Source organism: Lysinibacillus sp. 1 U-2021, assembly GCF_029916965.1.
Taxonomy (GTDB): Bacteria; Bacillota; Bacilli; order Bacillales_A; family Planococcaceae; genus Lysinibacillus; species Lysinibacillus capsici.
This window is the reverse complement of the sequence record NZ_CP123966.1, coordinates 2191518-2249188: the sequence shown is the minus strand read 5'-3', so window position 1 is coordinate 2249188 and position 57671 is coordinate 2191518. Positions and strand designations below refer to the sequence as shown.

Sequence of the window (57671 nt, the reverse complement as noted above, 5' to 3'; positions counted from 1 at the left end):
ACACAGGACTTAGCACCTGAGCTATTAGCAGAAAAAATTACACGCTCTGGGATCGAAGTAGATGCAGTAATTGATCGTGCTAATGCTATGGATAAAGTTGTAGTTGGTTATGTAGTTTCTAAGGAGAAACATCCAGAGGCGGATAAGTTAAATATTTGCCAAGTTGACGTTGGCGAAGCAGAGCCTCAACAAATAATTTGTGGTGCACCGAATGTTGATGCGGGTCAAAAAGTCATTGTTGCTCGTCCAGGTGCACATTTACCAGGTGGCATTAAAATCAAAAAAGCAAAACTTCGCGGTCATGAATCGAACGGAATGATTTGTTCCTTACAAGAGCTTGGAATCGAAGGAAAGCTTGTGCCTAAGGCGTATTCAGAAGGTATCTTCGTCCTACCAGCAGATGCAGAAGTAGGGGCAGATGCACTGGCTATATTGGGCCTACGTGATACAGTGTTGGAGTTAGGACTAACACCAAACCGCTCAGATGCTCTTTCAATGCTAGGTGTAGCATATGAAGTAGGTGCTATTCTTTCAGAGGAAATTAAATATCCAGAAATTTCCTATCAAACTGCCAGTGAAAAAGCACAGGATTACCTGAAGCTTCATGTAGAAGATTTACAAGCAAATCCTATGTATGTAGCAAAAGTTGTGAAAAACGTAAAAATTGGTGAATCACCAATGTGGCTACAAAATCGTCTAATGGCTGCGGGAGTACGTCCACACAATAATGTCGTAGATGTAACGAACTATGTATTAATGGAATATGGTCAACCTCTACATGCTTTTGACTATGATAGCCTAGCGACGGGTAAAATCGTTGTTCGTAAAGCAACAGAAGGTGAAAAAATCACAACATTAGATGACCAAGAACGTACATTAAAAGCTTCAGATTTAGTCATTACAAATGGCAAAGAGCCAGTAGCCATTGCTGGTGTAATGGGTGGTGCTAATTCAGAGGTAACAGATTCAACAACGACTGTTGTCATTGAGTCAGCCTATTTTGATGGTTTAACAGTGCGTCAAACGTCTCGTCATCTTGGCCTACGCTCAGATGCATCGGCTCGTTTCGAAAAAGGGGTAGACCCAAATCGTGTCTTACCAGCTGCCGAACGTGCTGCCGCTCTCCTTGCTGAATTAGCAGGCGGTGAAGTATTAGAAGGTACATGTTTAGTAGATGAGTTAGATAAAACACCAGCGCGAGTAGTCGTTTCCCCAGATTTTATTAATGAACGTTTAGGTATGAAGATTGCATTAGAAGATATGCTTTCTATTTTAGAGCGTTTAAAATTTGGTGTAGAGGCAGCAAATGGTTTATTAATTATTGATGCACCAACACGTCGACAAGATATTAAAATTGAAGAGGATATCGTGGAGGAAATTGCTCGTCTTTATGGTTATGATGAAATCCCAATGACATTACCAGAGGGTGCAACACAAGTAGGTAATTTATCACCTTACCAAGCAAATCGACGTGTTGTTCGTCATTACATGGAAGGGGCTGGCCTGTATCAAGCGGTAACTTATTCGTTAACGTCGGATGCATTGTCACAACGTTTTGCTTTGAAAGCAGAGCCGGTAACTCGCTTGCTTATGCCAATGAGTGAGGAGCGTTCTACATTACGTCAAAGCCTTATTCCACATTTAATCGAAGCGGCGGCTTATAATGTTGCACGTCAAGCTGAAGGCGTGGCTTTATATGAAATTGGTTCCGTGTTCCTTGGTCAATCAGATGAGGGGCAACCATATGAGGAAGAGCATGTGGCAGCAGTACTAACTGGCAAATGGCTAGACCATGCTTGGCAAGGTGAGAAAAAAGCTGTAGATTTCTTTGTGTTAAAAGGTATCATCGAAGGTGTCATTGGCAAACTTGGCTTAGCAAATCGCCTGACATTTGTGAAATCACAAGTGGATGGCTTACATCCAGGTCGTACAGCTAGCATTTTATTAGATGGCAAGCAAGTCGGCATCATTGGTGGACTTCACCCAGCAGAGCAAAAAGCATGGGGTGTAAAAGACACGTATGTAATGGAAATGAATTTAGTGGCCCTATTAAATGCAACGGCACAAGAAGCACCACTTGCCTACACACCAGTGCCTCGTTTCCCAGCTATGTCTCGTGATATCGCTCTTATAATGGACCGTACAACAACAGCGGGCGAAGTAATGGAAGCCATTGATGCAGCGGGTGTGAAACTATTAAAAGATATCCGCGTATTCGATGTTTACGAAGGGGAGAAAATGGAACCAGGTAAAAAATCGGTTGCCTTCTCTCTCACATATTTTGATCCAGAACGTACTTTAACAGACGAAGAAGTAGTGGCCGCACATAACAAAGTATTAAAAGCCATTGCTACGATTGCAGGCACAGAAGTACGCTAATATAATGAAAAAAGACTGTCTTACGAGGCAGTCTTTTTTGTTTGAGAATGGTGAAGATGATGATCCAAAAGGTGAAGAAAGAGTGATCCAAAAAAGAGGAAAGCGCTCAAAAAGGTTCCTAATGCGTCTCACGCTCATCAGGAACCCCAAAAAAGCTTTTTTAAGCAACCAATAGTATGATTTACTTCATCTTCCGTGCTTTATCAGTGTTGGCGAAATGCCATTTTGTGATGGAGCGTAGAAATTCTTCGCCCTGATTACACCAGATTCGGGCTGCTTGCACATCTACCTTGTTAGAGGCGCCCTTCATTAATGTAAGCCCTGTAATGTCACTCAAACGGTCCATTTCCTTTAAAAAGGCAGCACGAGCTAAAATAGATGCTGTAGCCACAGCTACATGTAATTGTTCTGCTTTAGTAGAAAAGTAGACATTCTCTTGCACAAGGTCACGTTCATTTTTTAAATAATTGTAATAGACACCACGTTCAGCAAACTGGTCGATTAGAATAAATTCAGGTTTTTCAGGAGCAATTTTTGATAGCGTGTTTTGTAGTGCCTTGTTATGCATCATGGCTTTCATTTTACCTTGGGAATAGCCTTTCGCTTGTAAGTTGTTATATTTCTCGTTGCGTAAGACGAGAACACTATGGACACAGGCTGCACGCAAATCAGGTGCAATTTTCCTCATATAGTCATCTGTTAGCATTTTTGAATCTTTTACGCCAAGCTCATTCATGAGTTCGATTTTGGAAGTAGGCACATATACTGCTGCTACAGTGATTGGACCAAAATAATCACCTGTGCCTGTTTCGTCTGAGCCTAAAACAGACATGGTTGCGAAATTGTTAGGCAGTACATCCCCTTTTGCCCCGATAGTGGAGAGTGGCGTAGCAGTTTTTTCAACAGTTCCCCAACGTGCTGCCTCACGTTCAGCACCGCCCCCCTGAAACATTAATTTGCCTGATTTATACATAGTTATGGCTGTATCTGGTAGTTTTGCCGCAAAAATGACTCCCGGAGCCTTTCGTTCTATAAAGTGCGATGCATAGTAAGCCATCACCTCTTTTTGAATATTTGTTGAAATGGAAAGCACAATATTTGCCATTTAATCGTTCCTTTCTGTCCTCGTTGTTCACAATTTTATACCTTTCATGGTATGATAATAAATAGCTTTTTTGTGTGATGGTGCTCACAAGCCTCTAAAATCGTGTGTGCATCGAATTTATAGGAGGGTGCGACTATGGAAAAACAAGAAAAGAATAAAATTTCTGTTGAAATATATGGTCATACATATAAAATGGTCGGCTCTGAATCCATTGGCCATATGCGACTTGTTGCTTCGATTGTTGATGACCGTATGCGCGAGATGAACGTACATAATCCCTCACTTGATAGCACAAAACTTGCTGTTCTGACAGCAGTAAATACAGTTCATGATTATTTACTATTAAAAGAACGAATGGAGCAATTAGAAGAAGAATTGAAAAAGTTAAAGGGTTGAAGAGAATGTTAGATTTAATCATATTAGTGGTACTGTTAGCTGGTATAGGCGTCGGTGCAAAACGAGGTTTTATTGTACAGATGATGCATATTGTCAGCTTTGTAGTAGCCCTAATTGTTGCGTATATTTATTATAAGCCATTAGCACAAAAATTTGTATTTTGGGTTCCATATCCAGGCGTCACTGACACAGGCAGCCTTGGCGTTGTCATTGATAGTCTAGATTTAGACCGTACCTTTTATCGGGTAATTGCCTTTGCTGTTATTTTCTTTGCAGTAAAAATAACGTTGCAAATCGTGGCATCGATATTTGACTTTATCGCGTATTTGCCAGTGCTAAATACTGTGAATCGTTGGCTTGGGGCGTTACTTGGCATGATTGAAAACTATTTAATTATGTTTATTTTGCTATATGTGTGCGCCTTATTACCAGTAGATGCCATACAAAATTTAATGTCGAAGTCATTGTTAAGTGGTCTCATGTTGGAGCACACACCAATTATTACAAAGATGTTCCAAAACTGGTGGTATATTTATATGCAATAGTAACTATGCACTTCTCTCTGTCTTGAGGGAAGTGTTTTTACGATAGGAGGAATTACCAATGAATAAAAAAACAATTATTCGCACACTCGAAAAAATTGCTTTATATATGGAACTACAGGGAGAAAATCCATTCAAGGTATCAGCCTTTCGAAAGGCCGCGGCAGCACTAGAGGGGGACGAGCGATCATTAAGCGAAATGGATGATGTAACAAAACTCAAAGGGATTGGCAAGGGTACTGCGGCTGTAATAGAGGACTTAATGGCAACAGGTGAATCGAGTTTGTTAAAGGAGTTAGAAGAGGTTGTACCTAAAGGGTTACTGCCATTGCTAAAATTACCTGGCTTGGGAGGAAAAAAAATTGCGAAACTACACCAAGAGCTTGGTATTGACTCTGCAGAAAGCTTGAAGGCAGCTTGTGAAGCAGGAAAAGTACGTGAATTAGCTGGATTTGCTGTAAAAACTGAAGAGAAAATTTTAAAGGAGCTAGCCAATTTAGCAAATCGTTCAGAACGACTACCAATTTGGCAGCTTGAGCCTGTGGTTTTACAAATTGAGGCGCTTCTAGGTAGTATGAAGGAAGTAGACCGATTTTCAGTTGCTGGGAGTTTCCGTCGAGCGTTAGAAACTAGCAAAGATATTGATTTTATTGTTGTGACAGAAGCAGTGGAGGAAGTACGCGAAACGTTGTTAAATAGCTTGGCCATTCAAGAAGTCGTGGCGGCGGGGGATACAAAAATTTCGGTGATTTTAGACTTAGATGAACCAGTTAGCGTTGATTTCCGTTTAGTGAAAGACAATGAATATGCGACTGCGTTACATCATTTCACAGGTTCAAAAGATCATAATGTTCGTATGCGGCAAATTGCCAAAGCCCGTGGTGAAAAAATAAGTGAATATGGTGTGGAACAGGAAGATGGTTCCGTTTTAACGTTCCAAGACGAGGCAGCATTTTTCGCTCATTTTGATCTACCTTGGATTCCACCGAGCTTACGGACAGGAACAGCAGAATTTGACAAAACAAACATAATTCAAAACTTAGTTCGACTAGAGGATATTAAAGCTGATTTGCATATGCATACAACATGGTCAGATGGTGCATACTCTGTTGCAGAAATGGGCGAGGCGTTACTAGCACGAGGCTATCAATATAGCGTTATTACAGACCATTCGCAATTCCTAAAAGTAGCAAATGGATTAACACCGGAGCGTTTAGAAAAGCAGCGTGTAGAAATTGAGGCATTTAATGCAGCACATCCAGATTTTCATTTGTTTAAAGGAACGGAGATGGATATTTTACCAGACGGCTCCCTTGATTTCGAAGATCAAGTGTTAAAAGAGCTCGATTTTGTTATTGCTTCCATTCATTCTAGTTTTACACAATCGCAAGATAAAATTATGGCACGTTTACTAACAGCTATGCAAAATCCCTATGTTCATATGATTGCCCATCCGACTGGTCGAATTATTGAAGATCGCGATGGTTATAATCCTGATATGAAACAGTTAATTGCGTGGGCAAAGGAATATGGTAAAATTTTAGAGTTAAATGCAAATCCGTATCGTCTCGATTTATGTGTAGAACATTTAGAAATGGCATGCGCAGCAGGTGTGCCAGTAGCCATCAACACAGATGCACATGATATTGCACATTTACGTTTTATGGATATTGGGGTTCGCTATGCAAATAGAGCATGGTTACCGAAAGATATGATTGTGAATACATGGACGCGTGAACAGTTTGAAGCGTTCATCCAACGAAATAAATAGCTGAGGAGGTGTTCTCAGTGATTGCAGAACGCGCATTGAAAACACTAGAATACGATAAAGTTAGGCAACAAGTGGCTTCCTATTGTACTTCCTCTATTGGTAAATCTGCCATTGAGGAGCTTGTGCCACAAACAGATTTTGATAAAGTAGTACAATTATTAGAGGAAATGGATGAGGGACTATCCATTTTGCGTGTGAAGGGCAATGTACCAATGGGCGGAATTTTTGATGTCCGTCCCTCTGCCAGACGTGCTCAAATAGGAGGCATGTTAGCAGCAGTAGAACTAATGGAAATTTCGAGCACGATTCGAGCAAGCCGAATTCTACGCAATTTTATTGAAGATTTAGAAGCCGATGAAGTGATTGATATTCCCCATTTCATCTCCAAAAAGGAAGCAATGCCTGTCCTAACAGGATTGCAACATGAAATTAATAACTGTATTGACGACAATGGAGCTGTCTTAGATTCTGCTAGTCAAACATTGCGCTCTATTCGCCAATCTTTGCGTGCTGAAGAAGGGAAAGTCCGCTCTAAGCTGGATAGTTTAATTCGGGGAAGTAATGCAGCGAAAATGCTTTCTGATACACTTGTGACAATTCGTAATGATCGCTTTGTTATTCCCGTAAAGCAGGAATATCGTCACCACTATGGTGGGATTGTCCATGACCAATCTTCTTCTGGTCAAACCTTATTTATTGAGCCAGATTCTGTTGTCCAAGCAAACAATGAAATTCATCGCTTGAAAATGAAAGAGCAGGCTGAAATTGAACGTATTTTACTAGCATTAAGTGCAATGGTGCAAGAAGTAGCATCAGATTTATTTAACTTAGTGAAGGTATTAGGCGATATCGATGTCATTTTAGCAAAGGGCAAATATGGCCAAGCCAATAAATGTACAATGCCTAAAATGAATCAGGATGGCTATATCCGACTAATACGTGCACGTCATCCACTACTACCAATAGAATCAGCTATTCCAAATGACATTGAATTTGGTAAAGACATTACAGCTATTGTCATTACAGGTCCTAATACAGGTGGTAAAACGGTGACATTAAAAACGGTTGGTCTGTGTACATTAATGGCACAAGCTGGATTACCAGTGCCAGCATTAGATGGCTCAGAACTTGCTGTATTTGAGCAATTATTTGCCGATATTGGTGATGAGCAATCAATTGAGCAGTCACTTTCTACGTTCTCGTCCCATATGGTTAATATTGTTGACATCCTACAAAAATTTGATCACGAATCACTTGTTCTTTTTGATGAGTTAGGGGCAGGTACTGACCCACAGGAAGGGGCAGCCTTAGCCATTTCAATCTTAGACGAAGTACATGGGCGCGGTGCTCGTGTAATGGCTACAACTCACTATCCTGAGCTAAAAGCTTATGGCTATAATCGACCAGGTGTAGCCAATGCCAGTGTAGAATTTGATATTGAAACTTTGAGCCCGACCTACCGTCTACTTATCGGTGTACCTGGGCGCTCAAATGCATTTGAAATTTCCAGTCGTCTTGGTTTACCTGAATCCATTATTGATCGTGCTAAAGGCTTTACTGGAACCGATCGACATGAGGTTGAATCGATGATTGCCTCATTGGAAGAAACACGTCGCCAATCTGAAGATGATGCAGATCGTTCGCATGCATTGCTATTAGAATCAGAAACATTACGTAAAGAGCTTCAAGATAAATTGCAAGCCTATGAGGAGCGTAAAGAGGCGCTTGATAAGAAGGCGAAGGAAAAGGCGCGTAAAATTGTTGATGAAGCAAAACGTGAAGCAGAAGCGATTATTGCAGAGCTTCGAGAAATGCGTAAAAATGCTGATCAAGTTGTCAAGGAGCATGAATTGATTGAAGCACGTAAACGCTTGGAAGAAGCAACACCACTTGAAGACAATAAAGTGCTAAAAAAGGCGGCACAAGTCAAAGCTCGTGCACAAAACTTAGTTGTCGGAGACGAGGTAAAGGTGTTAAGCTATGGTCAACGAGGTACTTTGTTAGAAAAGGTGTCGAATACTGAATGGGTTGTCCAAATGGGGATTTTAAAAATGAAAATCTCAGATAGTGATTTGGAATATATTAAACCTGAAAAAGAGCCTGTATTACGAACAGCTGGTGTGAAAAATCGAAATAGTCATGTGAAACTAGAATTAGATTTACGTGGTGAACGTTATGAGGATGCAATCGTAAGAACAGAGAAATATATTGATGATGCATTACTCTCTAATTATGGTCGTGTGTCCATTATTCATGGAGTTGGTACAGGGGCTTTACGTCAAGGAATTCAAAGCTATTTGAAAAAGCATAAGCGCGTAAAATCCTTCCGTTTTGGTGAAGCCGGTGAAGGGGGCTTAGGCGTCACAATTGTTGAATTGAAATAAGCTATAAAGGGGACGGAGAAAAATGCTGAATTCTGGCTTTTGGCGATATCCAATTATCGAAACGGCAGGATATTTTAGTGTTGTAGTATTATGTTTAGTCGTCTCGATGGCATTGTTCGAAGTCGTTACGAAATATAAAAATTGGGAAGAAATTAAAAAAGGTAATGTGGCTGTGGCTCTTGCAACAGGTGGGAAAATACTAGGGATTTGTAATATCTTCCGCTTTTCCATTGCACGTCATAGCACATTAAGTGAAATGATCGGTTGGGGCCTTTTTGGCTTTACATTATTGATTGTAGCGTATTTCTTATTTGAATTTATGACACCTCGTTTTAACGTTGATCAAGAGATTGCCAATGATAATCGCTCAGTTGGTTTCATTTCCTTTACCATTTCAGTCGGTCTTTCGTTTGTAATTGGGGCAAGTATTGCATAGGAGTGTCATGACATGGAAAAATTAGCAAAAGTACTAATCGTTGTCTGTATTGCATTTTTGGCAGTAGGTGTCTACTATATGTTAACGATTTAAATAAAAAACGCATTCTCTTTATGAGGATGCGTTTTTTGTTAATTGTACATAGCATAAATTTCTACTACAACCTATTAACTTTCTTTCATAAAACTCTATTAAAGGGTAGAAAAATTATTTTTATAATATAGGAATATGCTGATTGTTTTTTTATGGAGTGACTCGAGAATGAACGAGCATTCATAAGGTGTATTCAAATAAATCCTGATAAATACCAATCATATTAATGTTGTTAATTGCATAATAATTAATCGAAAATGCATTTATTTTCTATTTTCTGTTTGAAACTGTATTTCTTTTTCATTATAATAAATATAAGAATTGACAAAGTTTGGGACAAAGGGGAGAGGACGTATGACAGCAAAACCATGGCTAGCAAATTATCCTGAAGAAGTACCATCGTCTTTAACGTTTGAGGAAATTCCAGTGCAAGAGTTTTTGACACGTGCCTATAAAAAGAATCCATCCAAAGTAGCGATTCATTTTATGGGAAAGGATTTGACGTACACCGAGCTATATGAGTCAGCTTTAAGGTTCGCAAACTATTTACAAACACTAGGTGTGGAAAAGGGAGATCGAGTAGCAATTATGTTGCCTAACACGCCACAAAGTGTAATCGCTTACTATGGTGCCATGTATGCAGGTGCTGTTGTAGTACAAACAAATCCACTTTATACTGAACGTGAGCTTCAATATCAAATGGCTGATTCAGGAGCAAAGGTTATTCTTGTCATGGATATTTTATATCCGAGAGTCATGAAAATTATGAAAGAGACTGCTCTTGAAAATGTCATTGTGACAGCTATTAAGGATTATTTACCATTCCCAAAAAATTTAGTCTATCCATTTATTCAAAAAAAGCAGTATGGCTTTAGTGTCAAGGTTGAACATAGCGGTCAAAATCATCTGTTTTCAGAAATAATGCGTTCAGCACCAATTAAGATAATTGACAATATGCCATTTGATTTTGAAGAAGACCTAGCACTCCTTCAATATACGGGTGGGACAACAGGTTTCCCAAAAGGCGTTATGCTGACCCATAAAAATTTAATTGCCAATACGACAATGTGTGATGCTTGGATGTATAAATGTGTTCATGGTGAAGAAACCATTATGGGCATTCTACCATTCTTCCACGTCTATGGCATGACAACTGTTATGCTTTTATCTGTATTCACTCAAAATAGAATGGTGCTTTTACCGAAGTTTGATGCAGAAACGGCATTAAAAACAATTGATAAACAAAAACCAACTCTGTTCCCCGGCGCACCAACCTTATACATCGGCCTTTTAAATCACCCAGACATTGCGAATTATGATTTATCATCCATTAAGGCATGCCTAAGTGGCTCTGCTTCATTGCCGATTGAAGTGCAAGAGAAGTTTGAGGCGGTGACTGGTGGAAAGCTAGTAGAAGGATATGGGTTAACTGAAACCTCACCTGTAACACATGCTACGCCAATTTGGGGGAAGCGGGTGATTGGCTCGATTGGTTTACCTTGGCCAAATACAGAAGCGGTTATTTTACGTACAGGTGATACAGAAGAGCTACCTATTGGTGAAGTTGGTGAAATTGCTGTTAAAGGACCACAAGTAATGAAGGGCTACTGGAACCGTCCGGAGGATACAGCAGCGACATTTGCTGATGGTTGGTTTTTAACAGGTGATCTTGGTTATATGGATGAGCAAGGCTTCTTCTATGTAGTAGATCGTAAAAAAGATTTAATAATAGCAGGCGGCTTTAATATTTATCCACGTGAAGTAGAAGAAGTGTTATATGAACGTGAAGAGATTCAAGAGTGCGTAGTAGCAGGCATACCTGATCCGTATCGTGGTGAAACAGTTAAAGCTTATATTGTATTAAAAGAAGGATATTCGATTACTGAGGACGAATTAAATAAATATTGCCGTCAGCATCTAGCAGCTTTTAAAGTTCCGCGTTATTATGAATTTAGAGAAGAGCTGCCAAAAACAGCTGTAGGAAAAATTTTGCGTCGTACGTTAGTTGAAGAAGAAAAAACAAAATTAGCGAATAAAGAAGCGAAATAAATACGTGTGAAAGTATTGACAAGCAATGCTGTAAAATATAATATGAAAATATGAATGAATGACCATTCATATTTTCATATTTTTTTAGGTTTACACGTCATATCGACGTGCGCATGTTTTTTAGGTGGTGATATAAAAGTGAAACGAGATAAGCCAAAATATAAACAAATTATTGATGCAGCTGTCATCGTTATTGCGGAAAATGGGTATCACCAAGCGCAAGTATCGAAAATCGCCAAACAGGCAGGGGTGGCCGATGGAACAATCTATTTATATTTTAAAAATAAAGAAGATATATTAATTTCTGTCTTTAATGAAAAAATGGCTGTTTTTGTAGAGTCATTACAAGATATAATAGAAAAGGGGAGTACGTCTAAAGACAAACTTTCACGAATGATTGAAAATCATTTTAATGTTCTAGCGACAGATCGATACCTAGCAACTGTCACACAATTAGAGCTTCGCCAGTCAAACAAAGACTTACGATTAAAAATTAATTCTGTATTGCGCGAGTATTTACAGCTACTTGATCAAATTTTAATCGAGGGTATGCTTACAGGTGAGTTCAATCAGACGATGGATGTACGCTTGGCTCGACAAATGGTTTTTGGAACAATTGATGAAACTATTACGTCGTGGGTTATGAATGACTATCGATATGATTTGATGGAACAGGTTCCAAAGGTTCAGGCATTAATCCTGAACGGCATTAAAGCTTAAAAGGATGTGGAGAAATGGAATTTCTAAGTTGGAAAGTAGAAGATGGAGTAGCGATTATTACAATTGCACGTCCACCAGCAAATGCATTATCTCGCGGTATTATTGCAGAAGTTAACGCTGTGCTAGATGCTGTAGAACACGATGATGCTGTAAGAGTCCTTGTACTTCATGGTGAAGGCCGTTTCTTCTCTGCAGGGGCAGATATTAAAGAATTTATTGGGGTAGAATCTGGAGAGGAATTTACAAAGCTAGCTAGCAACGGGCAGCAGGTTTTTGAGCGTGTTGAATCGTTTTCTAAGCCTGTAATTGCAGCCATCCATGGTGCGGCATTAGGCGGAGGGCTTGAGTTAGCAATGAGCTGTCATATGCGATTTGTCACTGAATCAGCAAAATTAGGTTTACCTGAATTACAATTAGGGCTTATTCCTGGTTTTGGTGGTACACAGCGCTTACCACGCTATGTTGGAGTAGCTAAGGCTGCTGAAATGATGTTTACAAGTGAACCAATCTCTGGTAACGAAGCTGTTCAGTGGGGCTTAGCAAACCGTTCATTCCCAGACGAAGCATTGCTAGAAGAAACGTTAAAGATTGCTAAGAGCATTGCTAAGAAAAGCCCAATTGCTTTAAAAGCAGCTATTCAAACATTGCAATATGCAAAGCATGCATCATTCTATGAAGGCATTGAAGCAGAGGCGAAATCCTTTGGGACAGTATTTGTCACAGAAGATGCCAAAGAAGGAATTCAAGCATTCATTGAAAAGCGTGAGCCTGTGTTTACTGGCAAATAATTTTCCAAATGTCGATAGCAACGTTCAGTATGTTATCGGCGTTAACGAAACTGAAAATATATAATATTTATAAGTTTACTTAGAATTATAAAACGTTCCAGGAGGTATGGATATATGAACATTTTTGCATTAATTAAACGTACGTTTGATACAGAAGAAAAAATCGTTGTGTCGGGTGGTAAAATCCAAGAGGACGGCGCAGAATTCATTATCAACCCTTATGATGAATATGCCATTGAAGAAGCAATCCAAGTTCGCGATGCTGCTGGTGGTAAAGTAACAGTGGTGACAATTGGTGGCGAGGATGCAGAGAAGCAATTACGTACAGCGCTTGCTATGGGAGCAGACGAAGCAGTGCTTATTAATACAGAAGATGATTTAGATGAGCTAGACCAAAATGCAGCAGCTTATCTACTAGCAGAATACTTAAAAGATAAAGATGCAGATTTAATTTTAACAGGAAATGTTGCGATTGATGGTGGTTCAGGGCAAGTGGGTCCACGTGTAGCTGATCTATTGGATATGAATTATGTTACTACGATTACAAAACTTGAAATTGACGGAACATCTGCGAAAATTGTTCGAGATATCGAAGGGGATTCAGAGGTAATTGAAACTTCTTTACCGTTATTAGTAACTGCTCAGCAAGGTTTAAATGAGCCTCGTTACCCATCTCTACCAGGTATTATGAAAGCGAAAAAGAAACCGCTTGCAGAGCTTGAGTTAGATGATTTAGATATCGATGAAGATGATGTAGAAGTGAAGATTGAAACAGTAGACATCTTCTTACCAGCTCAAAAAGCAGCAGGCCGTATTTTAGAAGGCGACCTTTCTGCACAAGCAAAAGAACTGGTAAATCTACTTCACACGGAAGCAAAGGTTGTTTAATTATTGGATGTCAATCGAATCTTAAAGGGTAACGGAGGGAATATGCTATGTCAAAAAAAGTATTAGTATTAAGTGAAGTTCGTGAAGGAAGCTTACGTAATGTTTCTTTCGAAGCAATTGCAGCTGCAAAACAAATCGCTGATGGTGGCGAAGTTGTTGGGGTACTTTTAGGGGATGCTGTAGCAGGTTTAACAGGTCCACTATTTGAATATGGTGCTGATCGAGTAGTAACAGTGGAACATCCACATTTAAAACAATATACATCTGATGGCTATAGTCAAGCATTATTAGCTGTTATCGAGCAAGAACAACCAGCAGGTATTGTCTTTGGTCATACAGCAAATGGGAAAGATTTATCGCCAAAAATTGCAAGCAAATTGCAAGCAGGTCTGGTATCTGATGTCACTGCTATTGAAGATGCCGGCGATGATGTGGTATTCATCCGACCAATTTACTCTGGTAAAGCCTTTGAAAAGGTAAAAGTTAAAGAAGGCGTTGTTTTAGCTTCTATTCGTCCAAATAACATTACACCTTTAGAAAAAGCAGATGGAAAAACAGGTGATGTGTCTGCAATCACTGTAGAGATTACAAACCTGCGCACAATTATTAAAGAAGTTGTTCGTAAATCTTCAGAAGGTGTAGATCTTTCAGAAGCGAAAGTAGTTGTTGCTGGTGGTCGTGGTGTGAAATCAGAAGAAGGTTTCGAGCCATTAAAAGAGTTAGCTGATTTACTAGGCGGTGCAGTAGGTGCATCACGTGGTGCATGTGACGCTGAATACTGTGATTACTCGCTGCAAATCGGACAAACAGGTAAGGTTGTAACACCAGATCTTTATATTGCAGCAGGTATTTCGGGCGCAATTCAGCATTTAGCTGGAATGTCCAATTCAAAAGTCATTGTTGCTATCAATAAAGATCCTGAAGCAAATATTTTCAAAGTAGCGGATTATGGTATCGTAGGAGATTTATTTGAAGTTATTCCGCTTCTAATTGAAGAATTTAAAGCATTAAAAGTGAATGCGTAATACAAATGCAGGAAGGGATAACCCTTCCTGTTTTTTTATATTGCTTTCCATTTTAAAAAGTACTATTTGAAAATTATTGCAAAATAAAATATTGACATAATTAACGATAGACATTATAGTGATGGATACATTAATGATTTGAAACGCAAAGATTAGGAGTAGTAAAAGCTCGTTATTCGGTGAAGAGAGCTGCGGGTTGGTGCAACGCAGACCAATAAGACTTTGAACTTGCCTAGGAGTGGTAACACAAATAGAATTATCAGATTATTCTATTTGTTTGACGATTAACCTTCGTTACAAGGTTTTTTAAGCTGGGTTCTCAAGAGCCAATTAGAGTGGTACCGCGGTTTGCTGATAGCATATCGTCTCTTCTTTCATTTGATGATGAAGGAATAGATGGTATGCTTTTTTGATATTTAGGAGGTAAGAAAGTGGAAAAAAACAAGCAACAATTAACAAGAACAATGACCTCGCGTCATATCACGATGATGGCGTTAGGTGGTGCCATTGGCGCGGGATTATTTAAAGGAAGTAGTGCAGCCATTGATATGGCAGGACCATCTGTGCTGATTGCGTATTTAATCGGCGGCATTATTTTATTATTTGTTATGCAAGGCTTAGCAGAAATGGCCGTGCGTAATAAAGAAGCGAGAACCTTTAGAGATTTAGTGCAATCCGTGTTAGGTAAATACCCTGCGTATTTCCTAGATTGGATCTACTGGAAAATGTGGGTTTTAAATATTGCAGCAGAGTCTGTCGTGGCTGCTATCTTTATTCAATATTGGTTACCAGAATATCCAATTTGGATACTGGCACTATCTGTTTCTGTGTTAGTAACAGCGATTAATTTATTATCCGTAAAAATCTTTGCAGAAACAGAATATTGGCTAGCATTAATCAAAATTACTGTTATTATTGTCTTTATCATTGCAGGACTTATTTTATTGCTTGTGACGTTTGGAAATCATAGTGCTGTTGGTTTTGCTAACTTAACGGAGCATGGTGGGTTCTTCCCTAATGGCTCGACTGGCTTAATTGCTGCCATGCTTGTAGTTATCTACTCCTATGGTGGGACAGAAATCATCGGGATTACATTAGCTGAAACGAAAAATCCGGAAAAAGTAGTGCCAAAAGCTGTTCGCAGTACATTAGTACGTATTGTTACTTTTTATTTACTGCCATTCTTTATTATCGTAAGCTTGATTCCTTGGAATGAAGTAAATGGGGTTCCTGAAAGCCCGTTTGTCATGGTTTTTAAAATGGTTGGTATTCCAGGGGCAGACCATATTATGAACGCTGTTGTTTTACTTGCCATTATTTCATCAATGAATTCAGGACTGTATGGTTCATCACGCGTACTCTATACACAGGCTGTAGATGGACGTGTGCCTAAAATCTTTGCTTATTTATCGAAACGAAAAGTACCAGTATATGCTATTTTAATGTGTACTTTAGCGATGTATTTAGGGGTCATTTTATCTTTATATGCGGGAAGCAAAACATTTGATTTTCTAATGGGATCACTTGGCTATACTGTGTTATTTATTTGGTTAATTATTGCGATTGCCCATTTAAAATCACGTAAAAAACAAGCAGAGCACACAAGTGCCTATGAAGTAAAATGGTTCCCTTATACGACTTGGATAGCTATATTGGCGTTAAGTGCGATTCTCATCGGAATTATTTTCACCACATCTATTATTGTGACAGGCATTACGTTAGCTATTTACCTTTTTATTACGTTAACCTATGTATTGAAGGGTCGTTATCAAGTCAATTAATGACTGTGTATTGATTTTTCGACACAGATTTGCATAAAAAATACATTGTAGGCAGATTGTTCGCTCAAGTGAATTTATCCATGCTATACTACAAGCATAGTAAGTTTAAGGAGGATTTCAAATGGCAATTGTACATGCAACAGATGCTACGTTCCAGGACGATATTAAAGAAGGGTTAGTACTAGTAGACTTTTGGGCTGCTTGGTGCGGACCATGTAAAATGATTGGGCCAGTTCTTGAAGAAATGGACGCAGCAGGTAGTGCGGCTAAAATTGTAAAAGTTGACGTTGACAATAACCAAGGTACTGCAGCTCAGTATCAAATTATGTCAATCCCATCTTTACTATTATTTAAAGATGGAGAATTAGTTGACAAAACAGTAGGCTTCCAACCAAAAGAAGCTTTAGAAGCATTTATCGCAAAACATGCGTAATGAATGAAGTTCACAAAGCCGAGCCATCAATGGATGTGTTCGGCTTTTTTTCGTTATATAATAAAGAAAATAACTAACATGATTCTAATGAGGGGAATTTTTACTTAGGGGGGCAGGTAGGTAATGAACGATTTAATAAAGCGAAAACTGGATATTTTACCAGATCAACCTGGCTGCTATTTGATGAAGGATCGACAAGGGACTATCATTTATGTCGGTAAAGCAAAAGTTCTAAAAAACCGTGTACGCTCTTATTTTACGGGAACACATGAAGGGAAAACGCAAAGGCTTGTAGGTGAAATAGAAGATTTTGAGTATATTGTAACGTCATCAAATATTGAAGCACTTATTTTAGAGCTGAATCTCATCAAATTACATGATCCAAAATATAATGTCATGTTAACGGATGATAAGACCTATCCATATTTAAAAATTACGAATGAAAAACATCCTCGTCTGATTACGACACGAAAGGTAAAAAAGGATAAGGCAAAATATTTTGGTCCTTATCCGAATGCCTATGCAGCAAGTGAAACGAAAAAGCTATTGGATCGATTGTATCCGCTGCGCAAATGTGTACAATTACCTTCCAAGGTTTGCTTGTACTATCACATGGGTCAATGCTTAGCACCTTGTGTGAAGGAAATTGATGGTCAGGTTTATCAAGAAATGATTGAGGATATGACGAAGTTTCTAAATGGTGGTGTGGAGGCAGTCAAAAAAGAGCTTGAAGTTAAAATGCTAGCAGCTGCAGAAAACCTAGAATTTGAGCGAGCGAAGGAATTCCGAGACCAAATTGCCCATATTGATACGGTTATGCAGAAACAAAAAATAGTTTCAAGTGATACAACAAATCGAGATGTATTTGGCTATGCTGTTGAAAAAGGATGGATGTGTGTTCAGGTTTTCTTTGTGCGCCAAGGAAAGCTGATTGAGCGCGATGTCTCAATTTTCCCGATCTATCAAGATGCAGAGGAAGAATTTTTAACATTTGTTGGGCGCTTTTATGAAAAGCCAGAGCATATTAAGCCAAAAGAAATTTTTATTCCACAAGCCATTGATGCAGCTATCTTAACAGAATTATTAGAAATTAAAGTGCTCACACCGAAAAGAGGTCAAAAGAAGGAATTGGTTGAATTAGCTACCAAAAATGCTGAAATTGCTGTGGCAGCTAAATTCCAGCTAATAGAGCGCCAGGAAGAACGTACGATTGGTGCTTGTGAGGCACTTGGCGAAGCAATGGGTATTAGTACTCCTTTACGAATTGAAGCTTTTGATAATAGTCATATGCATGGAACGGATGCAGTGTCTGCTATGGTTGTTTTCATTGATGGGAAGCCTGCGAAAAAGGAGTACCGAAAATATAAAACGCGTACAGCAGCCAAGCATGATGATTACGGTGCAATGCAGGAGGTTATACGTCGTCGCTATATCCGTGTTTTAAAGGAAGGACTACCATTACCAGATTTAGTCTTAATTGATGGTGGTAAGGGACAAATGGAAGTAGCCCGTGAAGTACTAGAAGATGAGCTTGGTCTTGTTATACCGATTGCTGGTTTAGCCAAGGATGATAAGCATAATACATCTCAGCTCTTGTTCGGTGATCCACCAGAAGTGATTAGCTTAAAACGTACAAGTGATGGCTTTTATTTATTACAACGAATTCAAGACGAAGTCCATCGCTTTGCTATTACCTTCTTGCGTCAACAGCATGAGAAGCATGCCATTCAATCTGTATTAGATCATATTGAAGGGGTAGGACCAAAACGAAAGCAACAGCTTCTTAAACATTTCGGTTCAGTCAAAAAAATTCGAGAGGCGAGCGAGCTAGCATTACAGGAGGCTGGGATGCCCGCTAATTTAGCAAGCCAAATTTTTAGCTATTTTCAGCAACAATCATTGTCAAAGGAATAGGCATGTGCTATGGTTATAAATAACATTGTTTTCAATGTTATGGAGAGCCAACTGCGTGACTAGTTTGTTTACGCTAAGGCTTAATGAATTGAATACATTCACTTTAAAGTGATGATAGAGGTGCAAGATTCAAGAGTAACACAATGGAGGATGGACAAGTCCAGAGATATTGTGTGAAAGGGGAGCTTGCCGAAGTACAGTATTGTTGTTCCATTGCTGTACTGGTTTTGCATTTAAGAAATGTAAGACTGTCGATTCTAAACGTTTCGGAGAGCTATCACACATGCGCAAGTTACGATTATTGTACATGTTATAGGCAGCTTTCACGTTATGTGGAGGCTGCCTTTTAGTTTTCTAGAAACGGTTTTACCCCCCATAATTTGGTGAAATACATGAACTGGAAGGGAGAACGAAAGAAATGGCTAAAGTCGTGATGAAGTTTGGAGGAGCTGCATTAGCTTCTACTGAACAAATCCAAGAGGCTGCTAGGAAAGCGATTGCTGAAAAGGACAAAGGATTGGATGTAGTAGTGGTCGTTGCAGCAATGGGACACACTGCGAAAGAGATGAAAATGATGGTACACCAACTAACTGACGATGTGTCGAAAAGAGAATTAGATGCAGTTTTGTCAACTGGCTCTCAATTATCTAGTGCTTTATTTGCCATTGCCTTGCAGGAAGCAGGCTATGAGGCTGTGTCTCTAACTGGATGGCAAGCTGGTATACATACGGATGGTATGTATCGACATGCTCGTATCGACTATATAGATATTAGTCGTATGGAAGAACATTTTGCACAGGGACAAATTGTGGTTATTGCTGGAGAACAAGGGATTGACGAAGTGCACAATATCACCACGCTTGGAAAAGGTGGAGCTGAAACAGCTGCTGTTGCACTTGCCATAGCGTTGGAAGCGGAGAGAGTAGATATGTATACAAATGTGGATGGTGTTTATACAGCAGATCCACGATATGTTCCCAATGCCCAAAAGCTTCAAGAAATTTCATATGATGAAATGTTGGAATTATCGAATTTAGGGTCTCATATCATACATCCTCGTGCGGTGGAGTTAGCGAAGAAATTTCAAATGCCTGTTATTATACGTTCAAGTTTAATAGAATCAGTAGGCACTTTATTGAAGGAGGAAGTGGAAATGGAAAAAAATTTAGTCGTTCGTGGTGTTGCATTTGAATCAGATATTATTCGTTTAACAGTAGGGTATGATGCTTTTTCCAATGCTTTATTAGCAGATATATTTACGGTTCTTGCAGAGAACCGTATTAATGTAGATATTATTGTCCAAGCCATTATTGATGGGTTGAAGCCAACTGTATCGTTTTCCATTTTAAAAGAGGAATTTGCGGAAGCATTACGTGTTTTAGAGGATAGTAAATTATCACTTGGATTTAGTTTTGCTGACTTCGAAATTGGACTAGCAAAAGTTTCTATTATTGGTTCAGGCATGGCTTCCAATCCAGGCGTTGCTGCTCGTATGTTTGATCGGTTACGTCGTGAAAATATCCCTGTAAAAATGGTTAGTACTTCTGAAATAAAAGTGTCCGTTGTTGTACCACAGGATGATATGATCCAAGCAGCTAATGCTCTCCATGATGAGTTTAATTTAGAGCAAGCACTTTACATATAATAATAGAAGAAACAGCATTTTATGTAATTGACCGAAATAAAAGGAAGAAAAAAGAAGGATTGTCATCCCATTCTTTAATGGGAAACAATCCTTTTTAATTATTCTGAGGGAATGGTATTCATAATACGTTCTTTAACGTCCCATTTGACTGTAAACATGACGTATTGTTGCTTTTCCCGTTTTTCATTATAGCATTCTGTTAGGTAGCCTTTAGCTAGTTGAATTTGCTCTGCTATAAATCCAGCTTCAAGTTTAAAGCTGCGCTGCTTTATTTGCAGAATTTCAGGGTCATTTGTCAACTGGAAAATACGTCCATCTTTTGATTCCTTTATGAGTTCTAATGTACCCCAGCAGGCATCTGCGAAAAACGCGATAAGTTCATCTTGACTTTTACATGGGAACTTGCGAGCAAGCTCTTTACCTGCCCAATAAAGGACGTCATCTTCATGTTTACCAAGTATAGAAGATAGAATATGATCACGAATGATCTCATAGCCAAATGATGAGATTGTAGGAGATGGAGTGTTTAACATTGTTATCCTTCTTTCTTAGAATTTTCTTAAAATTTAACGGTAATAAAGTAATGATAGATTTTTCGAGAAAAAACGACGCATCATGTACTAGATTAGTTCTTTAATAAGCTCTATGAAAAACTCCGAGTTGCCTTGACGCTCGTAGCTCTTGAGAGTACAATAAACATGTCATAATATTGTACCATGATGAAATACACAGTCAATGAAGTATCATTTACAAAATGATGACTTCTTTTGTTGTGCTATTTTAAGTACTAAGGGGGGTAACAGTCTTGTCGAAAGATCGAGAGTTTTTATGGCGTCGCTTACATTCTCTACTTGGGATCATTCCAGTAGGTCTGTTTTTAACGATGCACCTGTTCATTAACTTTACAGCAACAGGCGGGGCAGAAAGTTACAACGATGCTACCGCAGTAATGGAAAAGATTCCATTCCTTATCCTAGTTGAATGGATTGTCATCTATATTCCATTAATGTTCCACGCATTCTATGGTGTCTACATTGCATTCACTGCTACACCAAACACTGGACGTTTCAGCACGTACCGTAACTGGATGTTCTCTTTACAACGTTTTACTGGTGTATTCTTAGTGATATTCATTGCATGGCATATTTTCCAAACTCGTATTCAAAAAGCACTTGGCACACACGTTGATTACGACATGATGGCGAATATTGTTGCTAATCCATTCATGCTTGGATTCTACATTGTTGGTATTTTATCAGCAACTTTCCACTTATCTAACGGTTTATGGGCATTCCTAGTAAGCTGGGGTATTACACAATCTCCTCAGTCTCAAAAGATCGCTACTTACGTAACAAACATTCTTTTCGTAATTCTAAGTGTAGTTGGTGTGGCTGCTATTTTAGCTTTCGTATAATTCAATAGAGGCTACGATAGAGCACATGCAATCATTGCAATTTTTTAAGAGGAGTGAGAAATAATCATGGCGAAAAGCAAAATAATTGTTGTCGGCGGTGGTCTTGCCGGTCTGATGGCAACGATTAAAGCAGCTGAAGTTGGTACTGAAGTTGATTTATTCTCATTAGTTCCTGTAAAACGCTCACACTCTGTTTGTGCGCAAGGCGGAATTAATGGTGCGGTAAATACTAAAGGTGAAGGGGATTCTCCATGGATCCACTTTGATGATACAGTATATGGTGGGGACTTCCTAGCGAACCAACCACCAGTAAAAGGTATGTGTGATGCAGCACCTGGCATTATCCACTTAATGGACCGTATGGGTGTTATGTTCAACCGTACACCAGAAGGGCTTTTAGATTTCCGTCGTTTTGGTGGTACTTTAATGCACCGTACAGCTTTCTCTGGTGCAACAACTGGTCAACAATTACTATATGCGCTAGATGAGCAAGTTCGTTCTCATGAAGTAGCTGGTTTAGTAAATAAATATGAACACTGGGAATTCCTTGGTGTTATTATCGATGAAGACGGCGTTTGTCGTGGTATCGTAGCGCAAGATATGCGTACAGAAGAAATTAAATCATTCCGTGCAGACGCTGTTATTATGGCGACTGGTGGCCCTGGTATTATCTTCGGTAAAACAACAAACTCTGTTATTAACACAGGTTCTGCTGCTTCTATCGTTTATCAACAAGGTGCTTCATATGCGAATGGTGAATTCATTCAAATTCACCCAACAGCGATTCCTGGAGATGACAAAAACCGTCTAATGTCAGAATCAGCTCGTGGTGAAGGTGGTCGTATTTGGACTTATAAAGACGGTAAACCTTGGTACTTCCTAGAAGAAAAATACCCAGCTTATGGTAACTTAGTACCACGTGATATTGCAACACGTGAAATTTTCGACGTTTGTGTAAACCAAAAACTTGGTATCAATGGCGAAAACATGGTATACCTAGATCTTTCACATAAAGATCCACATGAATTGGATGTTAAACTTGGTGGTATCATCGAAATCTACGAAAAATTCGTAGGGGATGACCCACGTAAATTACCAATGAAAATTTTCCCAGCTGTCCACTATTCAATGGGTGGATTATGGGTTGACTACAATCAAATGACTGAAATTCCTGGTCTATTTGCAGCAGGTGAATGTGATTACTCTCAACATGGTGCAAACCGTCTTGGTGCAAACTCATTATTATCTGCTATCTACGGTGGTATGGTTGCAGGACCAAACGCAGTAGACTATGTAAAACACCTTAAAAAGCATGCAGAAGATCTTCCACAAGAGATTTACGATGCTCGTGTAAAAGAGGAACAAGCGAAATGGGATGCTATCATGAAAATGGAAGGCACAGAAAACGCTTACTTACTGCATAAAGAGCTTGGTGAAATGATGACTGCTACAATGACTGTAGTACGTTACAATGATCAGCTTGAAGATACATTGAAAAAACTTGATGAGCTTACTGAGCGCTGGAGCAACATCAACATCAATGATACGCAAAAATGGAGCAATCAAGGCGCGCACTTTACACGTCAGCTTAAAAATATGTTAGTGCTTGCAAAAGTAATGACAAAAGGTGCACTATTACGTAATGAATCTCGTGGTGCACACTATAAACCTGATTTCCCTAACCGTGATGACGAGAACTTCTTAAAAACAACAATGGCGAAGTTTGACCCAGCTACTGGTAATCCAATCATTACGTACCAAGAAGTCGACGTTTCATTAATCCCACCACGTAAACGCGACTACTCTGCGAAAGGAGACTAAAAGTTATGCAAATCGCAGCAAATACTGGAAGAATGGTCAAAGTGGAAATCTTACGTCAAGATACACAAGGCGGCAATAGCTACTGGCAAAAATTCCAAGTGCCTTACCGTCATGGTATGAACGTAATTTCAATTTTAATGGAAATTCAAAAAAATCCTGTTACTGAAGATGGTGTAAACACATCACCAGTATCATGGGATATGAACTGTTTAGAAGAAGTTTGTGGTGCATGTTCAATGGTGATCAATGGCCGTCCGCGTCAATCATGTTCTACACTAGTAGACCAATTGACAGAGCCGATTAAATTGGAGCCAATGAAAACATTCCCTGTTATTCGTGACCTACAAGTTGACCGTGAACGTATGTTCAACGCGCTTAAAAAAGTTAAAGCATGGGTACCAATCGATGGTACGTATGATTTAGGTGAAGGTCCACGTATGCCAGAAGGTAAACGTCAATGGGCTTATGAACTATCTAAATGTATGACTTGTGGTGTATGTATGGAAGCATGTCCAAACGTGTCTGAAAAGGCTTCATTCATCGGACCAGCTCCATTATCACAAGTACGTCTTTTCAACACTCACCCAACTGGTGCTATGATTAAAGATGAACGTTTAAATGCGATTATGGGTGACGGTGGCCTTGCAAACTGTGGTAACTCTCAAAACTGTGTTGCTGCATGTCCAAAAGGTATTCCTTTAACAACATCCATCGCTTCATTAAACCGTGCAACTACAGTGCAAATGTTCCGTAACTTCTTCGGTTCTGACCACTACGTAGACTAATATACGGACAAGCTGAACTCCCTTACACGAAGTGTAAGGGAGTTTTTTAAAGTTATAGAAATGAAATTTATCAAGTGTTATTTACGTTTTTTCTATGATAATATAGTATTTTCTTTTATAATGAATATGTATTCATTTTGTTTGCCGTTGATTGATAAAAGACGGGCAATTACATGACAGGGGATGGTATATCATGAAGGCAAATTATATCGATAATTTTCAAGAGTGGGAAAAGGGTTTTTCATTTTTTAGTGAGGTACGAGTGCGATTTTCAGAAACAGACATGTATGGTCATATGAACAATACGATTAGCTTTACATATTTTGAGCAGGCAAGAATTGATTACTTCCGACATTTAGGAATTTTAATGCCCTCAGTTGGAGAAGAGAATGTGAAATCTATACCCATTGTAGCCGATTTACAATGTGATTATGTAAGGCAGGTTTTCTTTGATGATGTACTACGAATCTATACAAAAATCGCGCAAGTTGGGAATTCGTCGCTGGACATTCACTATCTAGCAAAAAATCAAAAGGACGAAATCTGTTTCACTGGTCGTGGCACAATTGTGCAAATGGATCCTCGTACAGGTAAAAGTGTGCCGATTTCAGAGGAAGAAAAAACAAAATTCATTCAGTTGGCCATTCTGCCTCACTAGTTCAATATATAAGTATATGTAAATTAAGTGAAATAGTAGGTTTTACTTTTTACGTAAAATTTATGAATGTAACAATGTAATTTTCGAAATTTTTAAGGAAACATGGAATAATCATGCAAATAGCCGTCACCGCTTCCTGCCCCTTAACATAAGTTACAATACGTGCGGGGGAGGAGGGTGTAACTGAATGAATGGCTCTCATCATCGTTCTCTTTTAACAAACCGAGAACGTGAAATATTTGCGCTTTTATTAGCTGAAAAAACAACGAGAGATATTGCAGAGCAGCTTGGTATTAGTGAAAAAACAGTGCGAAATCACATTTCCAATACAATTCAAAAGCTAGGTGTAACGAATCGATCTCAGGCGTTAATTGAGCTGTTACGCTTGGAAGAATTTAAATTAGACTAATGGACACTTGCTATTTCGTGAAAAAAACGACAAAATAGAACTATTCAACGTATTTTTAGGAGTGAAATAGTTATATGTCGGATGAAGTAACAAAGCACTCACCTGAAACCGTTGCAACGGTTGAAAAGGAATTACGCTATATAGCGGCCATCGTGAAGCAAAAGGGAAGAGAAATTGTTTCCGATTATGCGATTACGCCGCCACAATTTGTTGCATTACAGTGGTTAGAAGAGCTTGGTGATATTACAATTGGCGAATTATCAAACCGTTTATATTTAGCTTTTAGCACGACAACAGATTTAGTGGACCGAATGGAGAAAAATGAATTAGTCAAGCGTGTGCGTGATGAAAATGATCGCCGTGTCGTTGTCGTTCATCTTCTCGAAAAGGGCGAACGTATCATTCAAGAAGTAATTGAAAAAAGACAGCAATATTTGCAAGAGATGCTTGTTGGTTTTAATGAACAAGAAGTCGCGCAATTATCAAGCTATTTAGAAAAACTACATGTACACATGAAACAGGATTGAGGCGGAAAGTATGAATGCCCCGATAGGCGTTATTGACTCAGGAGTAGGCGGTTTAACCGTAGCAAAAGAAATCATGAAGCGATTGCCAAACGAAACGATTTATTATATTGGCGATACAGCAAGGTGTCCGTATGGTCCAAGAAGTCGTCAGGAAGTACGGAATTTTACTTGGCAAATGGCAAAAGCACTCGAAAAAATGAATGTTAAGATGCTCGTTATAGCTTGTAATACAGCGACTGCAGTAGCACTCGAAAGTTTACAAAGAAATATGCCTTTTCCAGTACTAGGTGTTATCAATGCTGGCGCACGTGCAGCTGTAAAAAAAACGAAGCGACATGAAGTCGTTGTGCTTGCAACAGAAGGAACAATTAAAAGTGGGGCGTATGAAGAAGCCTTATTGTCACTCAATACGTCAACACATATTATTCCACTAGCTTGTCCCACATTCGTACCACTTGTAGAAAGTGGCGAATATAAAGGTGACTTTGCAAATAATTTAATAGCAGAAGGCTTAAAGCCGTTGAAAAATCGACAATTTGATACGGTTATTTTAGGGTGTACACATTATCCTATTTTACAAAAACAAATTGAAGCTGTTGTCGGAGAAGATGTGAATGTTTTATCTTCTGCGGAGGAAACAGCAAAGGATGTACAGGAAATGTTAGCGTATAATGGCACTTTAGCAAATGCAAATGCGGTGCCTGCTCATAGATTTTTTGCAACTGGTTCTGTCCCAATTTTCCGTTCGATTGCTGAGAATTGGTTAGAGCAAGGTACTCTCGACATAAAACGTATCACATTAAAATAAAAAATCAGCTTAGCAACAGGCTAGGCTGATTTTTTACGTTTTTAGCATTGTACATAAGCCACCGAGTACTTTTTTGATGGCACAAATTATGATAAGATGAGGGCGCGAAAGTTTTTAGGAGGAACGAAATATATGACAAGATATGATGGTAGAAATGCAGATGGGCTACGACCTGTGAAAATAGATAGTGAGTATCTATTACACCCTGAAGGCTCCGTATTAATTCAAGTAGGCAATACAAAAGTAATTTGCACCGCAACGATTGAAGACAAGGTACCTGGTTTTCTACGTGGGCAAGGGAAAGGGTGGATTACAGCCGAGTATTCCATGCTGCCTCGTGCAACCGCTCAACGTACACCACGTGAATCCTCTCGTGGGAAAGTCAATGGTCGTACAATGGAGATACAGCGCTTGATTGGGCGTGCATTGCGTGCTGTAGTCGATTTAGAGGCGCTAGGCGAACGTACTGTATGGATTGACTGTGATGTCATTCAAGCGGATGGCGGTACTCGTACAGCATCCATTACGGGAGCATTTGTTGCCATGACACAGGCCATTGCTAAATTTGCTGAAGAAAAGCCATTTGAAAAATTCCCAGTAACAGACTTTTTAGCAGCTACAAGTGTTGGGATCGTTGAAGAACAAGGCGCTATTCTTGATTTAAATTATGTAGAAGATGTGGCTGCAGCTGTTGATATGAACATTGTGATGACAGGCGCAGGACGATTTGTTGAATTACAAGGTACTGGTGAGGAAGCTACTTTTTCTCGTGAAGAACTAAATGAATTGTTAGCATTAGGTGAAAAAGGCATACAACAATTAGTGGAGCTTCAAAAAATAACGCTTGGTGAACTGGCACACAAAGTTGGAGGGAATCAATAATATGAAACAAGTAGTCATCGCCACAAAAAATAAAGGAAAAGCAAAAGATTTTGAAGCATTATTTGGACCACTTGGTTATGAAGTCGTAACAATGTTTGAAGTGGCACCAGATATGGAAATAGAAGAAACAGGAACAACATTCGAAGAAAATGCCATCTTAAAAGCAGAAGCATTGGCGAAGGAGCTTAATACCATTGTTATTGCAGATGACAGTGGTTTAGCAGTAGATGCATTAAATGGTGAGCCAGGTGTGTACTCCGCTCGCTATGCTGGTGACCATGACGATGAAGCAAACATGATTAAACTGTTAGAAAATTTACAAGGCGTCGAAGATGACAAACGTACAGCACGTTTTTGCTGCTGTATTGCAATTGCAGGACCTGATTTCGCAACAACAACGGTATTTGGTACATGTGAAGGCGTCATTGCCCATGAAAAGCGCGGAACGAATGGCTTTGGCTATGATCCAATCTTTTTTGTGCCAAGCTTAAATCGAATGATGGCTGAGCTTTCACCAGAGGAAAAGGGTTCTATTTCTCACCGAGGCAATGCAATTCGCAAGTTAAAGGAGCAATTACCGAATCTTATCAAATAAGAGGTGATATCCATGAAAATGCTTGTTATGAGCGATACACATGGTGACAGCCATGTCATCGAAAAGGTTAGAGGTTTTTATCCTGAAATAGATATTGTGGTTCATTGTGGAGATAGTGAACTTCCCTATTCACATGAGGCATTAGAAGGATTGAAAAAAGTACGTGGAAACTGTGATCGTGAGAAAGCTTTCCCTGAAGAAGAAATTTTCATGGTCCATGATGTAAAGATTTTTGTGACACACGGTCATTTATTCAATGTGAAAAATTCCATCTTATCATTATCCTATCGTGCTAAAGAAGTAGGTGCACAGATCGTTTGCTTTGGTCATTCACATATTCTTGGTGCCGAAATGATGGATGATATCCTATTTTTAAATCCAGGCAGCTTATTAAAACCACGTGGTCGTAAAGAGAAAAGCTTTGCTGTTGTGGAAATCAATGCGACATCTTTTAAAGTTGATTGCATGACAGATGATAATCAATGTATGGCTACATATACATTTGATCGACAATAATAGAGAAAATCCGCATAACTAGTAAAGTATGCGGATTTTTATTTGGGCTACTGATAATGGTAAAATTGCCTATGAATGATTCATGCTGAATTAGCAAAAATAAATCGTAAAGTCAATAAAGGAGAAAATATGAAAAAAACAATTGGCTGGCATTTTGATAATAGTTACGTTCAACTACCAAGTATTTTTTATTCCGACATATCGTTAAATCCTGTTCGTTCACCAAAATTGATCTTATTAAATGAATCAGTTGCAGCCTCACTTGGGTTAGACATTCAGGCTTTAAAGAGTGAGGAAGCATTAGCCGTTTTAGCTGGTAATACAACTCCAGAAGGTGGCGAACCGATTGCACAGGCTTACGCAGGGCATCAATTTGGTCATTTTAATATGCTAGGTGACGGTAGGGCTCTATTATATGGGGAGCAAATCACACCTCAAAAGGAACGGTATGATATTGCTTTAAAAGGATCAGGTAGAACACCTTATTCTCGCGGTGGAGACGGGCGAGCCGCATTAGGTCCAATGCTAAGAGAATATATTATTAGTGAAGCGATGTTTGCACTAGGGATCCCAACTTCACGTAGTCTAGCAGTAGTCACTACAGGTGAAATGATTATTCGAGAAACGGAACTACCAGGCGCTATTGTCACAAGAGTTGCAAGTAGTCATTTGCGGGTAGGGACATTTCAATATGCTGCGCAATGGGGGACAGATGAGGAGCTACAGCTTTTAGCTGATTATGCAATAGAACGACATTACGCAGCTAATATTGGCAATCAAAATCGTTATCTTTATTTGTTAAATCAAGTCATAAAGAAACAAGCCTCCCTTATAGCAAAGTGGCAGTTAGTGGGCTTTATCCATGGCGTCATGAACACCGATAATATGACCATTAGCGGTGAAACCATTGATTATGGTCCTTGTGCATTCATGGACATCTATGATCCTGCGACTGTGTTTAGCTCGATTGATCACCAAGGACGCTATGCTTATGGAAATCAGCCCAATATCGGTGGCTGGAATTTAACGCGCTTAGCAGAGTCCTTACTACCTTTAATTGATGATGATCAAGAAAAAGCCATTCAACTGGCACAAGAAACGCTACAACAGTATCCAAAATTATATGTAGAAAATTGGTTGGAAGGTATGCGTGCAAAGCTAGGCATTTTTAATGAGGAGCAAGAAGACATCAAGCTTGTTGAAGAGCTTCTTCAGCTTCTTCAGCAATATCAAGCAGATTATACGAATACATTTATCGCCTTAACGTTTGAGCAATTGGAGGATTCCCCATTATTTAATGCATCAGCTTTTAAGGACTGGTATCACAAATGGCAAGCTCGATTAGCAAGACAGCAGCAAAACAAAGATATGTCACAACAATTAATGCGCCAACATAATCCAGCTGTTATTCCGCGTAACCACAGGGTAGAAGAAGCTTTGGAAGCGGCTGTAGAACAAGGCGATTATAGTGTGATGAACAACTTACTAAAAGTCCTAGCCCAGCCTTATGCTCATACGAAAGACCAACAAGAATACGCTTCATTACCTGAACCGACTAATCAACCATATCGTACGTTTTGTGGCACATAACTAAAAACGAGAGCTATTTATTCTCTCGTTTTTTATTTGTAAAGGCACTCTACCGTATTCAAACGCATATTCTATGTATGAATAAAAATAAAGGAGAATAGGGTTGGTGCATAAGTATTCAAAGGGTTGGTTTGTCAAAGTTTTACGTGCTCATGGAATTATGGTTCATCCTCAATTTAAAAGTCATTTAGGCTTATATAAAGAATCTGAATTACGAAACTTATATTATCGTTATGTCGAAATAGAGTCTGCTGACCAAAATCAATAGATCGTTTGTTTGAAGAACTCCTTTCTAGGAAAAACTAGTGATTAGAAAGGAGTTTTACGATGTGGATGATGACTCAAACATGGCAAGATGTTCTATTTTTACATTGGCCGATAGCCCCTCAAGAACTCGAAAAACATGTACCTAAAGAACTGAAGCTCGATCTCTTTGAACAAAATGCCTGGCTTAGTGCTGTCCTTTTTAAAGTTTATCGACATCGGCTACGCTTTTTACCACCTCTTCCTGGGATGAATACCTATTTACAATTGAATGTCCGAACATATGTGGAGTATAACGGCATGAAAGGCATTTATTTTTTTCATTTAGATGTGACGAATAATTTCTTATCAAAAATTACGGCAATAGGTAGCTTGCCATATCGCCATTCCAACATCCTAGTAAAACAAAGAGGGAATCACTATTCATATACAAGCCATTACAAAGCATGTGACGAAAGATTGAGGGTTATTTATACTATAGGAGACAAGACCAATACTAATTTTGACCGATGGATTGTAGAGCGCTACCATTCATGGGCGAAATGGAAGGATACACTTTTTCGCATTGATATTCACCACTCCCCGTGGGAATTAAAAAGAGCCAACGTAACGATTGAAAGCAATACATTAGCCTCTTTTATGAAGGGGAAACTTCAGGGCATGCAGCCTCGTGCTCATTATGCTAAAAACAAAACGGCGAGAGTTTTTCCTCCAGTAGTTGAGCATAAAATAATCATAAATCCATCAAGATTTTTGCATTAAAAGAGGTAGCAAAATTGCATAACGATGGCGCTGGCAATCATATCCGACATCGCAAGTGCCTCTGCTTCAATTTCATCAAATACCTCTACATCTGCCTGATAATCTTTTTGTATCATCGTGACAGCTTCATTTTTCGTTAAAGCTAAATGCGTATAAAACATTTTTTGTACGGCCTCTCTAGTTAGGTATGGATTGATTGTATGCAAAAAGAAAGCAATATCATCTGCATTACGATACCATTCCCTCTCTTTAGCTTCCGCTGTGGTAGCGTCACCTTTCGCAGCAGCTGTCACTAATTGAGCCGCAATTACCAGATGCTCTTTAATTAAAGCTGCATAACGATCCGCCACGGAGTCACCATAAAAGGGGCGTAAACAATTCCCTAAATCGGTTGCATTGCGTAGCAAACGCTGCTGCACAAAGGGTAAATCAGGCAAATTAAACACAATGCTAATAATAGTCATCCGTGTCCAATTCACATGCTCCATCCAAAGTAAGCGGTTCATAGCCATAAAGTCTGCTTCGCCTTTACTAATACAGCGTCGGTAATCATTTGACTGTAAAATGTGACGAATCGGAGCCGTATACTGCGTATAGGGAGCATGATACAGCTGACTTAATGAAAAACCATTTGAATAGGGGTACAAGGCTTCACTCCTTCTTGTTCTTTCTCCTACAGTAGCATACTCTAAGGAATCTCGGAGTATGAAGAACAAGAAAGAAAAGAAGAGACGACAAAATTACGCTTCATACATCATTTTCTTCGTCATGCCACCATCAACTGTAAGATTAATACCTGTCACAAAGTTATTGATCGGGTTTGTTAAATAGAGACAAGCCTGTGCAATATCCTCAGGCAGACCAACCCTTCCTGACAAATGCTGCGCATGGTCGATTGGCCGTAGTGCCTCGTAATCACCTGTTTCAATCCACCCAGGGGAAATACAATTCACTGTAATTTGATCTGGCCCTAAAGATCGCGCTAAAGCATGTGTTAACGCGATGATACCACCCTTTGTAGCCGCATAAGCTTCTGAATGAGGCTCTGACATTTCAGCTCGCGTTGAGGCCAGCGAAACAATGGAACCACCCTTTGCATTATGCCGCATCACTTTTGCAGCCTCTCTGGCACAGAAAAAGGTACCCGTTAAATTCGTCTGCAACAAATCCTGCCACTCATCAAACGTTACCTCATAGGGAGATTGATGCTGGAACTTCCCAGCATTATTAATTAAAATATGAATGGTTCCATATTGCTCAACAGCTCGCTGCATCAAATGAATGATATCCTGTTCCTTTGTCACATCCGTTGGCACAAATAATGCAGAGTAGCCTTGAGCAAGCATATCCTGTTCTAACTGTTGACCTAAGCCTGCCTTCAAATCAGCAATCACCACTTTTGCACCTTGTTGTGCATATGCAAGCGTAATACCCTTACCAATCCCTTGTGCACCACCTGTGACCATAACGACTAAATCTTTAAACATCCACAAACCTCCTACTTTTTTATCGCCAATAGTGTAGCAAATATTTTGCTATCCGTCCTGTTAAGAGGGTGAAGAAATGGTATAATGGACGCTGTAGCAACATATGATAAAAAATATGAGGCAAACCTTGCCTGCATAGTAAAATTAATGTTGACATTATGCTATAAAGTACATATAATAAATATTGTCCTTCCTATGGAATACATAAGAAACGACATCATGTCTCAGTAGCTCAGCTGGATAGAGCAACGGCCTTCTAAGCCGTCGGTCGGGGGTTCGAATCCCTCCTGGGACGTCAAGCAAAGCCTTACAGCCATAACGGCTGTAAGGCTTTTTGTTTTTATGCATTAATATGAATAGCCTTAAAATTTCCCCATAATTTGTCCAAATCAATCCTTTTATTAAAAAGCTTATCAAAGTGAGCACTAGCTCTTTGATCTGTTTCTTGTAAAGTGTATTGAATGTAAAACAAGATTGCCCATAGACAGTCCTGCTAAGAATGTTTTTAAAATAAACTAGAAAAGAAATTTTTCGTAGTGCTAACAATTGAATTAAAAGTAGAGGAAATGAAATTAATAGCAGCACTTATTGCATTTTTTACAGTTTCCACAACGGTAACAAAAACATTTAAAACTTTATCCATAATATCTTGTATAAAGGCACCGACTTTATCAGCAATAGTAAGTATTAGTGTTTGGGCTGAAGGATGCTCTTCACCAAAATCTATCAATGAATCGTAGTATTTATTGATCATGTCTTCCGATTTTTTTAAAGCTTCCTCTTTTTTCTTACGCATATTTTCAAAAAAAGTTGTTTGATTTTTATCAATTTCTAATTGCTTAACATTTTCTTTTAAGTCTAATTCTTCTTGCACATAAAAATTATTAACGTTCTCCTGATATTCTTGTGTTAGTTTTTGTAATTCATCAGGTGCGTCTGATAATGAAGGAGCTTGAAGTCCAATGAACGCTGCTAAAGAAAATTCTTTGGTTTGCTCTCCCGTATAAGCATCTCTCATTTGATTCATAATACTACTAAAATTTTTTACTGCTACTGTCATAATTATTCCTCCTAGTAATTTAATTGTTGAAACAACTATAGATTATCAATAAAAGGTTAAAATTAGGTTAAAAAACATAAATTTACTTTTTTGTTTTAATATATAATATACTGGCGATGAGATAAGTTAATTAAAATAATCTGTATTTAATAATAGTAGAAAGACCACTCCATGATGGGTGGTCTCAATCTTTAAATAGGGTTACATGATGTGGAGAAAATGAAAAAAGACCACCTCTAATAGAGTGGTCAAAAATACTAACTTTTCTTACATTATAATGAAGTTGACTTACCTTTTTTCTCATCCATAATAAGGTCTTCTTCACGTTGTGGGCGTGGGGCTTCCGTATATTCTTTGCGCCCATTAGGTTTTTTTGGGTCTGCTCCACTAGCAAATGATTGTTTTGTTGGCTCGTCTGTTGCAAATTCTGTATTTTTTTTGTCTCGTTTCATGTCGACACCTCCTCAAGATATTATTTATCTTATCCAATAAAATATCCCTTGTTTATTTCTATTTCATCCTTAAAATTTCAGATTACCCCAAGACTATGTAAGGTAAATTTGGTAGGAAATTTCTGATGTTTGGCTTTTACATAAAATAATTGATTTTTTAGAAAAAATGAATTTTTATGTTAAAATAAACCAAAGAAAACATTTAAGAAAAGTATTGGCGCTCTGATGGGAGGTTGAACAGATGGATGAGAAGAAAAAGGGGAAATTACAAATCCTCGTAATAATTTTAATGATATTACTTTTGGTTGCAATATTTGTTGTATTTTTCATAGGTAAATATATGGTGGCATTTGTTTTATTTGGAATTTTTATGCTAATACTAAATTTTATTAGTAGCTGGAAAAACCTAGATAATGCAGATTACGTTTATAGAAAAATTCATAAGAGTAACCAGAAATGGTAATTACTAGACATTTAGCTTAGGAATCTTGTTATTCTTATGTTACTTGTAGTGCTTATTTGGATATCTGAAAAGAGCAAAGAAGGGATCCTCACTTTATATGAAGAAATAGTGAGTTATAATATTTTTTCAACAACTACGGAGGTGCTTTTTTGCAAACATTTTTTAAATATAATTGGCTAGTTCGGGAAGGTTGGTTTCGTTGGTGTGAAGAGTTGACTGAAGAAGAACTTTTGCAAAACCGAACTGGAGGAATGGGCAGTATATTACACACACTTTTCCATATCATTGATGTTGAATGGAGTTGGATTCGTCTTTTACAGGGGAAAACAGACTTTCAGGAGAGCTTTGATGAATATAATAGCTTGGAAAAGGTTCGTAAATTGGAAGCTGCATTTCATTTAGACGTCGAAAGCTTTGTAAAGCAATGGGATGATAGTATGGAAGAGCGAATACTTCATAATCCATTAGCCGATGGTAGTATGGAGACGCATACATGGGGTGAAGTCATTCGTCATACCATTGCACATGAAATTCACCATATAGGACAATTATCAATTTGGGCAAGGGAAATGGGGAGAGCGCCTGTTTCTGCCAATCTAATCAGAAGAGGTCTTTCTTCATCATTGAAAGATTCAGTAGGTGCTCAAATAAATAAAGAAACGTTTAAATAGAATGAGAGACACTGTAGAAATATATATATGCTAGAAAAATGGTGCAATAAAATCCAATTGTTTATCAGCTAAAAGTGAATAGCATACCAGATTATCTTCCAATTCATTAGAATGGAAGATTTTTTGATGCCCAAATGAGAAAAATTGCGAGGCAGATTTCATGAAGGCATTTACTTATGGCTTATAATATCCAGTAAATTTTAGTTAAACACTAATGTTTACTGGGTATTTTTTGGACAATATTTAGGTTAATTAGAAATATTTATATGAAGAATAGCTAACAACTTGACAGAAGTTTAAATGGGGAGTACTATACATTGGTCGCGAAAAAAGCTATTGTAACGTAACATTTTTTAACGTGCCATACAGTACTTATCAGTTAAGTTCATATATAACTAGATTTTAATTTAATCAGTAAAAGGTAGGTGCAAAAATGAAAAATCTAGCAAATAAAAAAGATAACCTATTACAAAACTTTTTAGGAATTTATATAGTAGCAGTATTAATGTTATGGATTAAAACATACATCTCTCAACTATCACAATTTGACTTAGGTGTAGAAGGAGTCATACAACAATTCCTTTTACTAATAAATCCACTAGGCTCAGCAATGCTATTTCTAGGATTTTCATTTTTATTTAAAGGTAAAAGAAAATACACATCACTCGTTGTTGTCTACACTTTAATGTCTATTGTTTTATATGCCAATATTGTTTATTACCGATTCTTTAGTGATTTCATTACATTACCTACACTTTCTCAAACGCAGAATTTTGGAGATTTAGGTGGTAGTGTTCTTTCTTTATTAAAGCCTTATGATATCTTGTTCTTTGTGGATGTAATGGTTATGTTTTATCTACGATTCTCTAAAAAAATCCAAAAAGATACCAAACGTTTTGGCTATAAAAAAGGAATGGCAATCATTGCCTTTGCATTAGCGGTATCAATCCTTAATTTAGGACTAGCTGAAACTAATCGTCCTCAACTATTAACACGAGGTTTTGATAGAAACTATATTGTGAAATATCTAGGGATGTATAACTATACGATTTATGACTCAGTTGAAACGATGAAAGCCTCTTCTCAGAGAGCTTTGGCGGATAGTAGTGATATTACTGAAGTAATTAACTATACAAAGTCAAACTATGCCAAACCAAATGCCCAATATTTCGGTGCAGCAAAGGGAATGAACGTTATCTATTTACATTTAGAATCATTCCAAAACTTTTTAATCGACTATAAATTAAATGGTGAAGAAGTAACACCATTTTTAAATTCATTAGCAAAAGATAAGAATACATTGTATTTTGATAATTTCTTCCATCAAACAGGTCAAGGGAAAACGTCTGATGCAGAATTTATGCTTGAAAATTCTTTATTTGGATTACCACAAGGATCTGCTTATATTACAAAAGCACAAAATACGTATCAGGCAGCTCCTAGTATTTTAAAAGATTATGGTTATACATCAGCTGTATTCCATGGTAATAACGGAAGCTTCTGGAATAGAAATGTAATTTATAAATCATTTGGCTTCGACAAATTCTTCGATGCTAGTTACTATAACACAGGGACTTCCGAGGACATGGCTGAATATGGTTTGTTAGATAAACCATTCTTTGAACAATCTCAAAGTCTTTTAAGCTCCTTACCACAACCTTTTTATACAAAATTAATTACGGTAGGGAATCACTATCCATATAAAATGAATCAAGATTTAGTGACAATTGATAAAGCCAATACGGGAGATGCAAGCGTTGATAATTATTTCCAAACAGCTCGTTATGCAGACGAAGCAATTCAACAGGTCTTCCAGCAATTAAAGGAATCAGGATTATATGATCATTCAATGATTGTTCTTTATGGTGACCATTATGGTATTTCTGATAATCATAATAAAGCGATGGAACAAGTCATTGGAAAAGAGATTACACCATATGAAAGTGCTAATTTACAACGTGTACCATTATTTATACATGTTCCAGGCATACAAGGTGGGACCAACCATAGCTATGGTGGCCAAACAGACCTACTGCCAACGTTATTGCATTTACTAGGAATTGATTCACAACAATTTGTTCAATTTGGTTCAGACTTATTATCAGAAGAGCATGATGAAATTGTACCATTTAGAAATGGCGATTTTGTCAGCCCTACGATTTATTCAATTAATGAAAAATATTATGATAATAAAACAGGCTTACCATTAGACGACAGTCAATTAGAGGAAGCAAAGACGATTAAAAATGAAGTAGATCATAAATTGGCGTTATCTGATAGAGTCGTGAATGGTGACCTATTGAGATTCTATACGCCAACAGGTTATACGCCAGTTGATCCTTCTCAATATAATTACTCTCCTGATGAAAATGTAGAGTCTAAATAATTTAAGGCGGTTCAAGGAATTGTGTACGATATCAAAGTCTATAGGATATCATACCATTACCTTGAATTGCTTTTTTATTGGTCATTTTTGAATAAGTATGGCAATACCAAGATTTTATATTCTCCTTAAGGTTCAAATAGAAAATTGGACTAACAGAAAAAGCGATTCAAATCCCTTAATAGTAAGGATTTGAATCGCTTTTATTAGTAAGGAGAGGACAAACATGATGGCACTCATCATCCTTACTTATTTCTTTTTAAAGAATAATTTAGATGAAAAAAGGAAAGAAATAGGTGTAAATTTGAGGAGTTGATCGGGATGGAATTTTATAAAGACATAGTCATTTACTGTTATAGTTGTCGTAAAAAGACTGTGTTTACATGTAAAGATACACATGAAAAAAAGGGTGTCGATAGTCACTGCAGTGAATGTACAGGTATTTGGTTTGAATGGCAAAACCGAGCTGTCGAGAGAGAAATGGAGAAGTGGATTGCCTATAATAAAGACTTAGTAAATAATATAAATCACTGATCTATTTTTTTACACAAGAGTTAAGTTGAATACACCTAAAAAGCGTATTATCAAGTTAGTACGATGAGGCATTGAAGTGCCATTTTCTTTTAAGAGAGTGGTTCTTTTTCTTTTGCTTAGACAAAAGCTCTAGCTAGAATAAACAAAATTACTATTTCTTTATCTCATTTGATAAAGAGAGGTGAATAATCGAATTATTGAATCTAAACCATGATTTGCCCGTATACATATTATTATGATAATTAGGGGGGCATCATGGACGTTTATAAAAAGATAGCAATTATCGGGGGAACAGGTAAAGCGGGGCGTTACATTGCTTCTAAAGCATTAGAGAAAGGGTATCACGTACGGATGCTTGTTAGAAACCCAGAAAAGTTAGTTTTCAGAGACAGTAGGATTGAGGTAATAGAAGGAAATGTACAAAATATCGAGGATCTTCAAAAGCTATTAAAAGATTGTCAAATCGTTATCAATACTTTTGGTCAACCAATGAAAGAAAAACCGATTTATAGTAAAGTAACGGAAAATATATTGGGAGTCATGTCTGATTTACATATGGATCGTTATATTGGGGTAACGGGTGGATCGCTAACCATTGCTGGAGATACAAAGAGTATTATAAATAGAATGGGTGCAAAGATATTTGAAATTATTTATTCAAAAATGATGATGGATAAGAAAAAAGAATGGCATCTCCTTAGCTATAATCAAGTAATCAAATGGACACTAATTCGGCTTCCATTTATCGTAGAGGGAGATGAAGTAGGGTTCATAAAGGAAAATCTTGGAGATATGCCAGGTACAAAAATAACAAATCGGGATATAGCTACATTCATCATTAACCAAATAGAAAATCAAAAGTATGTACAAAAAGCACCGTTTATCTCCAATTAATCTAATTTAAAGGAGAATGCCACTTGGAGAGGGATAGGGTCAGCGCCTCAACTAAATGACTTTATCCCTTTTGAATGCCCAACAAAATTTTCCTTTGCCTCAATCATATTGGTACAAAAAATCAAATGACATCCTTTTGAGCAGTTTTTTAATTAAAACCTTCTCCAATAAACCTTCCAACTCCTCTCAACAACCAATAAATGATTCTAAATGGGAGGAAAAGTAATTCTTGTATCCAAATTAGTACATCAAGAAATAAGTCAATTAATGAATATTGATCTTTACGTCTCTTATCTCTTCTCTTTTTGTTTTTCCTTCCTTGCAACCATTCTCTCACATTACTTGACCCCTTTTACAAAAAAGTGCTGGCTTTTCTTAAGTAAGTATACGATTCATTGCTTTAGGTGGTTTCATTTTTAAAAACTTTATGATGTAAAAGCGGATATGGGGCGTAAATGGGAGTAAAAATGTTGGCTTATTATATTTCTTTAGCGATGTGTATTACCGCAAATGTGAGAAATGGAGAATTTAAAATTAAATAAGGTGAAAGACAAGCAGGTTTAAAAAAGGGTCACATAGGCTGGAAGTGACCCTCTTTGCTGTGGATGTATCGACATTAATGTGAGCTGCTATTAATGAAGATCATCCCTTTTTCATGTTTATCAATAACTATTAATATTCTTTTTGCACGAATGTTGCTCCGACAATAATGAGAAGAATGAATAGCACAACGATTAAAACGAATGTTGAACTATTGTTTTTGCCGCCATAGTCCATGCCACAACAACCCATACTATAACCGCCGCTATAGTCATTACCATAGCCTCCATAACAACAATTGAAATTACCCATGTTTCCAAAGTATCCCATCAAGATCTCTCCTTTCTTCAGTTTATTGTATGAATGCCGTTGAAAGAGAAAAGGGTATTCGTCTAATGAATCGTATTTAGGTAATTTTAAAGAGAATCTTGGGTGAAGGATGGATGAGTATCACTAAACACTTGATAGGATGAAACTCAAAGGCGCTTGTTACAGCCTGATGATTAGTTGTCAATCCAGTCCATAAGATAAAAAATAATTTTTTGATGCATGATGATGGAGCGGGTTTGAAACAGTAAGTCGATGTTTTTCCGTTTCTATTTTTAGCTACAATGTGTTGCGGAAAGGAATCATTTGTTTTTTTATTTAAATAATGTGAGAGTTTTCTTTCATTTGCTCGTTATTACTTGTAGAGAAGAAAGGAAGGAGGTTTTCTAACTTCGTGTATTCATTAATTAATCAGCTACAAAAAAAAGATGAACAAGCTTTAAGAGAAGTGATTAACAAATATGGAGGTTATGTTAAAGCCATTGTAGTGAAAGTGTTACAGCCCAATCAAACAGCTATTGAAGAATGTATCAACGATGTATTTCTAACCATTTGGCAAAAGAGTATTCAATTTACTGGCGATGAGATTGATTTTAAAAAATGGATTGGCGTTATTGCAAAATATAAAGCGATTGATACATATAGAAGCCTTCAAAATAAGCCTAAAACAGTCGAGTTACTTTCATCAATTTCAAATAGCAAGGATCTACCAGAAAGAATCGTAGAACAAAAAGTACAAAAAGAGCAACTATTTATCAGTATTTTAAATTTAAGTAAAAACGATCAGGAAATTTTTCTCTTGAAATACTACTTAGGATATTCCAACGGAGAAATCGCTGAGATATTTGGTCTATCTAAATCAGCTGTAGAAAATCGTTTATATCGAGGTAAGTTAAAGTTAACAGAAGAGCTGGGAGGTATCTAAATGAACGAAAAGGACTTCATCGAAATAGATATTGATGAGATTGAACCAATTGAATTATCTGATTGGGAAAAGATTAATATTGAAAAAAGTGTTTTACGGTCATCTTCAACCAAGAAGTATGTATTTAAAAAATGGAGGTGGGTTAGTATTGTCGCCATGCTCACATTTATTTTTGCTAGTAGCAGCATTTGGCTACCTGTAGTGGCTAATCGAGTACCAATTGTACAGCAACTATTAAATAGCAATGATAATCCCCAATTACAAGTATTTAGTGATAATGCATCAACCATCAATCAAATAGACGAAAGTAACGGAACCTTCATTGAATTAGCTGAGGCTTTTTTCGATGGAACGATTGTATCGGTTAGTTATGAAATGAAACACGAACAATCGATAGATGAACCCCCTCTATTTTGGAAGGGCGATTTAGAAGGCAACGGAAACAAGCTAGACGTACTTAGTCATCAAATCGTTAAAAAGAATGAGGCTACTTGGATTGGTATGTTTACAGCGAGAATTTCAGACAAAGTAATTGATGAAAAGATAAATGTTCAATGGCGTCCTCAAGATTTTATAGGTATTGAAAATACGACTCTTGTAGAAGGAGCTTGGGACTTTCAGTTAGAACTTACACCAACCCGAGCCTATTCAAGAAAAGTAAATATACCCTTTGGTAATGATCAATACCAGTTATTTTATAATCAAATAACAGAGGGAAAATATATAACCACTCTTTATTTTGAGGGAAATCTTGATTGGGAGACAGAATTTTTAATGGTAGACATAAAAGATAATCTTGGAAATGTATATGAAAATGTAGGAGCAACAACTATTAAAAGCGGTTCTGGGCGAGTAAATGGTTATGTTGAGGTTTTTATACCTGATTCTACTATTCGAACGCTAATCATTACACCAACTATAAGAATTGTTGATGAAAAAACATTAGAGCGGAAAGAGTTTGTTCCGCTCCCAAGTATTAATATTTCTCTAAAATGATATGGTCTGTTCCTACAACTCTTTCCAAAGGGCTGAAGGAATCAATTCTTACCTACAAAGATGGATGTAGTTGCAATGAATGATACAGGTCAGCATCTTTACCTTTAGCTCATATCACGCAGTATTCAATCAAGATAGCGTTATTAATTGTAGCTAAATATCTTTTAAACGATTAAATTTTTAATTCTTTCTTTTAGTACCAATCATCATAAAGCCTAATAATAAATATAGAAGACTGGCCGAAATGGAGCTATACAACAGGAATGTAATAGAAGTTGGTGCCCAAACTTCAATAAATGTCCAATTTAAGCCACCAAGTAATATGTTAGGCGTGATAAATAGTGCTGTCAGCATTGTCGCCACAAGTATAGTATGGGCAGATAATAACAATATTCTTTTGTAATTTAGATTTGCCATACGACGTTGTTTTTTATAAAGGCTGCGTATATTTTGAACGAATAGATAACAGAACATAATGCTGATTGCGATGATGATAGCACATATGATTGTTACAATTTTATCTAGCTTTTGATAGCTGCTGATATGTTGCATGTCAATCGTTTTGCCCTCCCATAAATCCATGACACCTTGTCCAATCGCTGTTGTAGAGCTTGTATTCATATTGGCTAAAATAGCCACGCCGATTTGTTCGTCAGGTTGCAAAATGAAATACGAGGAAAAGGTTGGATTCTCACCAGCATGGTAGATATATGACTTTGTGTCCTTTTTCACAACGGCCCAACCGTTTGCATAGTAAGTATTCGTATCAAAAGGCTCCACTGTTAGATCTGGAGTTTGCGATTCTTGAATTAAATTGTTACTGATTGAATAGATATCACTGTTTCCTACCTGTAATTTTAACCATCTGGCTATATCATTAGCATTACTGATGATATAACCAGCGGGGATATTGCCACGATAGATAGGTGGTATGTATCGCTGCTCTCTCATTAGACCTATTTTATAGCCAGAAGCCATATGTGTGGCATGTACTTGATGAATTCCTACTAAAGATTGATGCATACCAACAGGTTGTAAAATTTTCTGTTGAATATACTGATCGAATGGCTGTTTTGCAACTTGTTCAATGACGAGGCCTAAGACATCATAGTTGATGGTTGCATACTCAAAAGAACTCCCTGGTTGACGATTTAGTGATTGATCCAGCAGTGTTTTAACAGTTAATTCAAGGGCATTATCCGCTGTGCTTTCTGGGATTTGAGTAATGGAATTTGAGGGAATTCCGCTAGTATGAGACAATAGCTGCTGTATTGTCACAGCCTGATCCTCGCCTTTATAGGTTAATGATAACCAAGGGATATACTTTCGGACATCATCTGACCGTTTTAACAAACCTTGTTTTTCTAATTGTAAAATAGCGAGTCCTGTAAATGCCTTAGACGTGGAGCCTAACTCAAAAAGAGTATCAGAGGTAACAGGTGTTTTTGTTTTCGTATCTGCAAAGCCAAAGCCCCGTTGATAGACGGTTTTCCCTTTATCAACAATAATTACTGAAATTCCTGGGATTTTACTAATGGTTTGCTGCTCCTTAATAAACTGATCAATTTTACTAATTGTATCATTTGATGCTGCGTGTCCAAATCCGGGTGTGAACGTAAAAAATAGTAACATTACTGTCATCATCACCGATTTCTTCATGAATAATGTCATGTTGTTTTTCTCCTTAGAACGTAATGTGCTTGTGGCAACATGGTTTACTGTAACAAGAAAAATAAGGGTAAACCATCGATTAACATGACTATTTCCGGGATAACATGACAAAATTGTCACTTCAAAAAGGGCCACTCCTAAAACCAATAGGAGGGCCCTTGAAATTTTATTTAATTTGTTTCTGGCTCTGGCGTAAAATCCTGACCGTTAAATGTTAATTTAGATGGTGAGATAAGAATTTCTCTGTTCGCTTCGTAGTAAGGGTCTAAAACTTTATAAAAGGCTTCCCATTGCTCGCCAGCTTTTTCATCTTCACCCTTTTGTTCAAGGGCAACTGCTTCTTCATAGTGTTGCTTTAATTTTGCGTAATCCGCATTACTAATGCTGAATTCGATATCTGCCATATATTCCTCGAAGGGAACTGGTTTAAAGTGTGGGCGAAGTATTTCATAGAATGCATCCCATTTCTTCATGGCCAATTCTTCGTCTTTATCTTTTTCAGCTTTTTGTGCCTCTTCATAGAGCGTTTTAAGTTTTGCAAGTTCCTCTTTTGTTAAATCGACGTTCATATCCGCCATATATTCTTCAAAAGTTAAAGGTGGATATAATTCTTGGTAATAAGGTTCAAGAATAGTGAAAATTTTATCAATGTTTTCTGATGCCTCATCCGTTTTATTTTCTTTTACATACTTAATCCAGTTACTATAAAGTGTTTTTAGCTGTTCTTTATCTTGTGCTTTGATAACAATATTTTTTTCAGCGAATGCAGCTTCATTAATAAATTCTTCAAAAGGCTCAGGTTGCCAATTTGCTAATTCGTAAGGTCTTGTGATGTTATCCATCGCCTGATAGATTCGTTCCATTTCCTCATAATTCTCTTCTTTTTCAGCCTTTTTCATGTCAGAAAAGAGTTTCTCTAGTTGGACTAATTCTTCTTTTGTTACTTCTTTAGGTAAGCTTTTTTATAGACGGCAAAGGTAAAGAAATCTGAGTAATCTTTCACAATACTACCCTCAACTAAAATTTCTTGCCCCTCGGCTAGCTTTAACTGCTCAATTTGTTTATCTGAGAAATTGTGTAAACCGATGTAGTAGTTTTTTCCATCTGTTCCTTTAAGGGTAATGCTGCCGCCATCAAAATATTTAATGGTACCTGTTATTTTTTGTTCTATTTGAATCGTTACATTATTTGTTGTATCAACAGCTGTTGCACCAGCTTGAAGCGGTGTTAATACAGCCATCCCTAGTGTTAATGCTGAAGCTAATAGCCATGTTTTTTTAGCAGGTTTTTTCATATTTATCAATTCTCCTTTAGGTTAACTTCTGTTACCAATTATTAGACGTTTTACCAATTGAAAAAGTTTTAACTTTTTAAAAAAATTTTTAAGAAATTAAAGAGTGGAGGATTCATGATAAGACTCACTGTTTTAGTATCTGTAGTCTTTGAAAAATAGCTATTATTTACAGCTCAGACCATGCAAAGGGTTGATTAGCGAAGCAAAGATTTACAAGGATTAGTGCGCTTCCAGAGAAAATTCATGGGCACGAACTAAGGCATTATTGCAGCTTATACTGTTTTAAGCTCTTTTTCTCCTAATTGAAGATTTTAGGAGATCTAATGTTTAATCTCATAAGATAACTTACATCCGTTTAATCCAAGCTCTTCTACTGTTCATCCTGGAAATAGATTTTATAGAATTTGCGATTCGTTGCCTCATCATAGCCAACTTCGATTAATTCATCTATTTGGTCAATATGTTGGATATTTACTTGGATTTCAATATTGGAATCCAGTTTGATTTTACGTTTGTATTTCTTTTCAGCCTTTTCTAGCGCACTATCAGAAATGACAGTTTCATAGGGTTTGACCGAATTAATGATGATATCTTTTTGCGTAGTGTCCGCTTGCTCAAAAACAGTATCAATATAATGATTTACCTGAAACTCCTCTTCATTTCTAAAGTAATCCAGTGTTTTATTCAAGAGGCCAAGTTTTTCTGTGCTTGTATAATTTTCTTCCTTTAAAATGAATTTTTTACATTCTGTTAATGCTAAATGGGTTTTATAATAATGCTCATCCGCTGCCTTAATTTTTAAAAATCGTTCTTGCCAATAAACTATATCTTCTTTACGTTTTGTTTTAATATACACGGCAGGAGATTGATCTGGTCCCATATCAACAATAATAGCCATATTATTAATTTTCTTAACGTTAATGCCATCCACGCCGTTCACGATCATTTGATTGTGTTCATTTTTCACATCTAAAAACATTTCTTTTTCATCAATTTTGACAATAGCGATAATCTTTTTAGCCTCATTTAATAGTAAACAATTTTCAAAAAGGCCAATAAACAGTTCTCCGCTTTTGATGTTAGGATGCTGTGACACACTATGTAAGTGCTTGGCAATATTTTGTGAATGTTCTAGGAAGTTACTTCCCTTTTCGAAAATAGCTCTCGAATACGTAAAAACTTCATGGAGTGCAAGATTGCTTTCATGGAAAAATTCATATTGCTGTTCCACATCAATTTTACTAAAAGCGAGCTGTGTAAAGGCTGCTTCTAACATGACCTCAGGTTGTGAAAAAACTTCTTCTCCTAAAATAAGCGTCTCACTCAAAAAATGCAGACTATATTGTGTTAATTTACTTTCACTGACTTCTAGCATAAATTTCACCTTCTAATTTTTCATAGTAGCTAGTATACCATAAGCTAAAGATTGCTTTTATATGTACCAGTACTCATTTGAGGCTGGTTTTTTTATGGTCACCGAATAGTTAGTGTCTTATTATGAAAGAATGTTGAGGATTGGAAGTTTAAAATACTGCTGCTTAGATAAAGATAAAAACATGTAGGGATACTCTGTACAAGTGTACTAAAGAGGGTGATCAATATGTGGGAAAAGGTGATTTCCTACATGCCACATTGGCAAGTTTTTTTACAAGGCTTTTTAGCGTTTTTTATTCCATATTTAATTTATAAATTGTTCCATGTTTTTTTATTTGTTAATAAGAGCAATGGCAAAATTGAGATGAAAGAAAATAGTGAACAAGTTGAGATGGTACACATACCTATTCAAAAAACGTTAGAGCAATTTACAGGAGATTTTAATAAAGATCTTTTACAAATGAGGAAAGAACTTGGTCATAATTGGGATATTCATTTTAGAGAATTTCAAATAGGAAATACGGATAATCGTGCAGCGATCGTTTTTCTTAAAGGATTATGCGATAAAGAATTAATTGACAAACATATTTTGAAATCATTAATGAATGGACATACAAAAAAGTCGTCTGTTTTAAGAGGTCATGAATTACATCAATCAATTAGAAATGAAATCCTACCAGTGAGTGAACTGCTAGAGGAATCGAAAGTCATGAAAGCTGTTGGGAAAGTATTAACTGGTTCCACTGTATTAATTGTGGATGGCATACAGAATGTATTTATCATTGGTACGGCACATGGCAAAACTCGAAATCTTGAGGAGCCTGTTTCTGAAGCAATGGTACGTGGACCAAGAGTGGGCTTCACGGAAAAATTAAGTGTGAATACCTCTTTATTAAGACAGCATGGTGAGAATCGAAATTTATCAATTATCGAGATGGAAGTAGGCGAACGTACGAAAAAAGAGTTGGTTTTAGCCTATATAGATGAAATTGTGCAGCCTAATCTTGTCAAAGAGGTGAAGGAACGAATTGAAACAATCCATTTGGATGATGTTGCTGAATCGGGATATATTGAGCAATTGATTGAGGATGATTATCTCAGCCCATTTTCGCAAGTGCAAAGTACCGAGCGTCCTGATCGGGTTATTGCTGCTTTACTAGAGGGACGAGTCGCAATTCTTTTAGATGGAACTCCCTTTGCATTAATTGTGCCAGTCACGTTTAATATGCTACTGCAATCACCAGAGGATTACTATGAACGTTGGTTATCGAGCTCACTTATTCGCTTGCTTCGCTATTTTGCAGCAGGTATCTCTTTATTTGGCCCGTCCCTGTACATTGCTTTTGTATCATTTCATCAAGGTTTAATCCCCACTAAACTAGCGCTGTCCATGATGGCAACAAGGCAGGGAGTACCGTTCCCAGCATTGATTGAAGCCCTCATTATGGAAGTCGCTATTGAGATATTACGAGAAGCAGGACTTCGTCTACCGAAGCCAATTGGTCCGACGATGGGGATCGTTGGAGGGCTTGTTATTGGAGAAGCCGCCGTACAGGCAGGAATTGTTAGTCCAATCATGGTCATTGTGGTTGCATTAACAGCAATTTCCTCTTTTGCTATCCCTCAATATAATGCTGGTATCACGCTAAGAATGCTACGTTTTGTGGCGATGTTTTCCGCAGCTTTATTTGGACTATATGGCATCATTCTATTCTTCTTATTCCTTTGCAGTCATTTGGTAAAGCTAAAAAGCTTCGGTGTATCCTATTTGAGCCCAACTATTCCGTATCGAGCAGGTGATTGGAAAGATTTTATGGTGCGAATGCCGTTAAAGATGATGAAGCATCGTCCTAGATTGTTAAAGCCAAAAGATTCGGTCCGCAAAGGGGAATAAGAGAAAGGGAGCAAAACAGCCATGAACAGCAGTATGAAAGATAAAATAACGACGTCACAAGCAGTTGTTATTATTATTAACTATATTCTTGCCACTGGGATTCTTACTTTACCTCGTGCATCTGTAGAAAAAGTAAAAACGCCAGATGTTTGGATTAGTGTATTTTTAGGTGGAGTCGTTGCAATGATTGCAGGTGTAATTATTGTGAAGCTAAGCCAACAATACCCTGACAAAACATTTTATCAATATAATCAAGATATCATAGGGAAGTGGTTAGGCTGGTTTATAAGTGCGTGTGTAATTGCCTACTTTTTTACCATTTCTGCCTTTGAAGTTCGCATCATGGCTGAAGTAACTTCTCTCTTTTTATTAGAAGGGACCCCCACTTGGGCGATTATTTTGCCCTTCTTATGGGTTGGGCTTTACTTAATAAGCGGTGGCATCAATACAATCGCTCGTTTATTTGAAATCATTTTTCCAATTACCTTTGTTATTTTTTTACTTGTGGCTTTTTTAAGCTTAGGGATTTTTGAAATTGATAATTTGAGACCAGTACTTGGACTGGGTGTTGTTCCGATGTTAAAGGGAATTAAAACAGCGACACTGGCATTTTTAGGACCTGAAATTATGCTACTACTTGTGGCATTTATGTACCCTTCAGATAAATCAAAAGCCGTCAAGGTTGTACTGGCGGGTATAGCCATACCCTTGCTCTTTTATGTCATCACGGTTGTGATGGTCATTGGTGCTCTATCCATTGAAGGTGTTTTGACAAGGACTTGGCCAACGATTGAATTAATGCGAAGTTTTGAAATCCCTGGTTTAATTTTTGAACGCTTTGAGTCATTTCTTCTTGTAATTTGGATTATGCAAATCTTTGCGACCTTTACGATTACTTATTATGCCGCTACTTTAGGATTAGCCCAACTGTTTAAGAAAAATATGCATCCCTTCTTATACGGATTGTTGCCAATTATTTATATTATTGCGATGACACCTAAAAATATTAATGATCTATTTACATTTGGCGATAAGATTGGTCATGCTGCATTAATTTTATTTGGTGTAGTACCGATAACCTTACTCCTTATTTCGAAATTGAAAGGAAAGAAAGCATGAAGCGAATACATTGCTGTGTACGTTTACTTCTAGTTGCGACGGTAACCTTACTTCTTACTGGATGTTGGAGTAGTAAAGAGATAGAGGATTTAGGCCTTATTGTAGGTACATCATTGGATTTAGAAACGGGTGATGTTTCCTCTGAAGAGCAACAAGATGCTAGGTATGCAAACAGACAGTTGCTAACAATTACCAATCAATTTGTTACGTCAGAGACAACGGTTTCTGGAACAAAAGAGGGAGCATTGCCAGAAAAAGCATATAAAAATGTTTCTGAGACAGGTGATGCGGTGTTACCAACTTTACGAAATATGCTGTTAAAGGTGGATAAACGTTCTTTTGCTGAACATTCCAAAGTAATTATTATTGGTGAGGAATTAGCTAGTACTATCAATCTCCAGCAAACGTTGGATTTTTTTCTAAGAGAATTAGAAATACGGCCGAGTGGACTGCTCTTTATTGCTCAGGATCAGGCAAGTCAGGCACTGGAAACAAATGAACCAACTAAAATTCCTGCCTTTCAATTAGTAGAAATGATGGAGGGACATGAAAGGACGACTAAAATTTTGCCTCCGATGACCGTAGCCAAACTAGAGGGGAAGCTGTATTCAGATTCTAGCTTTTTATTGCAAAATGTGAGTACAGAAAATGGAGAAGTAAAATTTGCAGGCGCTGCTATCATTGAAGGAAAAACCAAAAAGCTACGAGGCTTTTTAAATGAGAGTGACCTAGAAGGGATTGCATGGATGTCTGGCGATGCGAAAGGTGGCCTTGTCAAAGGCTTTGATGAGGAGTCAGGAGCACCTATTGTGTATGAAATTATTTCAGCTAAAAGTAAAATTATTCCACATGTAAAAGGGGATCAAATCTCCTTTACGATAAAAATTCAATCAGAGGGAAGAATTGCTGAACATTGGGTTCTCTCCGATAAAGCATTTGATAATCAATTTTTGAAAAAAGCAGAGAAAGTATTTGAAAAAGAGATAGAGCAATTAGTGAGGAAGGCACTAGATAAAACGCAACATGAATTTCAAACAGATGTTTCTGGGTTTGGCAATAAACTAAGAATCGATTACCCGAAAGTATGGCAAAAAAGAAAAAAAGAATGGGATCAAACGTTTAGTGAGGTTCCTATTACATGTGAAGTGAAGGTTTCCATTAAGGATTATGGCACGTCGGGTGATTAACATTGTTAATCATCTTTTTTTCTGTCCATTTAGTCTATACTGAAATGAAAGGACATATAGTAGATATTCGAAAAGATGGGGGATAAAAGACATGCAATATACTATTCAATCAATCGCTACCGCTCGTAACAATCGGCAAATGTTAAAAGATGATCATTGGGGAGAGATTATTTCAACTATTGAACTTGCTGATCATATCCAAGAGGCGTCCTTAAAAGGAATAGAAGATTTTTCTCATCTAGAAATTATTTTTTATTTTGATAAGGTTACAGACGATCAAATTCAATATGAGGCAAGACATCCGAGAAATAATCATGATTATCCAGAGGTTGGCATTTTCGCACAAAGAGGTAAAAATAGACCCAATAAATTAGGGAGTACAATCGTTGCCTTGTTAGAGGTCAAATCAAGAGGATTAATCGTTCAAGGGCTAGACGCCATAGATGGCACACCTATACTAGATATAAAGCCTGTAATGAAAGAATTTTTACCTAAAGAGGAAGTTAAACAGCCAGCGTGGTCAATAGATTTAATGAAGGCCTACTGGGGATAAGATAGTTGTTAAAGCGAAGACAATTGTGGACTTCTAAAAAAGGGGAGTAGCGTGCTCCCCTGGCTTTTTAAAGAATGATTCCTTCTTGATAAAGAATGCTGATGGCATGAGAGCGATTTTTGGCACGCAATTTTTTGATAGCAGATTTTACATATTGTGTAATGGTTAATTCACTTAATTTCATAACATCTGCTATTTCCTTGGTACTATCTCCCTGCGCTACCTGTCTCATTACCTCTAATTCACGCTTGCTCAGAAAGCCCTCTTTTTTGCTAGTTCTAGCTTGTATGATAAGCTGTCCAATCATGTTTCCAAAGGTTGTCATGTCATCTAACAGCTTATCATTTATATCGATTTCCTCTTCTAATTGAGTACTACAAATATAGCCAAAAACATATGACCCAATGAAAATAGGGACAATTAAAAACGTATTATTTTGCGAGGGAATAGTATATTTCATACTGATATTTTTTAAATAGTCCATTCCTGTGCAAAATTTAGCCTTCTTATCTTCAATAGCAGCATAAATAATAGGGAAGCTACGAATCTCCTCACGAATTTCACCGATATGACTACCACCCGATTCATTTAAAAAAATGATTCCTTCTGCTACAAAGCCTATTGGAGAATACCTCAATAAATAGGCATCCTTGATAGGAAAAGCATCTAAATATACCTGCAAAATGTGTATCAACAGCTCTTCATGGTTGGCATAACTTTGTACTGTGTCGAAACGTTTTTGAATGGTATAAAGATTGGACATGACCTATCCCCTTTTTTAAGTATATACTACGCTTAAAACAAGGAATTTTCAATATATTCTGTAAGTTGTAGTATTTAAGCTAAGTAAAGCCATATTTCTCTATTTTGGCGTTAGGAGGAGCAACAGGTGAGTAGTCAAACAATTAAAGAGGTGGATGCAGTTGTTCTAGGTGCTGGGTTTGCAGGTCTGTATATGCTACATCAGTTGAGGAGTAAAGGCTTTTCAACCATTGTATACGAGGCTGGAGATGGTGTAGGTGGTGTTTGGTATTGGAATCGTTATCCTGGTGCTAGATGTGATATTGAAAGCATCTATTATAACTACACATTTTCAAAAGAATTATATGAAGAATGGACTTGGACATCTAGATTTCCAGAGCAAGCGGAAATATTACGCTACTTAAATTACGTAGCCGATCGTTTTCAATTGCGATCAGCTATCCAATTTAACACAAGAGTCACTGCAGCTCATTTTGATGAAAAACAACATAAATGGATAATTCATCTAAACGATGGGCAGTACATTTTAACAAGGTACTTTATTACAGGAATAGGCTGTCTATCTGCAGCAAATGTTCCTAACATCCAGGAGTTGCAACAATTTAACGGAAAATGGTATCACACGGGGCATTGGCCACATGAAAAGGTTGATTTTACTGGGAAGCGTGTAGGAATTATTGGGACAGGCTCAAGCGGGATTCAGGCAATACCTGTTATTGCAAAAGAAGCAGAGCAGTTAACGGTGTTTCAACGCACTCCACAATATACGATTCCCGCTCGTAACCATGCATATGAAGAGGACTTTATCAAAGAAACGAAGAAAAATTTTGAAGCGATAAAACGTTCCATGAGAAATTCGGTTTCAGGTACACCTTTTGCACAAAATCAGCAATCTGCAATGGAAGAACCTGATGATAAGAGGCAGGCGGTTTTTGAGAAAGCTTGGGCACAAGGTGGCTTTGCCTTCTCAGCTACTTATCATGACTTGTTAACGAATGAACATTCCAATGAAAAAGCGACAGAATTTATTCGCTCCAAAATACGACAGATTGTGAAAGATCCTGTGGTTGCAGAAAAACTATGTCCTAAGTATATGTATGGCACGAAAAGACAGGTTTTAGATAGCGATTATTTTGAAACCTATAATAGGGACAATGTTTTACTGGTTGATGTCAAAGAATCACCTATTCAAAAAATAACAGGAGAAGGTATTCAAACGGCGGATAACCATTTTGATTTAGAGATCATCATTTTTGCGACAGGCTATGATGGCATGACAGGGCCATTATTTAAGATTGATATCCGAGGAAGGAATGGCGTGTCATTAAAAGAGAAGTGGAAGGATAGGGCAGCTGTTCAAACCTATCTTGGACTCACAACAGCAGGTTTTCCTAATTTATTTATGATTACGGGACCAGAAAGCCCTTCTGTTCTCGTGAACATGCCGATTGCTATTGAGCAGCATGTCGAATGGATTGCCGAGTGCATGCATTATTTGCGTGAGCATGACATTGATCTTGTGGAACCAACAATAGAAGCAGAGCAAGCTTGGAGCACACATTGTCGAGATGTTGCTAATGCAACACTCTACGTCAAAGGTGATTCCTGGTATACGGGAGCCAATATTGAGGGCAAACCTCGAAGTTTTTTAATCTATCTAGGAGGATTTGATTATTACACAAAACATTGTAATAAAGTGGCTCAAAACAATTATGAAGGCTTTAAGTTAATGAAATTAAAATCAATATCATAGTTTGTGAGAGGGGAGCATATATCAATATGGAGCAACAAGTAGTCATTATTACAGGTGCTGGAAGCGGTATAGGAAGACAGACTGCAAAATTGCTTGCCACTATGGGCAAAGCATTAGTTTTAGTGGATTTTGATGAAAAAAGTGGACAAGACACACTACATGCTGTGAAGGAATATCACCAACAAGCAATTTTTGTCCAAGGTGATGTTTCACAAAGCAAGGATGTCAAAAAATATGTGGACGCTGCAAAAGAAACATTTGGCAGGATTGATGCTTTTATCAATAATGCAGGTGTTTTAAGCCCACCTACACTACTGGGAGATTTAGAAGAGGAAACGTTTGATAGAATAATCTCGGTCAATCTTAAAGGGGCGTTTCTCGGCTTAAAGTATGTATTAAAAGAAATGGAGCAACAGCAATCAGGTGTCATTGTGAATACATCCTCAGCAGCTGGTATACAGGGACAACCCTATCTAGGTGGTTATGCGGCAAGTAAGCATGGTGTAATTGGATTAACTAAAACGGCGGCCATGGAATATGGACCTAAAGGGATTCGCGTGAATGCAATTTGTCCTGGTGGCGTGAGGACAAACATGACAAAGGGATTGGCATCGAGTCCAGAAGAAAATGGACCATTACGTAGATTGGAAGACCCTACTGAAATCGCAAATGTAATCGCTTTCTTAATTTCGCAGGAAGCTTCTTATGTGAATGGTGCTGTCGTCCCAATTGATGGCGGTTTAACATCGTAAAAACATTTTAAATAAGAGAGGAAGGATTTTAATGGAACATCGTATTGATTCAGAACTAAAAGAAACGTTAGCAATTTTTCCCCCATTAGATTTGGATAATGTACAAGCTACAAGAGAAGGAATGGCAGCCGTTGCTGTGCCAGCTCCAATTGAAGAGCACATCATAGTAGAAAATAAAGTCATTCAAGGGCCTGATAATAATGATTCTCTTCGTCTTCGTATTTATAAATCAAAAGAGCAAAAGGAAATATACCCAGGCCTGCTATGGATTCATGGTGGAGGCTATGTCTTAGGAGCACCAGAGGGTGATGATGTGCTTTGTCAGCGTTTTGTCAATGAAGCGAATTGTGTTGTAGTATCTGTAGACTATCGACTTGCGCCTGAACATCCTTATCCAGCTCCGCTTGAAGATTGCTATACAGCGTTAAAATGGGTAGCAGATCATGCGGATGAATTAGGGATAGATCCTACCCGTTTAGGGATTGCTGGAGCAAGTGCTGGTGGTGGGCTCACAGCTGCACTTGCACTACTTACACGCGATCGAAATTATCCGAAGCTTCGTTTCCAAATGCCGCTCTATCCAATGATTGATGATCGCAATAATACCCCATCTTCATTAGAAATTACGGGACATATGATCTGGAACCACTCACTTAATCAAAAGGGATGGAAAATGTATTTGAATGGAGAAAATGGTAGCGACAATGTACCACCATATGCCGCCGCAGCTAGAGCGGATGATTTATCAGGTTTACCATTTACCTATACATGTGTGGGTCAACTTGATCCGTTTCGTGATGAGACTTTGCAATATGTAACCAAGCTATGTCAGGCTGGAGTAGATGTTGAATTCCACTTATACCCAGGCTGCTATCATGGCTTTGAGAGTATTGTCCCTACAGCCGCAGTCAGTCAAAGAGCTGTCACAGAGTATGTAGAAGCTGCTAAATATGTGTTACATCGAAATATTTCAGTGCCTTTATAAAAAATTCACGAAAATCCCGAAACCATAATTTACTCAGGTTTCGGGATTTTTTTGTTCAGCAAAATGATCTTTTAGCTAGTTTGTAATATTGTCTTTTAGGTTAAACTTTTATCGAGTGAAAGGAGGAGAAGATAAATTGTTACAATTTGATTCAAAAATTGTTGGAAAAGAGATAGGATTTGGCTATTTACGAGATAAAATTGCCGATCGAGGTTTCACGATCGGCGGGAATTGGGAGTACTATAAAGGTAGCTTTGACTCGGTATTATGGAAAGAGGCTGGAGAAACTATTTATTTACGTGTCCCTTTTATCGTCACATCAGGAGAGCTTGATAATGAAGATGCTCAGATTCGTTTTCAAAAGCCATTTGTCATTAAGCATGTTGAGAATATTGGTCTAGATTATGATGAGGGCTCCTTACTAGATGCAACTGGTGTTAGTCAATTTCAAACTCCGCTTGATAAAGATGGATACATTCATGATAAAAGTAGATGGATTCAAGCAGGTGAACAAGCTGTGGAAGAAAAAGTACTACCATTTTTCATTCATTAGTTAGATAAATTTAAATAGCTGCTGCAAGAAATTATATGTCTTTTATCCTTATTATTTTGGGAACATATAATCAAAAATATAAATAGAATTGTCGTAAGAATTTTCCAACATTATAATGATATTAGCACGTACTACTATATGAGGTGAGTTTATGGATAAAATAGCTATAGATGATTTTCAGCATTCCTATCAGAAATTGCACCAAGAACGACTCATCCATCGTAAAGAAGCCTTTCTAGAGGTGTTAGAGAAAACAAGAACATTTGGTGAAATAATCCTGTTTGAAAGTATAAAAAGTAAGAGAGGCGTCTAGGTGGCGTCTCTTTCTATTTTTCATAAATGAGAGGATGATTAATCATGGGACGTTACATACCTTTAATACTGCTAACGATGATTCTATGTGTTGCTTGTACGTCAACGAAGGATAATAACGATAATAGGTTAGAAAGTGAGGAAAATCAAGCTAAAGATGCCATGAATTCCTCTATCGAAATAATAGCAGATCAATTGCAGTCACCTTGGTCAATTCAAAAAAGTGGAGATGTCTTTTATATAGCAGAAAGGCCTGGCAGTATTGTAAAGATTGCGGAAGGGGGCGTTGATAGACAGCAGGTTATCCTGAAAAAGGAGCTATCAACTGCTCCAGAAGCGGGTATGTTGGGATTTGTGTTAGCACCTAATTTTCCTACTAGTCAAGTTGCCTATGCGTATTATACGTATGTCGAGGAAGAGGAACAATTTAATCGAATTGTTACGTTAACGTTTAGCGATAATAAATGGCTCGAACAGGATGTTATTATGGATCGAATAAGGAGTGGTACATACCATCATGGGGGACGTTTGAAAATAGGTCCTGACGGCAAGTTGTATGCAACGGTAGGAGATGCAACACAACCTTCTTTAGCACAGGATGTGGAAGCTTTAGAAGGGAAAATTTTGCGCATCAATTTGGATGGCACCATACCGAATGATAATCCTTTTCCTCAATCCTATATATACAGCTATGGACATCGAAATCCACAAGGCTTAACATGGTCTACTGATGGTACGATGTATGCCAGTGAGCATGGCAATGCAGGAAATGATGAAATTAATATCATTGAGAAGGGGAAGAATTATGGCTGGCCTCTTATTGAAGGAATGGAGAAAGAGCAGGGGATGATAACACCTCTTTTTACATCTGGTTCTTCTATCACATGGGCACCATCAGGCATTGCTATTGTAAATGATCAATTATATGTCGCTGCCCTAAGAGGCACAGCAGTCCTAGCTTTTGATATAAATAAGAACAAACACAATGAATTACTATCAGAATTTGGTAGAATTCGTGATGTCTTTGTAGATGGAGAATTTCTTTATTTTATTAGCAATAATACAGATGGTCGTGGAAATCCGCAACCTCAGGATGATAAACTATATCGAACGCCATTGTGATATAATATTTGAGAAAACATGGAATGGTAGGATGAATGGGGAGGACAAACATGGCAAACTATCTTAAGATCGCAGTAGCAATTGATTTCTCAGAACAATCATTAAAAGCATTGGATCGAGCTAGTCAATTAGCAAAGGAACACAATGCTATTTTGCAATTGGTGAATGTCATTGATACAAAATCGTTTGGAGCAGTTTCAGCATATGACTTAAAATATGCCGAGGAAT

58 protein-coding genes, 1 tRNA gene, 1 riboswitch and 1 other annotated feature (2 of these 61 cut by a window edge) are annotated in these 57671 nt (G+C 37.6%); of the genes, 46 read left to right on the top strand and 13 right to left on the bottom strand.

Annotated features, from left to right (window positions below):
* Positions 1-2379: the 3' portion of a phenylalanine--tRNA ligase subunit beta gene (pheT, locus tag QH639_RS11385; protein WP_237898413.1), read on the top strand. Its footprint begins 39 nt before the window's first position; 2379 of the gene's 2418 nt are visible here — the last part of the coding sequence; its start codon lies off the left edge, out of view; its stop codon occupies positions 2377-2379.
* 181 nt (positions 2380-2560) lie between these two features.
* Here pheT and rnhC read toward each other — a convergent pair whose 3' ends face one another.
* Positions 2561-3484, bottom strand: coding sequence for a ribonuclease HIII (gene rnhC, locus QH639_RS11380; protein ID WP_281116066.1), 924 nt, complete (start codon positions 3482-3484; stop codon positions 2561-2563).
* Positions 3485-3619: 135 nt separating this feature from the next.
* Here rnhC and zapA point away from each other — a divergent pair, with 135 nt between their 5' ends.
* The 14 genes from zapA to QH639_RS11310 all read left to right on the top strand — a co-directional run bounded on the left by zapA (position 3620) and on the right by QH639_RS11310 (position 20349).
* On the top strand, positions 3620-3880 hold the full coding sequence (gene zapA / locus QH639_RS11375) for a cell division protein ZapA (protein WP_016991554.1): 261 nt from the start codon (positions 3620-3622) through the stop codon (positions 3878-3880).
* Positions 3881-3885: 5 nt separating this feature from the next.
* Positions 3886-4425: a CvpA family protein gene (locus tag QH639_RS11370; RefSeq protein WP_004226395.1), complete on the top strand. Its 540-nt coding sequence runs from the start codon at positions 3886-3888 to the stop codon at positions 4423-4425.
* 58 nt (positions 4426-4483) lie between these two features.
* Positions 4484-6193, top strand: a complete 1710-nt coding sequence (gene polX, locus QH639_RS11365; protein ID WP_131521380.1) for a DNA polymerase/3'-5' exonuclease PolX — start codon at positions 4484-4486, stop codon at positions 6191-6193.
* Positions 6194-6210: 17 nt separating this feature from the next.
* Positions 6211-8577: an endonuclease MutS2 gene (locus QH639_RS11360; protein ID WP_281116065.1), complete on the top strand. Its 2367-nt coding sequence runs from the start codon at positions 6211-6213 to the stop codon at positions 8575-8577.
* Positions 8578-8599: 22 nt separating this feature from the next.
* Positions 8600-9013: a DUF350 domain-containing protein gene (locus QH639_RS11355; protein ID WP_008179180.1), complete on the top strand. Its 414-nt coding sequence runs from the start codon at positions 8600-8602 to the stop codon at positions 9011-9013.
* Positions 9014-9460: 447 nt separating this feature from the next.
* Positions 9461-11155: an AMP-binding protein gene (locus tag QH639_RS11350; protein WP_131521382.1), complete on the top strand. Its 1695-nt coding sequence runs from the start codon at positions 9461-9463 to the stop codon at positions 11153-11155.
* A gap of 138 nt (positions 11156-11293) precedes the next feature.
* Positions 11294-11875 carry a fatty acid metabolism transcriptional regulator FadR gene (locus QH639_RS11345; RefSeq protein WP_054549980.1) on the top strand — a complete coding sequence of 194 codons (582 nt, stop codon included), beginning with the start codon at positions 11294-11296 and terminating at the stop codon, positions 11873-11875.
* Positions 11876-11889: 14 nt separating this feature from the next.
* On the top strand, positions 11890-12663 hold the full coding sequence (locus tag QH639_RS11340; RefSeq protein WP_131521383.1) for an enoyl-CoA hydratase: 774 nt from the start codon (positions 11890-11892) through the stop codon (positions 12661-12663).
* A 114-nt stretch (positions 12664-12777) separates the two neighbouring features.
* Positions 12778-13551 (top strand): electron transfer flavoprotein subunit beta/FixA family protein, encoded by a 774-nt coding sequence (locus tag QH639_RS11335; RefSeq protein ID WP_131521384.1) that lies wholly within the window; start codon positions 12778-12780, stop codon positions 13549-13551.
* A gap of 47 nt (positions 13552-13598) precedes the next feature.
* Complete coding sequence (locus tag QH639_RS11330) at positions 13599-14576, top strand: electron transfer flavoprotein subunit alpha/FixB family protein (protein WP_281116064.1); 978 nt, start codon at positions 13599-13601, stop codon at positions 14574-14576.
* 139 nt (positions 14577-14715) lie between these two features.
* Positions 14716-14949 (top strand) — a binding site (T-box leader).
* Between the two features lie 91 nt (positions 14950-15040).
* Entirely contained in the window at positions 15041-16357 is a 1317-nt protein-coding gene (locus QH639_RS11325) for an amino acid permease (RefSeq protein ID WP_284705897.1), read from the top strand.
* A 121-nt stretch (positions 16358-16478) separates the two neighbouring features.
* Positions 16479-16790, top strand: a complete 312-nt coding sequence (gene trxA / locus QH639_RS11320; RefSeq protein WP_004226420.1) for a thioredoxin — start codon at positions 16479-16481, stop codon at positions 16788-16790.
* Positions 16791-16913: 123 nt separating this feature from the next.
* A complete protein-coding gene (gene uvrC / locus QH639_RS11315; RefSeq protein WP_237898408.1) occupies positions 16914-18704 on the top strand; it encodes an excinuclease ABC subunit UvrC in 1791 nt (596 codons plus the stop codon).
* A gap of 107 nt (positions 18705-18811) precedes the next feature.
* A riboswitch (Lysine riboswitch) is annotated at positions 18812-18989 on the top strand.
* 133 nt (positions 18990-19122) lie between these two features.
* On the top strand, positions 19123-20349 hold the full coding sequence (locus tag QH639_RS11310; RefSeq protein WP_281116063.1) for an aspartate kinase: 1227 nt from the start codon (positions 19123-19125) through the stop codon (positions 20347-20349).
* Between the two features lie 98 nt (positions 20350-20447).
* On the opposite strand, the gene QH639_RS11305 is transcribed toward QH639_RS11310, so the two are convergent.
* Positions 20448-20882, bottom strand: coding sequence for a YslB family protein (locus QH639_RS11305; RefSeq protein ID WP_048393678.1), 435 nt, complete (start codon positions 20880-20882; stop codon positions 20448-20450).
* Positions 20883-21154: 272 nt separating this feature from the next.
* Here QH639_RS11305 and QH639_RS11300 point away from each other — a divergent pair, with 272 nt between their 5' ends.
* From QH639_RS11300 to QH639_RS11240, 13 genes are all read left to right on the top strand, one after another.
* Positions 21155-21763 carry a succinate dehydrogenase cytochrome b558 subunit gene (locus tag QH639_RS11300; protein WP_004226428.1) on the top strand — a complete coding sequence of 203 codons (609 nt, stop codon included), beginning with the start codon at positions 21155-21157 and terminating at the stop codon, positions 21761-21763.
* A gap of 66 nt (positions 21764-21829) precedes the next feature.
* Positions 21830-23584 (top strand): succinate dehydrogenase flavoprotein subunit, encoded by a 1755-nt coding sequence (sdhA, locus tag QH639_RS11295; RefSeq protein WP_237898404.1) that lies wholly within the window; start codon positions 21830-21832, stop codon positions 23582-23584.
* Between the two features lie 5 nt (positions 23585-23589).
* Positions 23590-24369, top strand: a complete 780-nt coding sequence (gene sdhB / locus QH639_RS11290; RefSeq protein ID WP_004226431.1) for a succinate dehydrogenase iron-sulfur subunit — start codon at positions 23590-23592, stop codon at positions 24367-24369.
* 193 nt (positions 24370-24562) lie between these two features.
* The gene (locus tag QH639_RS11285) at positions 24563-25027 is read left to right on the top strand and encodes an acyl-CoA thioesterase (protein ID WP_131521388.1); all 465 of its coding nucleotides are present in this window, start codon (positions 24563-24565) and stop codon (positions 25025-25027) included.
* Positions 25028-25214: 187 nt separating this feature from the next.
* Positions 25215-25436 carry a helix-turn-helix domain-containing protein gene (locus tag QH639_RS11280; RefSeq protein ID WP_004226437.1) on the top strand — a complete coding sequence of 74 codons (222 nt, stop codon included), beginning with the start codon at positions 25215-25217 and terminating at the stop codon, positions 25434-25436.
* Between the two features lie 74 nt (positions 25437-25510).
* On the top strand, positions 25511-25963 hold the full coding sequence (locus QH639_RS11275; RefSeq protein WP_016991542.1) for a MarR family winged helix-turn-helix transcriptional regulator: 453 nt from the start codon (positions 25511-25513) through the stop codon (positions 25961-25963).
* A gap of 10 nt (positions 25964-25973) precedes the next feature.
* Positions 25974-26771, top strand: coding sequence for a glutamate racemase (gene racE / locus QH639_RS11270; protein WP_004226440.1), 798 nt, complete (start codon positions 25974-25976; stop codon positions 26769-26771).
* A gap of 132 nt (positions 26772-26903) precedes the next feature.
* Positions 26904-27653 (top strand): ribonuclease PH, encoded by a 750-nt coding sequence (gene rph / locus QH639_RS11265; RefSeq protein ID WP_112116289.1) that lies wholly within the window; start codon positions 26904-26906, stop codon positions 27651-27653.
* A gap of 1 nt (position 27654) precedes the next feature.
* On the top strand, positions 27655-28248 hold the full coding sequence (locus QH639_RS11260) for an XTP/dITP diphosphatase (RefSeq protein ID WP_004226443.1): 594 nt from the start codon (positions 27655-27657) through the stop codon (positions 28246-28248).
* Between the two features lie 12 nt (positions 28249-28260).
* Positions 28261-28764, top strand: coding sequence for a metallophosphoesterase (locus QH639_RS11255; protein WP_131521390.1), 504 nt, complete (start codon positions 28261-28263; stop codon positions 28762-28764).
* A 129-nt stretch (positions 28765-28893) separates the two neighbouring features.
* Complete coding sequence (locus QH639_RS11250; protein WP_281116062.1) at positions 28894-30354, top strand: protein adenylyltransferase SelO; 1461 nt, start codon at positions 28894-28896, stop codon at positions 30352-30354.
* 106 nt (positions 30355-30460) lie between these two features.
* On the top strand, positions 30461-30622 hold the full coding sequence (locus QH639_RS11245; RefSeq protein ID WP_083225372.1) for a DUF2639 domain-containing protein: 162 nt from the start codon (positions 30461-30463) through the stop codon (positions 30620-30622).
* Positions 30623-30681: 59 nt separating this feature from the next.
* Positions 30682-31380, top strand: a complete 699-nt coding sequence (locus QH639_RS11240; RefSeq protein WP_066037521.1) for a YqjF family protein — start codon at positions 30682-30684, stop codon at positions 31378-31380.
* On the opposite strand, the gene QH639_RS11235 is transcribed toward QH639_RS11240, so the two are convergent.
* Together QH639_RS11235 and QH639_RS11230 are read right to left on the bottom strand one after the other, a co-directional pair.
* Positions 31377-32027: a hypothetical protein gene (locus QH639_RS11235; RefSeq protein ID WP_131521393.1), complete on the bottom strand. Its 651-nt coding sequence runs from the start codon at positions 32025-32027 to the stop codon at positions 31377-31379. The two genes, QH639_RS11240 and QH639_RS11235, sit on opposite strands and share 4 nt — an antisense overlap.
* A gap of 93 nt (positions 32028-32120) precedes the next feature.
* Entirely contained in the window at positions 32121-32867 is a 747-nt protein-coding gene (locus QH639_RS11230; RefSeq protein WP_131521394.1) for an SDR family NAD(P)-dependent oxidoreductase, read from the bottom strand.
* Between the two features lie 221 nt (positions 32868-33088).
* On the opposite strand from QH639_RS11230, the gene QH639_RS11225 reads away from it, so the two are divergent.
* Positions 33089-33162: transfer RNA gene (locus QH639_RS11225), tRNA-Arg, on the top strand.
* Between the two features lie 210 nt (positions 33163-33372).
* Here the strand turns inward: QH639_RS11225 and QH639_RS11220 are convergent.
* Together QH639_RS11220 and QH639_RS11215 are read right to left on the bottom strand one after the other, a co-directional pair.
* The gene (locus tag QH639_RS11220; protein WP_131520448.1) at positions 33373-33927 is read right to left on the bottom strand and encodes a hypothetical protein; all 555 of its coding nucleotides are present in this window, start codon (positions 33925-33927) and stop codon (positions 33373-33375) included.
* Between the two features lie 272 nt (positions 33928-34199).
* Complete coding sequence (locus tag QH639_RS11215) at positions 34200-34379, bottom strand: hypothetical protein (protein WP_048393711.1); 180 nt, start codon at positions 34377-34379, stop codon at positions 34200-34202.
* A gap of 241 nt (positions 34380-34620) precedes the next feature.
* Between QH639_RS11215 and QH639_RS11210 the strand changes: the two genes are divergently transcribed.
* From QH639_RS11210 to QH639_RS11195, 4 genes are all read left to right on the top strand, one after another.
* Positions 34621-34842 carry a hypothetical protein gene (locus tag QH639_RS11210; protein WP_131520449.1) on the top strand — a complete coding sequence of 74 codons (222 nt, stop codon included), beginning with the start codon at positions 34621-34623 and terminating at the stop codon, positions 34840-34842.
* Between the two features lie 149 nt (positions 34843-34991).
* The gene (locus QH639_RS11205) at positions 34992-35513 is read left to right on the top strand and encodes a DinB family protein (RefSeq protein ID WP_131520450.1); all 522 of its coding nucleotides are present in this window, start codon (positions 34992-34994) and stop codon (positions 35511-35513) included.
* A gap of 433 nt (positions 35514-35946) precedes the next feature.
* Positions 35947-37899 (top strand): lipoteichoic acid synthase, encoded by a 1953-nt coding sequence (ltaS, locus tag QH639_RS11200; RefSeq protein WP_131520451.1) that lies wholly within the window; start codon positions 35947-35949, stop codon positions 37897-37899.
* Between the two features lie 786 nt (positions 37900-38685).
* Positions 38686-39324: an NAD(P)H-binding protein gene (locus QH639_RS11195; protein ID WP_066036529.1), complete on the top strand. Its 639-nt coding sequence runs from the start codon at positions 38686-38688 to the stop codon at positions 39322-39324.
* A gap of 148 nt (positions 39325-39472) precedes the next feature.
* On the opposite strand, the gene QH639_RS11190 is transcribed toward QH639_RS11195, so the two are convergent.
* Together QH639_RS11190 and QH639_RS26500 are read right to left on the bottom strand one after the other, a co-directional pair.
* The gene (locus tag QH639_RS11190) at positions 39473-39661 is read right to left on the bottom strand and encodes a hypothetical protein (protein WP_131520452.1); all 189 of its coding nucleotides are present in this window, start codon (positions 39659-39661) and stop codon (positions 39473-39475) included.
* A 335-nt stretch (positions 39662-39996) separates the two neighbouring features.
* Positions 39997-40194 (bottom strand): YjcZ family sporulation protein, encoded by a 198-nt coding sequence (locus tag QH639_RS26500; RefSeq protein WP_048395072.1) that lies wholly within the window; start codon positions 40192-40194, stop codon positions 39997-39999.
* Positions 40195-40585: 391 nt separating this feature from the next.
* Between QH639_RS26500 and QH639_RS11180 the strand changes: the two genes are divergently transcribed.
* On the top strand, positions 40586-41116 hold the full coding sequence (locus tag QH639_RS11180) for a sigma-70 family RNA polymerase sigma factor (RefSeq protein ID WP_048395075.1): 531 nt from the start codon (positions 40586-40588) through the stop codon (positions 41114-41116).
* Positions 41117-42112, top strand: a complete 996-nt coding sequence (locus tag QH639_RS11175; RefSeq protein ID WP_237898322.1) for a DUF4179 domain-containing protein — start codon at positions 41117-41119, stop codon at positions 42110-42112.
* Between the two features lie 180 nt (positions 42113-42292).
* On the opposite strand, the gene QH639_RS11170 is transcribed toward QH639_RS11175, so the two are convergent.
* From QH639_RS11170 to QH639_RS11155, 4 genes are all read right to left on the bottom strand, one after another.
* The gene (locus QH639_RS11170) at positions 42293-43783 is read right to left on the bottom strand and encodes a serine hydrolase domain-containing protein (RefSeq protein WP_281116061.1); all 1491 of its coding nucleotides are present in this window, start codon (positions 43781-43783) and stop codon (positions 42293-42295) included.
* A 170-nt stretch (positions 43784-43953) separates the two neighbouring features.
* Positions 43954-44682, bottom strand: a complete 729-nt coding sequence (locus QH639_RS11165) for a hypothetical protein (RefSeq protein ID WP_281116060.1) — start codon at positions 44680-44682, stop codon at positions 43954-43956.
* Between the two features lie 41 nt (positions 44683-44723).
* Entirely contained in the window at positions 44724-45077 is a 354-nt protein-coding gene (locus tag QH639_RS11160; RefSeq protein WP_281116059.1) for a hypothetical protein, read from the bottom strand.
* A 370-nt stretch (positions 45078-45447) separates the two neighbouring features.
* On the bottom strand, positions 45448-46452 hold the full coding sequence (locus QH639_RS11155) for a nucleoid-associated protein (protein WP_066036525.1): 1005 nt from the start codon (positions 46450-46452) through the stop codon (positions 45448-45450).
* A 363-nt stretch (positions 46453-46815) separates the two neighbouring features.
* Here QH639_RS11155 and QH639_RS11150 point away from each other — a divergent pair, with 363 nt between their 5' ends.
* The 4 genes from QH639_RS11150 to QH639_RS11135 all read left to right on the top strand — a co-directional run bounded on the left by QH639_RS11150 (position 46816) and on the right by QH639_RS11135 (position 51204).
* Complete coding sequence (locus tag QH639_RS11150) at positions 46816-48345, top strand: spore germination protein (RefSeq protein WP_481817326.1); 1530 nt, start codon at positions 46816-46818, stop codon at positions 48343-48345.
* A 21-nt stretch (positions 48346-48366) separates the two neighbouring features.
* Positions 48367-49464 (top strand): spore germination protein, encoded by a 1098-nt coding sequence (locus QH639_RS11145; protein ID WP_048395089.1) that lies wholly within the window; start codon positions 48367-48369, stop codon positions 49462-49464.
* Positions 49461-50651: a Ger(x)C family spore germination protein gene (locus tag QH639_RS11140; RefSeq protein ID WP_237898320.1), complete on the top strand. Its 1191-nt coding sequence runs from the start codon at positions 49461-49463 to the stop codon at positions 50649-50651. The genes QH639_RS11145 and QH639_RS11140 overlap by 4 nt, the downstream gene beginning before the upstream one ends.
* Positions 50652-50742: 91 nt before the next feature.
* Positions 50743-51204, top strand: coding sequence for an SAM-dependent methyltransferase (locus tag QH639_RS11135; protein ID WP_281116058.1), 462 nt, complete (start codon positions 50743-50745; stop codon positions 51202-51204).
* A gap of 67 nt (positions 51205-51271) precedes the next feature.
* Here QH639_RS11135 and QH639_RS11130 read toward each other — a convergent pair whose 3' ends face one another.
* Entirely contained in the window at positions 51272-51967 is a 696-nt protein-coding gene (locus QH639_RS11130; protein WP_066036521.1) for a response regulator transcription factor, read from the bottom strand.
* Between the two features lie 126 nt (positions 51968-52093).
* Between QH639_RS11130 and QH639_RS11125 the strand changes: the two genes are divergently transcribed.
* The 7 genes from QH639_RS11125 to QH639_RS11095 all read left to right on the top strand — a co-directional run.
* The gene (locus QH639_RS11125; protein WP_281116057.1) at positions 52094-53719 is read left to right on the top strand and encodes a flavin-containing monooxygenase; all 1626 of its coding nucleotides are present in this window, start codon (positions 52094-52096) and stop codon (positions 53717-53719) included.
* Positions 53720-53739: 20 nt separating this feature from the next.
* The gene (locus QH639_RS11120; RefSeq protein ID WP_281116192.1) at positions 53740-54471 is read left to right on the top strand and encodes an SDR family NAD(P)-dependent oxidoreductase; all 732 of its coding nucleotides are present in this window, start codon (positions 53740-53742) and stop codon (positions 54469-54471) included.
* Positions 54472-54502: 31 nt separating this feature from the next.
* Positions 54503-55456, top strand: a complete 954-nt coding sequence (locus tag QH639_RS11115; protein ID WP_281116056.1) for an alpha/beta hydrolase — start codon at positions 54503-54505, stop codon at positions 55454-55456.
* 136 nt (positions 55457-55592) lie between these two features.
* The gene (locus QH639_RS11110) at positions 55593-56009 is read left to right on the top strand and encodes a YugN family protein (protein WP_048395101.1); all 417 of its coding nucleotides are present in this window, start codon (positions 55593-55595) and stop codon (positions 56007-56009) included.
* Positions 56010-56160: 151 nt separating this feature from the next.
* On the top strand, positions 56161-56322 hold the full coding sequence (locus QH639_RS11105; RefSeq protein WP_167444838.1) for a hypothetical protein: 162 nt from the start codon (positions 56161-56163) through the stop codon (positions 56320-56322).
* 44 nt (positions 56323-56366) lie between these two features.
* On the top strand, positions 56367-57443 hold the full coding sequence (locus tag QH639_RS11100; RefSeq protein WP_237898317.1) for a PQQ-dependent sugar dehydrogenase: 1077 nt from the start codon (positions 56367-56369) through the stop codon (positions 57441-57443).
* A 50-nt stretch (positions 57444-57493) separates the two neighbouring features.
* Positions 57494-57671, top strand: partial view of a universal stress protein gene (locus tag QH639_RS11095; protein WP_054550012.1) — the beginning only. Its footprint extends 242 nt past the window's final position; the window shows 178 of its 420 coding nt (coding positions 1-178); it begins with the start codon at positions 57494-57496; the stop codon falls past the right edge of the window.

Bases quoted from the DNA above. Each gene is read 5' to 3' on its own strand.
- QH639_RS11370 (WP_004226395.1), top strand. From the start codon at position 3,886: ATGTTAGATTTAATCATATTAGTGGTACTGTTAGCTGGTATAGGCGTC.
- QH639_RS11275 (WP_016991542.1), top strand. From the start codon at position 25,511: ATGTCGGATGAAGTAACAAAGCACTCACCTGAAACCGTTGCAACGGTT.
- rnhC (WP_281116066.1), bottom strand. From the start codon at position 3,484: ATGGCAAATATTGTGCTTTCCATTTCAACAAATATTCAAAAAGAGGTG.
- QH639_RS11145 (WP_048395089.1), top strand. From the start codon at position 48,367: ATGAACAGCAGTATGAAAGATAAAATAACGACGTCACAAGCAGTTGTT.
- QH639_RS11135 (WP_281116058.1), top strand. From the start codon at position 50,743: ATGCAATATACTATTCAATCAATCGCTACCGCTCGTAACAATCGGCAA.
- QH639_RS11340 (WP_131521383.1), top strand. From the start codon at position 11,890: ATGGAATTTCTAAGTTGGAAAGTAGAAGATGGAGTAGCGATTATTACA.
- trxA (WP_004226420.1), top strand. From the start codon at position 16,479: ATGGCAATTGTACATGCAACAGATGCTACGTTCCAGGACGATATTAAA.
- QH639_RS11335 (WP_131521384.1), top strand. From the start codon at position 12,778: ATGAACATTTTTGCATTAATTAAACGTACGTTTGATACAGAAGAAAAA.
- QH639_RS11150 (WP_481817326.1), top strand. From the start codon at position 46,816: ATGAAAGAAAATAGTGAACAAGTTGAGATGGTACACATACCTATTCAA.
- ltaS (WP_131520451.1), top strand. From the start codon at position 35,947: ATGAAAAATCTAGCAAATAAAAAAGATAACCTATTACAAAACTTTTTA.
- QH639_RS11310 (WP_281116063.1), top strand. From the start codon at position 19,123: ATGGCTAAAGTCGTGATGAAGTTTGGAGGAGCTGCATTAGCTTCTACT.
- QH639_RS11170 (WP_281116061.1), bottom strand. From the start codon at position 43,783: ATGACATTATTCATGAAGAAATCGGTGATGATGACAGTAATGTTACTA.
- QH639_RS11355 (WP_008179180.1), top strand. From the start codon at position 8,600: ATGCTGAATTCTGGCTTTTGGCGATATCCAATTATCGAAACGGCAGGA.
- QH639_RS11195 (WP_066036529.1), top strand. From the start codon at position 38,686: ATGGACGTTTATAAAAAGATAGCAATTATCGGGGGAACAGGTAAAGCG.
- QH639_RS11240 (WP_066037521.1), top strand. From the start codon at position 30,682: ATGTGGATGATGACTCAAACATGGCAAGATGTTCTATTTTTACATTGG.
- QH639_RS11220 (WP_131520448.1), bottom strand. From the start codon at position 33,927: ATGACAGTAGCAGTAAAAAATTTTAGTAGTATTATGAATCAAATGAGA.
- QH639_RS11330 (WP_281116064.1), top strand. From the start codon at position 13,599: ATGTCAAAAAAAGTATTAGTATTAAGTGAAGTTCGTGAAGGAAGCTTA.
- QH639_RS11325 (WP_284705897.1), top strand. From the start codon at position 15,041: ATGACCTCGCGTCATATCACGATGATGGCGTTAGGTGGTGCCATTGGC.
- QH639_RS11210 (WP_131520449.1), top strand. From the start codon at position 34,621: ATGGATGAGAAGAAAAAGGGGAAATTACAAATCCTCGTAATAATTTTA.
- QH639_RS11305 (WP_048393678.1), bottom strand. From the start codon at position 20,882: ATGTTAAACACTCCATCTCCTACAATCTCATCATTTGGCTATGAGATC.
- QH639_RS11250 (WP_281116062.1), top strand. From the start codon at position 28,894: ATGAAAAAAACAATTGGCTGGCATTTTGATAATAGTTACGTTCAACTA.
- QH639_RS11280 (WP_004226437.1), top strand. From the start codon at position 25,215: ATGAATGGCTCTCATCATCGTTCTCTTTTAACAAACCGAGAACGTGAA.
- QH639_RS11230 (WP_131521394.1), bottom strand. From the start codon at position 32,867: ATGTTTAAAGATTTAGTCGTTATGGTCACAGGTGGTGCACAAGGGATT.
- rph (WP_112116289.1), top strand. From the start codon at position 26,904: ATGACAAGATATGATGGTAGAAATGCAGATGGGCTACGACCTGTGAAA.
- QH639_RS11285 (WP_131521388.1), top strand. From the start codon at position 24,563: ATGAAGGCAAATTATATCGATAATTTTCAAGAGTGGGAAAAGGGTTTT.
- QH639_RS11215 (WP_048393711.1), bottom strand. From the start codon at position 34,379: ATGAAACGAGACAAAAAAAATACAGAATTTGCAACAGACGAGCCAACA.
- QH639_RS11115 (WP_281116056.1), top strand. From the start codon at position 54,503: ATGGAACATCGTATTGATTCAGAACTAAAAGAAACGTTAGCAATTTTT.
- polX (WP_131521380.1), top strand. From the start codon at position 4,484: ATGAATAAAAAAACAATTATTCGCACACTCGAAAAAATTGCTTTATAT.
- uvrC (WP_237898408.1), top strand. From the start codon at position 16,914: ATGAACGATTTAATAAAGCGAAAACTGGATATTTTACCAGATCAACCT.
- zapA (WP_016991554.1), top strand. From the start codon at position 3,620: ATGGAAAAACAAGAAAAGAATAAAATTTCTGTTGAAATATATGGTCAT.
- QH639_RS26500 (WP_048395072.1), bottom strand. From the start codon at position 40,194: ATGGGATACTTTGGAAACATGGGTAATTTCAATTGTTGTTATGGAGGC.
- QH639_RS11260 (WP_004226443.1), top strand. From the start codon at position 27,655: ATGAAACAAGTAGTCATCGCCACAAAAAATAAAGGAAAAGCAAAAGAT.
- QH639_RS11160 (WP_281116059.1), bottom strand. From the start codon at position 45,077: ATGAAAAAACCTGCTAAAAAAACATGGCTATTAGCTTCAGCATTAACA.
- QH639_RS11155 (WP_066036525.1), bottom strand. From the start codon at position 46,452: ATGCTAGAAGTCAGTGAAAGTAAATTAACACAATATAGTCTGCATTTT.
- QH639_RS11140 (WP_237898320.1), top strand. From the start codon at position 49,461: ATGAAGCGAATACATTGCTGTGTACGTTTACTTCTAGTTGCGACGGTA.
- QH639_RS11350 (WP_131521382.1), top strand. From the start codon at position 9,461: ATGACAGCAAAACCATGGCTAGCAAATTATCCTGAAGAAGTACCATCG.
- QH639_RS11175 (WP_237898322.1), top strand. From the start codon at position 41,117: ATGAACGAAAAGGACTTCATCGAAATAGATATTGATGAGATTGAACCA.
- QH639_RS11255 (WP_131521390.1), top strand. From the start codon at position 28,261: ATGAAAATGCTTGTTATGAGCGATACACATGGTGACAGCCATGTCATC.
- sdhA (WP_237898404.1), top strand. From the start codon at position 21,830: ATGGCGAAAAGCAAAATAATTGTTGTCGGCGGTGGTCTTGCCGGTCTG.
- QH639_RS11165 (WP_281116060.1), bottom strand. From the start codon at position 44,682: ATGAAAAAGGCTGAAAAAGAAGAGAATTATGAGGAAATGGAACGAATC.
- QH639_RS11100 (WP_237898317.1), top strand. From the start codon at position 56,367: ATGGGACGTTACATACCTTTAATACTGCTAACGATGATTCTATGTGTT.
- sdhB (WP_004226431.1), top strand. From the start codon at position 23,590: ATGCAAATCGCAGCAAATACTGGAAGAATGGTCAAAGTGGAAATCTTA.
- racE (WP_004226440.1), top strand. From the start codon at position 25,974: ATGAATGCCCCGATAGGCGTTATTGACTCAGGAGTAGGCGGTTTAACC.
- QH639_RS11130 (WP_066036521.1), bottom strand. From the start codon at position 51,967: ATGTCCAATCTTTATACCATTCAAAAACGTTTCGACACAGTACAAAGT.
- QH639_RS11105 (WP_167444838.1), top strand. From the start codon at position 56,161: ATGGATAAAATAGCTATAGATGATTTTCAGCATTCCTATCAGAAATTG.